The organism is Ruthenibacterium lactatiformans (assembly GCF_000949455.1).
Lineage (GTDB): Bacteria > Bacillota > Clostridia > Oscillospirales > Ruminococcaceae > Ruthenibacterium > Ruthenibacterium lactatiformans.
The window spans coordinates 1-45,009 of the sequence record NZ_JXXK01000031.1 but is presented as its reverse complement, the minus strand read 5'-3'; the positions used below and the strand labels follow the sequence as shown (position 1 = coordinate 45,009).

Below are 45,009 nucleotides of genomic sequence, written 5' to 3'. Positions count from 1 at the left end.
AGCTCCCGTTTTGGTTTTTGTGCCTGAAGCTTCAGCCGCCGCCATGCAGCTTACCCACAGCGTCCTTGATGGCCGCTGCCACCCGCTCATCCTTTTCCACGCCCAGATGATGCATAAGAAGCGTATGCGCGCGCGGGTCGCCAAGATCACCCAGCGCGGAAGCGCTGGCGGAACGGATCTCGGGGTCGTCGTCCAGCAGCAGGGTGATGAGGACGTTGCAGGCATTGTCCTTTCCGGCCCTGCCCAGCCCGGCAATGGCGGCAAGACGGACGTTTTTGTCGCGGTCATGCACGAGCTTGACCAGCTCATCCTCTTTCCCCTTTTGAACACATTTTTCGATTTTTTCCAGTTTCCCCATACAGCATCGACCTTTCTAAGGTACGTTCCGAAAGCGGACGTATTTTTTCCTTGCATACAATGATACGAGCCATATTTGACAAAACACCGGAGAAAAAGTGAGCAAATTGTGAATAAATATTACAAATTTGAAATCGCAGCACGAAGCGGCGCGGATGCCGGACGAAACGGCATATTACGGGGCGCGGTTTTATTTCATTTGGGGAGGGCGCCGTTCGGCCTTACAGCTTTTCGCAGCCCAGCGCGGTAAGAAAACGGTCGAAGGCGGCAAGACCGTCCGGTGTCAGCTTGAACACGCCCGCGTGCTCCAGGCACGTTTCAAACTTCGCGCCGATCTCCCGTTTCACAGCGTCCTGCGCCTGCTCGGGGGAGAGCGCCGTGCCGTATTTTTTCACCAAAAGGTCCAGCCAATCTGCGTGCTCCGGTGCGGCGGCTCTGCACGCTTTTGCGTCCGTTTGGCCGCACAGCACCGCCGCGATGGCTTCGCTCTGCTGCGCAAGGCGGCTGGGCAGGATGGCAAGGCCCATCACCTCGATGAGGCCGATGTTTTCTTTTTTGATGTGGTGGATCTCCCGGTGCGGATGGAAAATACCCTCGGGATACTGCTCTGTGGTGCGGTTGTTGCGGGGTACAAGGTCCAGCACATAGCCTTTTTTTTCGTCATAATGCAGGATAGGCGTGACGGTGTTGTGGGGCGTGGGGCTTCCGTTTTCCATGGTCTCGGCCAGGATGTCCGCCTCTGCATCCGAATAGCCGCGCCAGGTTTCCAGCAGCCTGCCCGCAAAGCCGATAAGCTGGGCGGCGTCCCGGCCGCACGCACGCACGGTGCTCACGGGCCAGCGGATGGTCTCGACGGAGATGTCCGGATACTCCGGCACACGGTAGCGGCACAGCGTTTCGGCGCTTTGCATGGGAAAGGCATAGCTGCCGCCCTGGAAGTGCATGTGGCTGAGGATGCTGCCGCCCACAATGGGCAGGTCCGCATTGCTGCCGCAGGTGTAGTGGGGGAACTGCGTCACAAAATCGAACAGCTGCTCAAAGGTGCGGGGCGTGATGGCCATGGGCGCATGCTCATGGGCGAACACGATGCAGTGCTCGTTGTAATATACATAGGGGCTGTACTGCAGATACCAGGTCTCTCCGCAGAGCGTCAGCGGCACCACACGGTGATTCTGGCGCGCGGGAAAATTCACGCGGCCCGCATAGCCGATGTTCTCGATGCACAGCATACATTTGGGATAGCTGGCTGCCGGCTGCAGGCGCTCCAGAGCGATGGTCTTGGGATCCTTTTCCGGTTTTGTGAGGTTGATGGTGATTTCCAGCCTGCCGTATTTGCAGGGATAGTCCCATTTGATGTTTTTGGCGATCTGCGCGGTGCGGATATAGTTGGATGCGATGCACAGGCCGTAGAAATAGTCCGTGGCCGCGCGCACGCCCTGCGTTTGCCGCAGCTGCTCGAACCGGGCGGCCGTCTCGCTTTCCCGGGGCATCACCGCGCCCATGATGCGCGCCTCAAAATTTACGCGCAGAGCGGGCACCTCCCCGTCGTACAGGCCGCGGGCCGCCGCGTCATCCAGCAGAGCGTCCAGCAGTACGGTGGGAACGTCCAGATGCTCCTCCGGCACGCCGTCCGCCCACGGCTCAGACAGGCCGAACAGGTCCAGCAGCGTGTTGCGCGCCACATAGGCGTCCAGCTCGCCGATGAGAGAATGTTGCAGGCTGAATTGAAGCAGCCGTTCGATTAAAAGCGCGGTGTGGGCCATGATTTTCCCTCCAAAGTCGGATAAAATATCATTTCGTACATTTTAATTATAGGAGAGTGGCAGCGGGATTTCCATGTAGTTTTGTTGTATAAAACGGCGATTCTGTCGCGAAACGCGCTCTGTGCCCGCGGACGGACCCGTCTGCGGCTTGACAAGCGCCGTCGGGGATGATAGGATAAATACAATTCAAAGGCAGTGACGGAGAAAAGTAAGGCGGAACAGCCGGAAAAGCGAGCGGGGGAAGGTGGAAGCTCCGCGCCGCGCCCCGCCCGAAAGAACACTTCCGAGCCGCAACCCGAACGCCGGGCATGCACCGGCCGTAGGCACGCCGTGGGCAGCGCGTTAAGCTGCGGGCGCTTTTTGGCGCAGAAAAGTGGCCGCGCAAGCGGTAATTTAGGTGGCACCGCGGATTCGACAGCAATTCGTCCTAAAGGTTTGGGACATTTGGCTGTCGATTTTTCATTTTATGAAGGAGGATATCTCATGAAAAGGACAGAGATCCGTGCGCTTTTCGCATCCGCGCCTGCCGACGGCGCCTCCGTCACCGTGTGCGGCTGGGCCAAAACGGTGCGGGATTCCAAAAACATCGGTTTTATCGAGCTTTCCGACGGCTCCTGCTTCAAGCCGCTGCAGGTGGTGTTTGAAGCCGCCAAGCTGGAAAATTACAAGGACATTGCCAAAGCGGGCGTGGGCACCAGCCTTGTGGTGACAGGCCGCGTGGTGCTTACGCCGGGGGCCAAGCAGCCGCTGGAGGTGAACGCCGATTCCATCCGCGTGCTGGGCGCGTGCCCGCCGGAGTACCCGCTGCAGAAAAAGCGCCATACTGTGGAGTTCCTGCGTACCATGCCGCATCTGCGCCCGCGCACGAACACGTTCAGCGCGGCGTTCCGTGTGCGCAGCGTGGCGGCTTACGGCATCCACAAGTTTTTGCAGGAAAACGGTTTTGTATACGTGCATACGCCGCTGATCACCGGGTCGGACTGCGAAGGCGCGGGCGAGATGTTTCGCGTTACCACGCTGGACGCGGCCCAGCCGCCCCGAACGGAAGAAGGCGCGGTGGATTTTTCCCAGGACTTCTTCGGCCGCGCTACGAACCTGACGGTCTCCGGCCAGCTGGAGGGCGAGGCGATGGCCACGGCCTTCGGCAAGATCTATACCTTCGGCCCCACCTTCCGCGCCGAGAATTCCAACACACCGCGCCATGCGGCCGAGTTTTGGATGATCGAGCCGGAGATCGCCTTCGCGGACCTGGCGGATGAGATGGACCTCTCCGAGGCAATGGTGAAAAGCGTCATCGCTTATGTTCTGGAGACCTGCCCGGACGAGATGGCTTTCTTCAACCAGTTTTTCGACAAAACGCTTCTGGAGCGCCTGAACGCGCTGATAAACAGCGATTTTGCCCGCGTTTCTTACACGGAGGCCGTGGAGATCCTGAGCAAGCACAACGATTCGTTCCAGTATAAGGTGGAGTGGGGCACGGACCTGCAGACCGAACACGAACGCTTCCTCACCGAGCAGATCTATAAAAAGCCCGTATTTGTGACGGACTACCCCAAGGCGATCAAGTCTTTCTATATGCGTGTGAACGGCGACGGAAAGACCGTGGCTGCGGCGGATATGCTGGTGCCCGGCGTGGGTGAGCTGTGCGGCGGCAGCCAGCGTGAGGAGCGGCTGGACGTGCTGACGGCGCGTATGGATGAGCTGGGCCTTTCCCGCGCGGATTATGAGTGGTATCTGGAGCTGCGGCGCTTCGGTACTGTGGAGCACGCGGGCTTCGGCCTGGGCTTCGAGCGCCTGATCATGTATCTGACGGGCATCCCCAACATCCGCGACGTACTGCCGTTCCCGCGTACGGCCGGCGGCTTCTGAGTATTTGAAAAGGAAAGCGGCGCCCCGTACCAACAGGTGCGGGGCGCCGTGTGTTTATGCTGCTTCGTCGCAGTTGCGCGTATAATCGTCGAAATGCCGCTCGTACGGGGGCTCTTCCCAAGCGGGTACATAGAAATCCTCTTCCTCAAACACGCCTTTCGGCGCAAGCGCTGCCATTTTAACCATACCAAAGGCACTCCTTTCAAACATCGTGGTTTCTTTCGGTGTCTTTAGTATAGGATATTATATGTCCCATAATCAGGACTTTTAACGCTTATTCGTACTGCGCGAGCATCTCCCGGCAGAAGGCGGTGTATTCCCGCACCACGGCAGGCGGCCCAAGCAGCTTTGCGTCCGTGCCGAAGCCGGCCACCCAGCCCATGAACTGGGGACTGACGACGGCCTGCACATGCACCCGGAAAAAGCTGCCGCCGTCGGGCAGCAGTGTGACCTCCTTGCCGAAGCGGTCCAGCACCACGCCGGCCAGCCGCGCGGCGAACCGCAGCTCTACGTCCTGCTGCGCACCGCCGAACATCCCGAACATCTGTTTGGCGTACTGCGCCATGTCGAAGCCGTCGAATGTCGCCTTGCCCAGCCTGGACTCTTCCAGAACGGACAGATTCGCCATTTTGTCCACGCGGTAATGGCGGATGCCCGGCGGCGACGCTGTGTGGTCGTAGGCCACAAGATAATAGTTCTCATCGTCCCACACCAGCGCGTAAGGCGAGCGCTCGTAGAGCTGGCCGTCCCGGCGGTAGCGCACGGTTTTTTCCATAGTCCATTCAAAATAACGGAACGCAATCTGCCTGTCCTGTGAAATAGCCGTATGGATGGTGTCGATGCTGTAATAAATACTCTCGTTCATGCTTTTTACGCGGCCCACCGCGTACACCTGCCGCTGCAGGCTCTGGGCCTCCCAGCGGGAGGCGAGGCCCTCCAGCTTGCGGATAAGCTCACGGCTTTTTTTGACGGAGAGGAATTTGGAGGACTGTACCGCGTCTACCAGCAGCTTCAGCTCCGGCAGCTCGAACTCCCGGTGGGCAAGCTGGTAGCCACCCGCTCGGCCGCGGGTGGCGATGATATCCATGCCGTAATCCTCCAGCGCACGGAGATCATCGTAGATGCTTTTGCGCTCGGCGTGCACGCCCAGTTCCTCCAGCCGGGACAGGATGTCGCTCATAGAAAGCGCGTGGTCTTCGTCCGTTTCCCTGCGCAGCAGGTCGGCCAGGTACAGCAGCTTCAGTTTTTGTCCTTCGCTTTTCGGCATCCTGCACATCCTTTACAATGCTTTTTTGTGGAAAAAATTGAAAATTTTTTCAATCTGTTTTATACTGGTATCATAGCATGTCCCATGCGGGATGGCAAGGAACCGCCGTCCGTGCGCGGGCGGGAAAAAGAGGGGGAGCGTTGCCTTGATCACCGATATGTCCCAGGGGAGACCCGCCGCCATCCTGTGGCGGTTCACCATCCCCATGCTGCTGAGCGCGGTGTTCCAGCAGCTGTATAATGTGGCCGACAGCGTGGTGGCGGGCCGGTTTGTGGGCGAAGATGCGCTGGCTGCCGTGGGCGCGTCGTTTCCCATCACAATGATCTTCATGGCCGTGGCGCTGGGCAGCAACACGGGCTGCTCGGTCATCATCAGCCAGTTGTTCGGCGCGAAGGAGACGGCCCGCATGAAAACTGCGGTGTCCACCTCGGTTATTGCCATTCTGGCACTTTCGGCGCTGCTTACGGCCGGCGGCTTTCTGTTCTGCGAGCCGCTGATGCGCCTGTTGGGCACGCCGGAAAATGTGTTTGCGGATTCCCAGCTCTATTTGAATGTCTATATCGGCGGGCTGACGTTTTTGTTTTTGTACAATATTTGCACGGGCGTGTTCACGGCGCTGGGCGATTCCCGCACGCCGCTGTATTTCCTCATCGCTTCGAGCCTTGCGAACATCGTTATGGACGTGGTGTTCGTGGTGTGTTTTCACATGGGCGTTGGCGGCGTGGCCTGGGCCACGTTTTTGTGCCAGGGCGTGGCCTCCGTTCTGGCAGCATGGACGCTGTTCCGGCGGCTGCGGGGCGTGCCCGCGCCGGAGCGGCATCCGCTGTTTTCCTGGCGGATGCTGGGGCGCATTGCGCGCATCGCCGTCCCCAGTATTTTACAGCAGAGCTTTATCTCCGTGGGCAACCTGTTCATCCAGAGCCTTGTCAACAGCTTTGGCTCCGCTGTGGTGGCCGGTTATTCCGCGGCGGTGAAGCTGAACACCTTTGCGCTGACGGGCTTCACAACGCTGGGCAACGGCCTCTCCAGCTTCACGGCCCAGAATATCGGCGCGGGCCGTCCCGAACGTGTGAAGCAGGGGTTCCGCGCAGGCGCGGGCATGACGCTGTGCGTGGCCGTGCCGTTCATTGCGGCGTTCGTGTTCGCGGGGCCGCAGATGGTACGCCTGTTTTTGAGCGCTCCCAGCGCCGACGCGCTGGCACAGGGCACGCTGTTCCTGAACATCGTGGCGCCGTTCTATGTGCTCATTTCGCTGAAGCTGGCGGCGGACGGCGTGCTGCGCGGCGCGGGCTGCATGGGCCAGTTCATGACGGCTACGTTTACGGATCTGATCCTCCGTGTGATCCTGGCGTTCCTGCTTGCGCCGCGCTTCGGCGCCGCGGGCATCTGGATGTCCTGGCCGCTGGGGTGGGCAGTGGCGGCTGCGCTGTCGCTGGGTTTTTACTTTACAGGAGGCTGGCGCAAGCGCGTGGGCAGCATCGACAAATAGAAAAAACAAAGGGCGCGGCCATCGGCCGCGCCCTTTGCAGAAGGCCCGCTGTGCTCTGAATGGATTTATGGGAAGATAAAGCGTTTACCGCCCCGCCGCCCGTGCACCCGGCGCTGCCGCAGGGAGCACGTCAGCGGTAGATGCAATCTTCTATATGCGGGAGCAGGGTATAGATGGAATTCCCAATGAGCGCTTCAAAATATTCCTTATACTGATACGTTTTATTCCACCGGTCGATGGAAAACGGGTATATTCCATAGCGCCTTGTTGTGTCGATGAATCTTTTTTCCAAGATGCAAAAACCACTGGCGTCGGCAAGTGCATCGCAGAGAATGATCAGTTTGTCATAATCGTCATAGTCGAGGCCGTTCAGGAAATCCCGGATGAAGGCGTACTGCGCTGCGCTGATATCCTTCTTTCCGATGTCGGCTTCAATATCCTTGACGGGGAAGGAATGCGTCAGACAGATCCTTGCGACCTCGTCCCATCCCCGCGCGGCGGCGTAATCGTATCCGTCGATGATGTGCCTGACAGCGGCCACTCCGGTTCTTCGGCCTATGTCGTGCAGCAGCCCGCAGACAAATGCCTTATCGCTGTCCATTTTATCGCAGCGCCCGGCAATCAGCTCTGCCGCATGCGCCACATTTCTGGAATGTTCCCCCCAGGGACCGGGATTCAGTTCCTCGGCCTTTGCCAGTTCCTGGAGTGCGGTTTTTCGGTCCGGAAACATATCGGCTCCTCCTTTTGCACAAATGCATTTACAGCCCCGGCAGAGCCATGGGCGCTGCTTTGCGTATTTCAGACGTCATTATTCCGCGCGCGCTTCGTTCAGCAGCCGGGCGGGTACGGTGATATCCCGCCGGGGCACCTTTTCCCAGGAAAAGCATGCGGCCAGCGACCGGAGCGGCACCGGTTCCGGCGCGGGCTGCTGCCCGGCCAGAAAGGCTAGCCAGCCCGTCAGCTCCGCGGGCGTGAAGCGGGCGCGCAGCGCACCCATGTCCAGGCTTTTTTCCCGCTTGGAGAGCCGGACGCCCTCCGCGTTCACCAGCAGCGGCAAATGGTAGTATTCCGGCGTGGGCAGGCCCAGCAGCCGCTGCAAAAAAATCTGGCGCGGCGTGCTGGAGAGCAGGTCCTGCCCACGCACCACCTGCGTCACGCCCATGCGCGCGTCGTCCACCGCCACGGCCAGCTGGTAAGCATAGATACCGTCCGAGCGCCGCAGGATGAAATCGCCGCATTCCCGGGCGAGGTTCTGCGAAAAATGTCCAAGATGTCCGTCTGTGAAAGAAACGGACTCTTCCGGCACGGCGATGCGCAGAGCGGGCGCGCGCCGCCTGCGCAGAGCGTCCGCCTCGGCGGGAGAAAGCCGCGCGCACCGTCCGCCGTACAGTACGGCGCCGTCGGAAAGGTGCGGCGCGCTGGCGGCGTGCAGATCGGCCCGGGAACAGAAGCACGGGTAAACGCGGGCATGTTCTTTCAACATCTGCAGGGCCTGTGCGTACAGTTCGCTGCATTCACTTTGAAAATAGGGGCCGTCCGGCCCGCCTCTCCGGCCGCCTTCGTCCCAATCCAGCCCCAGCCAGGCCAGGTCCTCCTCCAGAAGGCGCGCGTGCTCCGGCTTGCAGCGTCGGACGTCCAGATCTTCGATCCGCAGTAGGAAGCGTCCGCCCCGGCTGCGGGCGGAAAGCCAGGCCAGCACAGCGCAGAACACATTGCCAAGATGCATCCGGCCCGAGGGGCTGGGCGCGAAGCGCCCGCACACGTCAGTCCGTTCCCGCATGGCTGTTCTCCGTCCTCCGGACGCCGCGCGCGTTTCCTTCCTCCGTGCCGGGCGTGCACTGCGCCGAAAAGGCGCGCAGGTATACCGCGGCCGAGCGGGACATCTCCCGTGAAAAAACGCTGTTGTATTTGCGCGCGCAGAATGCCTGCATCCGCGCGGCATAGTCCACGTCCGCGCGGCCCTCGGCGGCCTCGCGCGCGCGGTACATGGCCTCGTGTTCCTCCGGCGTCATGCGGCGGTAACGGTTTTCCCGTACGATATACCGCGCGTCGAAGCGGGCGGGCTTGCGCCGTTCCCGCTGCTGCTGCGTGGGCCGGCCCAGCACCAGCATGGCGGCGGGCACGGCGTAGGGCGGCAGAGCCAGTGCGCTGCGCACATCCTCGCAGTTTTCCAGAATATCCCCGATGTAGCAGCTGCCAAGGCCGAAGCTTTCGGCGGCCACCACCGTGTTTTGTGCGGCGATGGCCGCGTCCGCCGCGGCCAGCAGCAGGTCGCCCTCCCGCGGCGGACGGGGTGCGCAGCCCGCCGCGGCAAAGCCGTCGTACCAGCGCTGGCAGTCCGCCACAAACACCAGCACCACGGGTGCGTCCGCGATGAAGGGCTGGTGGTCGCACAGGTCGGCCAGGCGTGCCTTCAGCGCGGCGGCGGTGATGTCGAGGATGGTGTACAGCATCTGGTTGCCAGCCGTGGGGGCCTGCATGGCCGCCTGGAACAGCGCGTTTTTAACAGCCTGCGGCACAGGCTCCTCTGTGAACACGCGGACGGATTTGCGCGCGCAAAGCGCATCCAGTGTGGGATTGCGTTCAAATTCCATTCAAAGCACCTCCGGCGCGGGACGGCACAGGGCTGCCGCGTCGCGCAGTGATCGTTCCGTTTCGGCGGCGCCCAGCGCGCTCAGCGGCACAGGCGGCACGGGCACGGCAGGAAGCGGCTGCAACGTGAGCTGATAATAGGAAAGACCCAGCCACCGGCCGTCCTTGTAGCCCGCGTGGGGCAGGCGCGCGGCTTCGGCAAAGCCCATCCGCTCGTGGAAGGCGGCGCTGGCCGGGTTGGGGTGTGTGATGAGCGCAAAGCAGTTGACGTAGCCCTGCCTGCGCAGCAGAGCCAGCAATGCGGTGTACAGCGCGGTGGCGGCGTGCCTCCGGTGTGCGGCGGCAGACAGGTATACTGTGACCTCGGCGTCCCAGTCGTAGCCCCGGCGTGCGGCGAAGCGACCGGCGTAGGCATAGCCCAGTACCGCGCCGTCCTCCTCCGCAAGCAGCCAGGGAAAGCCCGTGTCCAGATGCTCCCGCAGCCGTCCGGAAAATTCCGCCAAAGACGGCGCCTCGTATTCCCAGCTGGCGGTGGAATGCTCCACATAAGGCGCGTAGACCGCCAGCATGCCGCCCGCGTCCTCCGGGCGCGCCATGCGCAGTGTGATGCCAGGCATCGTATCCCTCCCGTCCCGGCCGTGGCCGGGGTCATGCCGCCGGGCGGCAGAGCCGCGGCGGTTCAAGAAATATTATACGGCAAAGCCCCCGCCGGCGCAATGCGCAGGCGGGGGCTTTGTAAAACAGACCGGCTGCCTCACCGGAAAGGCCCGCCGGAGCCGGAAAACCGAACAGGCTCTTGCGGCGAATTGAAAAAGAAAGGCTTTAAATAAAATCCTGCGAACGCAGGTCTCCACCCGGAAGGCACAAACGAAAGTATGATCAGTGAGTGTCCTGCAGGGCGGCCACGCCCTCCTCACCGGTGCGCACCTTCACAACATTTTCCACATTGTAGACAAAGATTTTACCGTCGCCGATGTGTCCGGTATACAGCACCCGCTTCGTGACGTCGATGACGCTGCGCACGGGCACCCTGCTCACGACGACCTCCACTTTCACCTTGGGCAGCAGTGTCACGTCCATGGGCACGCCGCGGTAGAATTCGCTCTGTCCCTTCTGCACGCCGCAGCCCAGCACCTGCGTCACGGTCAGGCCCGTCACACCGATGGAGGAAAGCGCCTCTTTCAGTGCATCAAAGCGGCTCTGCCGCAGCAGGATGACCACTTTGCTGATACGCGGCCCGGATGCGGGAGCGGCGGTGACGGTGGTGGTTTCCACCACAGGAACCGCTTCGTCGGCGCTTTTTGCCGGGACAGCGCCCTCAACAGTCTCCTGCACTTCAGGGCTTACCATGCCCAGCGACATGGGCGCAAAGTCCGCGTAGGCCGAGATGAGCCCGTGCTCGTGGATGTCCAGGCCGTCGATCTCCTCCTCGCGGGAAACGCGCAGGCCGATGGTCTTTTTCAGCAGGAAGAACACCAGTGTGATGGCAACGCCGACCCAAGCGCATACAGCCAGCACGCCCAACATCTGTACGCCCAGGAAGCCGAAGCCCCCGCCGTAAAACAGGCCGCCGTCCGTGGCGAACAGGCCCGTGAGCACAGTGCCCAGCGCGCCGTTGACAAAATGCACGCCGATGGCACCCACAGGGTCGTCAATTTTGAGCTTCTGGTCGATGAACTCAACGCCGAACACCACTGCGAAGCCCGCGATCAGCCCGATAATGGCCGCGCCGAACGGGTCCACTGCGTCGCAGCCGGCCGTGATGGCCACAAGTCCGGCCAGAGAACCGTTCAGCGTCATCGAGACGTCTGGCTTTTTGTAACGGCTCCAGGTAATGATCATCACCACACAGGTTGCCACAGCTGCGGCCAGGTTGGTATTGACGAAGATGAGGCTGGCGTTCACCAATGTCTCGTCCCCCGTCATCGAAACGGTGGAGCAGCCGTTGAAGCCGAACCAGCAGAACCACAGGATAAAGCAGCCCAGCGCGGCCAATGTAAGGCTGTGGCCCGGGATGGCGTTCGCCTTGCCGTCCTTCGTATATTTGCCGATGCGCGGCCCCACCATCTTTGCGCCGATGAGCGCGCACAGGCCGCCCACCATATGCACTGCCGTGCTGCCCGCAAAGTCGTGGAAGCCCAGCTGGCTCAGCCAGCCGCCGCCCCAGACCCAATGCCCGCCGACAGGGTAAACGATCAGGCTTATGGCTACGCTGTAAATGCAATAAGAAAGGAACTTGGTGCGCTCCGCCATCGCGCCGGAGACGATGGTGGCCGCCGTGGCGCAGAACACCGTTTGAAAAATGACGAACGCCCAGGACGGGAACGTGCTGCTGTAATCGCCCAGGATGAACGGGTCGAACCCGCCGATCAACGCGCCGTCCCCCGCGAACATGATGCCGAAGCCTGCCAGCCAAAAGGCAACGGTGCCGAGGGCAAAATCCATCAGGTTTTTCATGATGATGTTGCCCGCATTTTTGGCGCGTGTCAGGCCGGTCTCCACCATCGCAAAGCCCGCCTGCATGAAGAATACCAGCGCCGCGCCCAGCAGCACCCAAATGGTGTCTACGGATGAATACATAATGACCCCTCCTCAATTTTTTACGCTTTTCAACCGCGGAAATACAACAAAAAAGGCGCCGCCGGATGTCCGGCAGCGCCTTCGCTGTTGTTGCATTCAGTTTACGCGCCGGGACGTGGCATGTCAAGCCCGCGGCGGCAAAATTGCGCCTTTGTACAAGGCGCATCCAAAATCAGACCGTAAAGTTTAGAATATATGCACAAGACCAAACAGACAAAAAACGCGGATGAAAATACAAATATTGGCGGGCCGTATAACAAAAAGGAAAAATACGATTTTTTTCCCGCTTGTTCACAACTCTGCCACTTTTTTTGTGTAAAATCGGGCTATACTAACAACAGAGCAGCACCGAGGCCATGCTGCGCGGCAAAACTGTTTGCGTATTCGCCCGGTTTGCGGTATCATAGAAAAAGTATGCAGGCCGCCGGACGCGGAAAGCCTGGCGCGGAAAAGGAATGATACCGGTATGGCAATATTGCGGACGATCGTGTGGTTTTTCTATTTCTTCGGCGCGCTCATCGTGCTTACACCGAAAATGAACGAGGCAAAGCGGCGCAAGGCCGCGGGGGATGAGAGCGGCTGCCGGGCCATCGTGGACAGATATGTGCCCATGTGGATGTCCACTCTGATGCGCATTGCCGGGTGTACCGTTACGGTGAACGGGCTGGAAAACATTCCGAAGGACCGGGCCGTGGTATTCACGCCCAACCACCAGAGCGATTATGATATCCCCATCACGCTGGTGCATCTGGACAGGCCCCACGCGCTGGTGGCGAAGGTGGAGACGCTGAAGATCCCACTGGTGCGCACCTGGATGAAGCTGTTCGACTGTGTGTTCATCGACCGCAAAAATCCCCGCCAGGCTGTCACGGCCATGAAGGAAGCAGGCGCGCTGCTGGCGCGGGGCGAAAGTGTCATCGTGTTCCCCGAAGGCACGCGCAGCAAGGGCGACGCCATGGGCGAGTTCAAGCACGGCGCGTTCAAAATGGCCTTTGCGGCGGGTGCGCCCGTGGTGCCCGTCGTCATCGACGGCAGCTATAAGATTATGGAGGCAAACCACAACCTGATGTGTCCCGGCCATGTGACCATGACCGTGCTGCCGCCCATCGAGACCGCCGGGCTGGACCGGGCGGCGCAGAAAGCGCTGCCGGACGAGGTGGCCCGGCGCATTGCCGCGCACAAGGATAAAACCACAGCGCACTGACGCCGCGCAGCGGCGTATGCATAAAAGCGTGCGGGCAGGCCCGCCGCGACACATATAACAGAAAGAGGGAAACACGTGTATGGCAAGCCCGCGCTACACACTGAACATCAAGCCCGAGGACCTGCAGCCCGAACAGCCGAAGCATGAGATGACCGGCAAGGAAAAACGGGAAAATTTCTGGTTCTATCACAAATGGCATGTGATCGTCGGCATCGTGGCCGCGCTGATGGTCTTTTCGTTCGTTTGGGAGATCGCCACCCAGGTGCATCCGGATTATACCATCGGCATCCTCACCACGACAGGTGTGCCCATGGGCACCGGCGAGGCACTGGCCGAGCAGCTCAAGCCGTATTTTGACGACCGCAACGGCGACGGAGAGGTCGTTGTGAGCGTGATGGAATACACCATCGGGAAAGACGCGGATTCCATCGCGGACCCCAACGTCCAGATGGCGAACATCACGAAGTTGTCCGGCGACATCGACGGCGGCGAGAGCATGCTGTTCCTTGTGGACGATATGGAGTATTTCCAGGAGCAGTATATGCTGTTCGCCTACAACGACGGCACATCTCCCGCAGAGGGCGAAAAGCCGGACTATGCGCGCATGGGCGTGCGCTGGGGAGACTGTCCGGCGCTCACGTCGCTGGAGCTGGGCGCGTCGGAGAACTTCGACGGTTCGCAGGGGTATGATTACCAGACATTTTTGCAGGACTACAAGCTGGTGCCCCGCGTTTATACGGGCACCAAGCTGGAAAAGGATGAGGACGCCGCCGCGTATTACGAAAAGGCGATGTCGGTGTTCCATACTCTGACGCGGCAGTGAACGAACGGAAAAGGAGGAAGGCGTATGCTTCCCTGGCAGTGGATCCTGATGGCTGCGGTGGCCGCGGCGCTGGTGATTCTGGGCGTGCTGGTGCTGGCGGCAGTGGCGGCCAGCCGTTCCAGGCCGCGCCCGGAGCAGCTTACGCCCACCCAGCGCACGCAGAACCCGTACCGCCGCTTTTACGGCGGTAGAAAGTAGGCGCGGCGCGCGCTGCTCTCTTGGAGCTGAGATAAAAGAGGCCGGAGCCCGGCGGGATTTCCCCGCCGGGCTCCGGCCTCTTTTTATCGGTTTGCAATGAAGCTCATTCGATGCTTGGCTGTTTTTTGCGTCAAACAGGCTGCGGAGAGTCGTGCCGCCCGATGGAAAGCACCCCCGCGCAGTGGGAAAGCCGCGCGAAGGAAAGGCGCAGGCTGGGCAGAGCACCGGCAAGCAGCTGCGCCACGGCATAATCCTCGCCGCAGTCCCAGGCCGTCCCGGCCGCGGCATGGCAGGCATCCAGCTCGGCCTGCGTTTCAAAAGCCACGTCTCCTATCAGACATTCGCCGCCGGGGCTGAGACGGCGGGACAATTCCAGCAGGAACGTGGGTTTCCCGGCGTCCGGCACATGGTGGAAAGCATAGGTGCTGATGATAAAATAGAACGTCCTGCCCTCCAGCGCGGGGGGCAGGCCCCGTGTGAAATCATACAGATACAATTCCGCGCAGGGCATCTTGGTGCGGGCGGCGTCCAGCATATTCTGGGAAAAATCCACTCCGGCTACCGGATGGCCGGCCGCGTACAGGCGTGCTGTCAGCATGCCTGTCCCGAAGCCCAAGTCCAACACATCGGCGCCGGGACGGCTGTTCACACGGGCCTCGATAAGAGACAGCACCGCATCGTAGCCTGCGAAGGGATATTCCCCCGCATCGTGGGAATGGCGGACGCTGGCGTCATAACCGGCGGCCCATTCGTCGAAACCCTTGCTGTTGAGCATAAAAAACCTTCTTTCTGCCTGATAGAAAAAATGAAAGCCGCCCGCCACAAAAAGGGCAGGCGGCGAAAAGCTATGCGGCAGGGGCGGGGATAGGGGTAGTTGCGGGAGGAGCCCAGTTTGGGTCCTGTCCACCGGCACCGCAGACTGTACAGCTGCGGGCGCCCGTGCTCGGATCCGTCGTCCCCCAAGTATGGGGCTGCAGTTCCGTGGGTGCAGGGCACCCGGCGGCGGAGCAGGTGCGCTTGTGATTCGCGCCGTCACCCGCATCCGTCCAGCCGCTCCAGGCATGGACATGTTCGGCGGGCGGCGCGGTCCAGTTGGGGTCCTTTCCGGCCGCGCCGCAGACAGTGCAGGTGCGCATACCAGTAGCCTGGTCCGTTGCGCCCCAGGAGTGGGCCTGTGTTTCCGTAGGGGCGGGACATCCGGCAACGGAGCAGGTGCGTTTGTGGTTTACGCCATCGCCGGCGTCCGTCCACCCGCTCCAACTGTGGGTATGAGTGTCAAGAATGGCGTGACATGTGGGCTGTGTACAGTAAATGTGCATTTTGGTGGCGTCGTTGGGGTCTGCCGTCCAGTTGCCTTTGATATGGTTCTCCGTCTCGGTCTTGGGCGGGTTGGTGCAGCCGCTGGCCGTGCAGGTGCGCGTATGCGTGCCGTTGCCCGCGTCCGTCCAGCTGCCGAAACTGTGCGTGTGCTTATTTTTGAACGTCACCCACACACTGATGGATTCCAGCTTTGTATTTGCGGGCACGGTGAAGGTCAGCGTGCCGTTGTTCACATTTTCAATGCGTCCCTCGGTGCAGCCCCATTCCAGCGAATAGCCTTCCTTGGCGGTGGCCGTCACGGTGGAGCACGTTTCGCCGGGCTTCACCTTCTGCGTCAGCGTGCCGGACAGCGAGCCGCCGTCTTTGCCGTCCTTGATGGAGAACGTGACGGTCACGCCCTCGGCTTCGGAGCTGGACGAGCTGGAGCTGCTGGACGCCGCCTGCGGGTTGAAGGTCTCCTCCGGCGTGGCCGTGTGCGTGGGGATGGTGGTCAGCGCCGGGCGGCGGTCCTCGGTCTCGTAGGTGTGCGTGCGCACATAGTCGATCAGCGCTTTGGCGCCCTGCTCATTCAAATGCAGGCCGTCCTCGATCATATACGAAGCTCTGGCAAAGCCCGTGGCGGGGTCCTTCAGGGCCTCGCTGCTGTTCAGGAACCGGTAGCCGTCCTCCTTGGCAAGGTCCGCCAGAGCTTTGTTGAATTCATCGATGGCCTTCTGCGCGGCGGCCGCGCCCGTGCGCGTCTGCGCCACGGGCGGTACGGCGTTGATGATGATATCCGCGTAGGGCCATTCCTTTTTGATGGCCTCCAGAGCACTGCGGTACTGGTTTTTGAATGTGTCCGCAGTGGAATTGGTGTTATTGGTGCCGTATGTGATGACGATGCGCCGGGGCTGCATCATGGAGACGGCCTTGGCGACATACACCGGGCTGGATGAACCCTTGAAGTACATGCACGGCGTGCTGGTGACATGCTGGATGCCCATACCCACGGCGCTCAGGTTGTTCTGCCACGTTGTCAGGCCGTAGGCCACCAGGCGGTAGGTGTTGGAATCGCCCAGAAACATCGTTTCGTCAATGTACGTCTGGCCGCCGTCCGCAGTCTCCGGCAGGATGGTGCCGTCGTAGGCCTGTTTATCCAGCGCGTCCGCGTCCGGGTCATAGCTGCCGCTCTGGGAAGCGGAGACAGACGACGAAGACGGTGCGGACGAGGAGGCATCCACGGGCGCGGCGTCGGGCAGCAGGGACATCACAAGAATAGCGAGCAGCGCGATGATGAGCGCGGCGGCGCATACCAGGATGGCGATGTCGATGGGGCTGCCTTTCTTTACGCGGCCGAAAAAGCGCGCCAGCGCTTTGCCGGCCTTGCGGAAATATCGTTGGATCTGTTGCACGGCGTTTCCTCCTAAGATGGCCCGTTCGTGTACAATACGGGCATTCTAACGTTTCCATTGTACACGATTGTAACGCGGAAAGCCACCGTTTTCTTTCAAAAAGAACGGTGGCTTTTCGGGGTTTTCTTCCTGTTTGTGCGTTTTTTGCCAAAAAACGTCCGGTTCGGGCCTGTGACCCGGCCTCAGCGGGCGCGGGCCAGCGCGTTGTTTTGCTGGCGGTGCAGCTCGGCCAGATAGGCGGGCACCAGCATCACGGCTGCGCCCGTCCAGGCCACCGGGTTTGCCAGGCACACGCCGACATAGCCCAGGAAGCGAGAGAGGAGGATGGCGGCGGCCAGGCGCATGGCGAGCTCCACACCGCCGGAGATCAGCGGCATCACGGCGTTGCCCAGGCCTTGCAGCGCGTTGCGGTAAACGAACAGCACGCCCAGGGCCAGAATGAAAACCGCTTCGATATTTAAAAACTGTACCGACGCGGCGATGACAGCCGTCTCACCCGGGTCCACGAACCAGGTGGTGATGGGCGCGGCAAACAGCCATACCACCACGGCCGCGGCCAGCCCGGCAATGAGGTTGAGCACCGTGGCCTTGCGCACGCCGTCCTTCACGCGGTCCAGCTTGCCGGCGCCCGCGTTCTGCGCGGTAAAAGTGGCTGCGGCCAGCCCGAAGGTGAACGTGGGCTGCGTCGTCAGCTGCTCCACCTTGGAGGCGGCGGTGTATGCCGCCACCACCGTGGAGCCGAAGCCGTTGATGGTCACCTGTAAAATCATGCAGCCGATGGCCGTTACGCTGTTGGACAGCGCCGTGGGAATGCCCATCCGGGCAAGGCGGCGCACCATCGGGCCGTGCCAGGCCCAGTCGGCCCGGCCTGTGCGCAGGATGGGGAATTTTTTCAGCATATAGACCAGGCACAGCAGCGCCGAAACGCCCTGAGAAAGGATGGTGGCCCAGGCGGCGCCCGCCACGCCCATGGAGAACGTCACAACGAACAGAAGGTCCAGCACGACGTTCAGCGCGCTGGAGAGGCACAGGAAATACAACGGCGTTTTGCTGTCGCCCACGGCGCGCAGCAGGCCGGAGAACAGATTGTAAAACAGGCTCGCGCCCAGCCCCAGAAAGATGATGCCGATGTATGCGGCGCTGTCGCTGAAGATGTTTTCCGGCGTGTTCATGGCGCGCAGCATCGGTTCTGTACCAAGAAAACTGGCCGCCGTAGCCACGACGGTGACGATGAGGGACAGCAGCATCGTCATGGCCACGCACCGGCGCAGCCCGGCCTCATCCCGCGCGCCGAAGCGCTGTGACACCACCACGCAGAACCCGTTGGCAAGCCCGATGACAAAGCCCAGCACCAGGAACGACATACCGCCCGTGGCGCCCACGGCGGCCAGCGCGTCCACGCCCACAAAGCGGCCCACGATCATGGCGTCCACCATGCTGTAAAACTGCTGGAAGATATTGCCCACCAGCATGGGCAGAGAAAACCGGAGCAGCAGCCGCATGGGGCTGCCCGAAGTCATATCCGTAACCAAAAAAGCACCTTTCCTTTCCCGAAAAGCGGCGCTTCGGGGCCGTGTGCCCCGCGCCGCGCGGAGCCGAAAACAGCCCTGCACAAAACGCTATTCTAGCCCATCCGGGCACCGATGAAAAGCCTTTTTTTGAAATTTGCGATATTTTTCCGAATTGGACAAAAAAGCACGGCCCGGAAGGCTCCGGGCCGTGCTTTTTGCCTGTCTGCAGAGGTTATTCGCTTAGAATGCCCGCCTTGCGCAGCGCGGGCCGCACGGCTTTTGCAAGCAGCACGGACACTACCACGGCCAGCACCGCGTTGATGAGGGACGTGACGCCCTTTGTCACGAGCTGCGTCTGCACCGCGCCCAGAGCCTGCCCCTCGATGTAAAACTTCATGATGAAGGACTTCAGCAGGTACAGCGCCACATACGTCACGCTGCCCACGGACGCGCCCAGCACGTCCCGTCCCAGCGAGATATTACCGCTCCGGTGGGCGATGAGCCCGGCCAGAAAGCCGATGAAAAATTTTGTGATGAATGTGATCCAGCTTTCCGCGATGTACAGCGGATTCGTAAAGTCGAACAGCATACTGCCGAAGCCGGAGGCAAGGCCGCCCGTCAGGGGCCCGAACAGCAGGCCGGACAGCGCGCAGAACACATTGCCCAGATGAATGCGCGCTACCTCCCCGATGGGAATCTGTATCCAGCTGAATACGAATACCAGAGCGCTCAGCAGGCCCGTGACGGCCAGCCTGCGCACGGTGAACCGGTTGGATGTTTTTTCCATGAATACCACTCCTCTTTGTTTTTGCCCTGCGCCGCGAATTTCCGGTTGACAGGGCCGCCGCTTTCGCTTATCCTCAATTATAGAAGATTGTGAACTGATTAAAATACTCAATTTATGAATATTTTATAAGGTCAGATTGGAGGGCAGGCATGGAAAGCTTTACGCTGGGACTGATGCGCGGGGACGGCGCGCCGCTGTACCGTCAGCTATACCGCCATATCGTGGAGGAGATCGCTTCCGGCGGGCTGGCGGCGGGGGAAAAGCTGCCCAGCAAGCGCCGCCTGGCAGCGGACCTGCGGGTGAGCGTTTCCACCGTGGAAACGGCCTACCAAATGCTGGTGGCGGAGGGCTACATAGCGGCCCGCGCGAAAAGCGGCTTCACGGTATGCCGCATTGAAAAGCTGGACGCACCCGTCCGTCCGGCTCCGGCCGCGCCGCCGGAACCGCCCGCAAAGCGCTGGGCCTATGATTTCGGCACGGGCAGTGTGGACACTGCCCTGTTTCCGTTCAAGACATGGGCGCGCATCCAGCGCGAGACAGTCACCGCCCATCCGGAGCTTCTGAACCATGGCTCCCGCCAGGGCGATGCATCCCTGCGCGCGGCCATTGCCAAATATCTGCATGCTTACCGGGGCGTGGTGTGCGCGCCCGAGCAGATCGTGGTGGGCGCGGGCATCGAATATCTGGTGGGCCTGCTGGCCCGGCTGTTCTGCGCCAGCACCTTTGCGGTGGAAAATCCGGGCTATCCCCGCACGGCGCAGGTGCTGCGCAACAACGGCGTGCGCACGGTGTTCGTGCCTGTGGACGGGGACGGCATGACGCTGGACGCTCTGCAGGCCGGCGGCGCGCAGCTTGCGTATGTCACGCCCAGCCACCAGTTCCCCACGGGCGCAACGATGCCCATTGCCCGGCGCACGGAACTGCTGCGCTGGGCGGGCGCGGCCCCGGGACGTTATGTGGTGGAGGATGACTACGACAGCGAATTCCGTTACGACACCCGGCCCATTCCATCGCTGCAGGGGCTGGACCAGGCGGGGCGGGTGATCTATGTGAGCACCTTTTCCAAGAGCATGGCGCCGTCCATGCGCATCGGCTATATGGTGCTGCCGGTGCCTGTGCTGGAGATGTACCGTGCCGAATACGGCGTGTATTCCTCCACGGTGTCGCGGTTCGAGCAGCAGACGCTGTGCCGCTTTATGGAGGAAGGGCATTTCGCGCGGCATCTGAACCGCCTGCGCAGCGCCTGCCGCGCCCGCCGGGACGCGCTGCTGGAGGCGCTGTACGCCGCTTTCGGCCGGGATGGCGTGGCGGTGCGGGGCAGCCACACCGGGCTGCACCTGCTGGCCGCGGTGCACAACGGCATGACGGAACGGGAGCTGGTGGAGGCGGCGGCGCGGGCCGGCGTGCATGTGAACGGCCTTTCCGCCTATTATATGGAGCACCCGGAGGACTGTCCGCCCGCCACCGTGGTGCTGGGCTATTCCGATATGGACGAGAGGGCGCTGCGGGCCGCTGTGGACGCGCTGCGCTGCGCGTGGGGCGCGCGGCCTTCGGAATAAAAAGCAAACCGCCGTTTCCGCCGGACTTCGTGTCCGGGGAAACGGCGGCTTGTTCATTTGTATCCGTACGGTTCAGATGCCTGCGGGCAGAGCGCCGCCCGTCTGCGGGGCGCTTTGCGCGTCTGCGTCCGGCGCGGCGGGGAGCGGGAGTGTTTCCGGCTGCTCGGGCTGGTTCGTGTCGGGCAGCGTTACCGTGGCCTTGAACAGGTCGCCGTCCACTGTGATGGAGAACGTGCCGCCCTGCAGTTCGGCAAAGCTCTTGGCAATGGCAAGGCCCAGGCCGCTGCCCTCGGTGTTGCGGGAACGGTCGCCCCGCACAAAGCGGTCGGTGATCTCTTCCGCGCTGAAATCCAGCTCGGTGGCGGAAATGTTTTTGAACACCACCTGCGCGCCGTGCTCCTGCGGCATCAGCGTGATATAAGCCCGGGTGCCGGGCATGCCGTATTTGGTGATGTTCACCACTAGGTTCTCAAAGATGCGGCAGGTCTTTTGCCCGTCCAGCACCAGAGGCATGCGTTCCTCCGGGAGCTGCCAGCGGAAATCGATGCCGCTGGCTTCGGCTTTGTCGGCCAGCTCGTACTGGACCTGCTTGAGCAGTGCGGCCAGATCTACTTCAGCGTAATGCATGGCCACGTTCCGTGTGGCGGCCTTGCTCACCTCAAACAGGTCCTCGATCAGCCGCTTGAGCCGCTGGGATTTTTTGTCCAGCGTTTCAATGTATTTGGCCCGGTCTTCGGCAGAAAGGGCGGGGTCCTTGAGCAGGTCCACATAGGTGATGATGGCGGTCAGCGGCGTTTTCAGGTCGTGTGAGACGTTGGTGATCAGCTCGGTCTTCATGTTCTGGCTGCGCACTTCGGCGGCGACGGCCTTTTCAAAGCCCGCGCGCACCTGGTTCAATTCGTCCTTCAGCGGGTCGAACAGGCCCATGTCTCCCTCCACAGGCGTGGCCAGGTCTCCGCCGGCCATGCGCCGGGCGGCGGCCAGCAGGGCCGCGTAGTCCTGCTGGATGCGGTTGGCGCGGCGGCGCAGCAGGAAGAACAGCACCACCGTGTAGATCACGGTTCCAGCAATGCCCAGGAACCAGAAGCAGCAGATGAACGTGACGATGGCGAAATTTACGGCCAGCAGGCGCAGCAGCGTTTTTTCAGCGGGGTCCCGCAGGTCGATGGCGGTGAGGGCGCGCCACATGCGCCCCAGCGTGCCGCTCACGGCACGCCAGACGCGCCCCGCGCCCCGCAGCAAAGCGCGCACGGCCCGTGCGGCCAGGCTGCGGTTTTTCAGATAGCCCAGCCAACCGTCCCGGGCCAGGCCCTGGCGCAGCGCGAGAACAGACATAAACGTCACCTCCAAAAACAGGAACAGAAGCCCCGCGCACAGCAGGTTCGCCATGGTGTTGGCCGCGGAGGGCAGGTCCACGCTGAATTCGTCCCGCAGCACGGCGGCGATGCTGCCGTCGAAATTGCTTGTTACAGCGCTGGAGGGGACGCCGTTCATCAGCACCGCGCAGCCGAGGGCCAGCAGTACCAGCTCCAGCGGCACACGGCACAGCCAGCCGCCGCCCAGCCCGCTGCCGCGCCGGCGGCCGAACCACAGGGCCAGAAGCGCCGCAAGGGCCAATGCAGCCGCAAACAGGGGATCGAAGGCGTGGCTGATGAAGGAGCGCTCCTGAGACGTTGCGATATACCAGCTGATGTCATCCGAAGCCGCGAATACCCGCGGGACCCCGTAGACGAAGGTCACGCTTTTGGGAGCGGAAAGATCGTAGTAGGACAGAACGTCCAGGTCAAGATGCCGGCGTATGGCGTCGGTGCCGTAGGCCTGCATATCCGTGTTCCAGATAGAAGCGGAAAAGTCCTGCTGGCCCTCCTCGCCCAGATAGGAGGCTGCATAGGACATATTGCCCTGCGCGTCGAAGCGGAGCGCCAGCACATAACGCCACTGGGCGGCGTCGAAGCCGTTTTTGGCGGGGTCGTCCGAAAGAAAGCCGCCAAGCCCGGCTTCCGTGTTGGTGTATGTTTTGCCCGTTGCGTCGTCCGTCACGGCGTAAAACAGATTGCCCCAGCTGCCCGCCAGCTCGTCGGCATGGGCTTTCACGCTGGCGTTGAAAGCGTCCAGCGCGGAGATGGCATCGGGCGCGTAAACGTCCAGTCCGCCGTAGGAGGCGTTGGTGCCGCCGCTTTCGTCACCGGCCGCGCCGGTGTAGCCCAGCACGAAGTCCTCCCCGGCCTCCCGTGCGGCGTAAACAGCGGCGTTCGCGTCGCTCAGCAAAAGCTCCGACGGCTCAAACTCCTTGCCCTCCCACTGCTCGCGGGCCCGCCAGTACAGCGTATGGTTGGCCGTCTGGATGTTTTCCACAAAGGGATCGTAATAATAAAACAGGACGCCCTGTTCCTGAGCGCGGGCGTACAGCGGACGCAGCCCGGCCAGAAGCCCCACGGCCAGCGCCAGCAGCAAAAGTGCGGAAAGCAGCCCCGCGGCCGCCTTACTTTTCGATCTTGTACCCAATGCCCCACACCACTTTCAAATATTTCGGTTCCCTGGGATTGTATTCTATCTTTTCACGGATGTTGCGGATGTGCACCATGATGGTATCCGTGCTGACGGCGCGTTCGTTCCAAACGCGCTCGTATATCTCCTCGGCGGAGAACACGCGCCCAGGGTTTTTCATCAGCAGCGCCAGAATTTTGAACTCCAGCGGCGTCAGCTTTACGGGCGTGCCGTCCACGGTCAGCTCCGCGGTGTCCTCGCACAGCTCCAGCCCGCCGATGACATAGGTGCGCAGGGCGGGCGCAGCGGCTGCGCCCGTCGCCCGCAGAAATTTTTCGTACCGGCGCAGGTGGGAGTGCACCCGGGCCAGAAGTTCCATGGGCACGAAAGGCTTGGTGACGTAATCGTCCGCGCCGATGTTCAGCCCGGTGATCTTATCAATGTCCTCGGATTTGGCCGACAACATGATGACGGGGAACTCGCAGCCCTCGTCCCGCAGCTTCATCACCATGGTGATGCCGTCCATCATGGGCATCATCACATCCACAACGGCCAGATGGATGGGCAGCTGCCGGGCAAGCTCCAGCCCCTGGGCGCCGTTGGCCGCACCGTGTACAGTATAGCCCTGGTTTTTCAGGTAAATGGAGACGCCCTCGCGGATCTCGGCGTCGTCCTCCACAACAAGAATATGCGTTTCCATGCGTTTCTCCTTTTGTCCGGCTGCGATGCGGTATGCCGCGCGCCCGGCGGGCGGCTGGGCGGCATCGTGCTTCGTATATCGATACTATTTACTTAATATAGCACAAAACCCGGACAGAGAGAAAGAACCTTCTGCGCCCGTATGCGCTCAGCCCACCGCCGCCAGCTCCCGCCGCAGCATTTTTTTTGCGCGGTAAAGCTGGGTGTGCACGGTCTTGGGCATGCGGCCCAGCTGCCGTGCAATGGCCTCCACGGGCCATTCCTGCATGAAATACAATACAGACACCGTGCGGTACGGTTCCGCCAGGCCCTCGATGCACTCCCGCGCAAGGCCGGCGTCGGCGCGTGTTTCGCACTCAGCCTCTAGGCTGGGGACGTTCTGCGCGGCGGCCAGCGCCGGAGCGGTGTCGCCGGGGGCCTCGGTCACGGCCATGCGGCGGTTGTAGGCGCTTTTCAGATGATCCTTTGCCTTGTTCACCGCAATGCGGCACAGCCAGGGCTTTTCCGCGCCCGGCGGACAGCTTTCCATATGCAGATAGGCCGAGACAAACGTCTCCTGCGAAAGATCCTCGGCCAGCTGATGGTCGTGCACCAGCTGGCAGCACACCGTATATACCAGCTTTTCATATTGCCGTACCATCGCTTCAAACGCCTGTTCCGTCATTGGAAACCCCTCCCGCCTTTTTGCCCCGCCCGGCGCGCCGGGCGGCTTGTCTTCAACGTGTTTTAGTATAAGACCGCAATCTAAAAAGGCGCGGGGGGAAAATCCAAAGAATTTCTAAAGATTTGCTGTAAATTTTATAAAACCGGGAACAAAAGGCTGCCGGAAGGCGGGTAATATTTCTGTAAAACAGCGAAACTACTTGTGATTTGCCTGCGGGGATGGTACACTTTTCTATGTGATATACTAACCTTAAAGCCGCCGCCGCTTGCGCGGCTGCGCGTGTGCGCTGCACACGCCCCTGTGCCGGCGCACAGGGCTTTGAGAACATTGAACCATGCAAAACCGCAGTAGATGCGGTTTTGTTGGGGGCGCTTTGCGGCGTCATGGTACAGTAAGTTTTTTTTCGCGAATCTGAATAAGACGAGGTGCGTACCGATGCTGAAAGGGTATACCAAGGAAGAAAAAAGCTGGATGATGTACGACTGGGCCAACAGCGCCCATTCGGTGATCGTTGTCACGCTGCTGCCGATCTTTTTTTCGTCGGTGGCGGGCTTTATGCGCAACACCACGTCGGCCATGAGCATCTGGGGCTATGTCACCAGCATCGCCATGCTTATTTCGGCGCTGCTGGCGCCGGTTATCGGCGCGCTGGGCGATTTTAAAGGCATGCGAAAAAAGATGTTTTTGTTTTTCTGGCCGTGGGTGTGCTGGCCTGCGCGGGGCTTGCCGTTACGCCCATGACGGGCTTTGCGGAAAATACCGGGGTGGCCGAGGCCGTGGGCACAGCCATCCTGATCCTGTATGTCATCAGCCAGATCGGCTTTTCGGGCGCGAACCTGTACTACGACAGCTTTTTACCCGACGTCACCACCGAAGAGCGTATGGACCGCGTCTCCACCATGGGCTACGGCCTGGGCTATATCGGCGGCTCCACCATCCCGCTGCTCATTTTTCTTGTGATGAACGCCGTGGGCGTGGATATGCTGTACTGCCTGTCTTTCATCTTCGGCTTTACGGCCGTGTGGTGGGCCGCGTTCAGTTGGCCGCTGCTGAAAAACGTGGAGCAGAAAAGCTATCAGCCCCACGAAAAGGGCGCCATCCGCAAGACCCTGCGGGGGCTGTGGGCCACGCTGAAGGACATCTTCGGCCATAAATCCATTTTTGTGTTCATGCTCGCCTATTTCTTTTACATCGACGGCGTGGGCACCATTATCCACATGAGCACCTCCTACGGCGCCCAGCTGGGTCTGGGCGACACCGAGATGATGCTTGCGCTGCTGCTGGTGCAGATCCTGGGCCTGCCGTTCTGCCTGATGTACATCAAGCTGGCCGGTAAATTCGGCGCGCGCGTGATGGTGGGCGTGGGAATCTGTATCTACATGGGCATTTGCGTGTTCGGCTTTTTTGTGCGCGAGACCTGGCAGTTCTGGGTGCTGGCCATTCTGGTGGCTACCAGTCAGGGCGGCATCCAGGCGCTGTCCCGCAGTATGTTCGGAAAAATGCTTCCGGACAAGAACCGTTCGGGCGAGTACTTCGGCTTTTTCGATATCTTCGGCAAGTTTTCGTCCGTCATGGGCCCGGCGCTGATGGGCTTCGTGACGCAGATCGCCACCGTAGTGCTGCTGGGCAGGCAGAGCCTTACGCCGGAGACGGCCCCCGAGGCCGTGTTGGCCGCCGCGCAGCAGGAGGCATCGCCCTGGGGCGTATTGTCAGTTCTGCTCATCTTCCTGGTGGGCGCGGTGCTTTACTTCGGCGTGCTGCCCCGCATGCTGAAAAAAGAGGGCGCGGGGAAGTAAAAAATCCGTACTGCCCATGTGCGGGAGGGGCGGGGCCCCGCCCGAAGACCCCAACGCGAAAGGTTTTGATCGATATGCCCGAAGCATATACACATATCCGCATCGCCCGCGCGGCGCTGGCACAAAGCGGGGAGCATGCGCCCAGTACGGCGGCCTATGAAATGGGCGCCAACGGGCCGGACCCGCTGTTTGCTTACCGTGTGCTTTCCGCCAAACGGCCCTGGCCGCTGCCGGAACTGGGCGGCCGCATGCACGACGAACAATGCGGCCGGTTCCTGCGCACAATGATCTTCGCGGCCTCCACGCCCGCCCAGCGCAGCTATGCGCTGGGCTTTCTGGCGCATTACGCGGCGGATTCCGTGATGCATCCGTATGTGGCGTTCCAGTGCGGGCCGCAGGGACAGTTCAACATACCCGAGGGGCACGGCTTCTGCGAGGTGGCCATGGACAGTATGTTCCATGAGCAGGACTGCGGCTCACCCGCCGTTCCGGCGGGAACTGCCGCTCCGGGGCTGCCGCCTCAGGAGCTGGCCGAAGTGACGCAAATGCTTCATGACGCGGTGGCGCAGGTCTACCGCATGGATATCCCGCATGAGGCACTGGCGGATTCCTTCCATGATTTCCACGCCCTGCACAGGCTGTTCCTGTCGCCTTACGGCGGCAAGCGGGCGTTGGTCTGGGCGGCGGAACGGCTGGTGCTGCACAAGCCCGGCTACGGGCTTTCCCACATGACGCCCGCCCGGCGCCCGGCGGACGGCTTTGCGGAGCATTGGGAAAACCCCTATACGCATGCACAGATGGACGCGGGCCCCGAGGCGCTGTGCGGGGAATCGGCCCGGCTGGCTGCAGGATACCTGAAGGCAGCGGCCGCTTACTGGGAGGGCCGCAGCACCAAGGAGGCGCTGGCCGCGGCTGTGGGCGACCGCAGCTACTCCACAGGCCTGCTCAGTGAACCGGCCCCGGCCGGGGTGTGAAGGCCCGCCCTGCCCGGGAAATAAAATTGGACTGCAAACGCGCCGCGGCGAAAGGCATATCTTTCGCCGCGGCGCGCTTTTTCGTTCCTTTTCGCAGACGAGGCTTTGAAAAAAATACGGAGTATGCTATACTGATATCATCTGTACAAAAGAAGCTCCGGCGTTTTCACAGCGCACAGGCCGCGTGGCGGTACGCCGGAAAGGGAGCATATATTTATGAATATCACGCGCAAGACATTTTACGGCATCGGCATTCTGTCGGCAGCGCTGAATATTTTGGGCGGCGCGATGCTGCTGTTCAGCATCCGGGCGGACCTTGTGTTCAATATCGCGACCGTCGCGGCGGGCGTGATGATGCTGATGCTGGCCACAAATCTAAAAGAGGACCCCCGCGGCCGCAATTTCTGCCTGACGGCCGCGCTTCTGACGGTGCTGGGCATGGTGCCGGGTATTGTGGGCATCGTGTGTGCGGCCGCGTCGTGGCCTGTGTTTGCATGGCCGTATTTCAAGGCTTCCGTTCCGGAAAACGGCCTGCATAAGGCAGCGTTTCTGGTGATGGTGTGCGGGCTGGTGCTGCTTGTGGGCAGTTTTCTGCCCGTGCCGCAGATGCTGGCCGCGTGCATCATCATTGCGGTGGCGGCGGTGCAGGGCCTTCTGGCTTTTTTGCTGTATCAGGAGGCGTGACTGCGCCGTGCGGGCCCGGGCAGACATATTCCGGCGGGCCCCGTGCATACGATGATGCATGTCCTGCCTTTTAGGGGCGGGCACAGCGTTATGGGGAAAGGGAACCAAGAGCATGAAAAAACTGTTGAGAACCGCTGCGGCAGCCGCCTGCCTGTGTCTGCTGGCCGCATGCGCGCCCGCGCGGCAGGCGGGCGGCGGGGAGCCCGGCGCGCCCCGGGAGGATTTTACCTCTGTGCCGTCCGGTATGCAGGCGGGGGGCGAGCCGGAGGCCATGGCCGCGCCCGTGGCGTACCGCGCCATGTGGGTGAGCTATCTGGAATGGCCGATGTTCGATACCTCCGGCGCGCAGGGCTTTGCCGCGTCGGTGGGCTCGCTGCTGGACAACTGTGCGGCTCTGGGGCTGAACACCGTCATCGTGCAGGTGCGCCCTTTCGGGGACGCGGTGTACCCCAGCGCAGTGTATCCCTGGAGCCACCTTGTAACGGGCGTGCAGGGGCAGGACCCCGGCTATGACCCGCTGGCCATTTTTGTGGAGCAGGCCCACGCCCGCGGCCTTGCCATCGAGGCATGGGTGAACCCGTACCGCGTGCGGCTCAACGACACCATGCCCCCCGGCGAGCTGGCGGCGGACAACCCGGCGCTTCTGCACGAGGGCTGGGCGCTGGAGGCGAACGGCGGGCTGTACTACGACCCCGCTCTGCCCGAGGTGCAGGACATGGTGGTGCAGGGCGTAACGGAGATCGTGCAGAATTATGACGTGGACGGAATTCAGTTCGACGACTACTTTTATCCCACCACAGACGAAGCGTTCGACACGGAGAGTTACGCGCGGTACGGCGGGGGACAGGACCTGGCCGAATGGCGGCGCGCCAACGTCAACACGCTGGTGCAGAAGGTATACGCCGCCGTCAAGGCGGTAAAGCCGGAGGCGGTTTTCGGCATCAGCCCGCAGGGCAACAACGACAACAACTACAGCCAGCAGTATTCGGACGTGGCGCTGTGGCTTTCCACGCCCGGTTATGTGGACTACATCATGCCGCAGGTCTACTGGGGCTACAATTATACGCTGCAGAATGGTTCGGCCCGGTTCGCGTTCGAGAATATCGTGGACGAATGGCTGGCCATGCCCCGGGACGATTCGGTTTCGCTGGCATTCGGGCTGGGCGCATACCGTATCGGCGCGGGGGACGGCTCCGCCACAGAGAGCGGGGAATGGGCCAGCGGCCACAATCTGGCCGATATGGCGCGCACGCTTTCCGTGCGCGGCGCAGACGGCTACGCGCTGTACCGTTATGCCAGCCTGTACAGCGGCGGCGAATATGCGGCACTGATGCAGGCGGAATGTGCGGCTCTGGCCCAGGCCAACGGCATCGGGCAGACGGAACCGTAACGCGGAGAATACGAAAAAAGCGCCCTCTTTACAGAGGGCGCGGCAGATGGTTGAAGAAGGCAAAGAGGTAAAAGAAATGTCCGGGGAAAAAGCTTGAAAAAGGGGTGGAGAACTCCTTTTTCATTTAAAATAACCCCGCGCCGTGCGCGGCGAACGGGGCCACAGGCCCTGTTCGTAGGCAGCTTTTGCGCCAAGCTAAAGCGCCCTCTTTACAGAGGACGCGGCAGGACGGATGAAACGCGGCATTCCGCCAGAGTGTCAGAACAGCCCCTTTTTCCATTCCCGGCAAGGAATGCCTGCGGCTGTGAGCGCGGCGCACAACCGCGCCCCGTTTTCCTTTGTGGAGGGTGCGTCCACGCCGTAGTGGTACGGCACCACAAGCCCGGGCAGCACGTCCATGGCCGCCACTTGTGCGGGCACTGATTTTTCATAGTCCGGCATGTTCCAGATGCCGTCGCACACCACAAACAGCACGTCGCATTGGACATTGTCCACCAGGACGTCGGTGTCGCCGGAGAGGTAATAGGTGAACCCTGCGAACTCCAACACGAGGCCGAAGCCGAAGCTGACGGGGTGGTTTTTGTTTTCTGCGGCCACCGGTTCCAGCACCGCGCCGCATTCAAAGCCGATGCGGGGCGCTTCAAAGCTCAGTTCGCTGATATAATCGTCGTCGATGCCGAAATCACGCTCCAGCAGGCGCGCCACCTCCGCCGTGGTGGCAAAGCAGGTGTCCTCTTTGCGCACCCGCTCGATGTCCTCCGGCGAATAGTGGTCGCCGTGGCTGTGGGTGATCACGATCAGGTCCGCGTCGTGGGCGTCGTCAGGCACCTTATATGGGTCTACATACACTACGGCGTCGTCGGATTCAAAGCAAACGCATCCGTGCTTTACAAACCGGACAGGTTCAAGGGGGTCCATAGTACAACTCCTTATTGTTTCGATGTTTATTTTTTGTGGCTTCACCGCATACTAACTGTATTCCAGACGCAGAGGCGGCATGAAGGAAAGAATACAGCTTTCTTTATTGTAACGCCTCCCGCGCCAAAAGTCAAAACCGGAGGGATGCAGATGAAGCCCCAGAAGATAAAATATGCGCCATTGTTCGCTGCTATGCTGCTGTGCGTGGCTTTGGCAGGCTGCGACGGAGCGCTTCATGAGAGCGGCGAAGGCCGTTTTTCGCAAAGTGAAACCCAAGATGGAACCCGGGCGGCTCCGCGCGCCGATGCCGTGCGCGCGGCCGCGGGCGGCGATATCGCACTGCCCGCCACGCTGGCGGCGCCGCAGACGGACAGCACGATCAATACGCTGCTGGACGCGGGCGTGCTCTCCGGCGCGTTCACGACGGTAAATTCCTGCCGCACGCGGGATCTTTGCACGGCAGGCGAAATCACAGTCCGCGTAAGGGCAGAGTTGGACGCCCAGACCTCCCGCAAGGATGCGAAATTCGCGTTGTGGAAACTGGCGGACGGCAGAGCGGAATATCTGGAAACCGTGTATTTCACCTGCGACGGTACGGTGCAGAGCTATACGTTCACAGGGCTGGCCGCGGGTGCGCGGTACCGTGTGGTGTTCAGCTATACGGAGTCCGGCGCACGGCGCATGTCGGGCGCGTTCAACGTGGAGGGCGTGACGGCCGAGATCGAAGAGGAAACACAGGAAGAGGGGGCGGTGGCCGCCGGCGCACAGCCGGGAAGCTGACCGCGTAAAAGGGGGAGGATGTCATTGATCGAGGATTTCAAGCATATGAAATGGCTGCCGCTGGCGGGCGGCGCGCTGCTGTGCGTGCTGGGGCTGACGGCGCTGGTCTGGCCGGGCCGGGTGGCGAAGATACTGCCTCTTTGCATCGGCGCTGCAATCCTGGGGCTGGGCCTGTGCGAGGTGGCTTCAGGTTTTCTGGCAAAGAGCTTTTTGCCAGAGTACATACCCGGCATGCGCAAACTGCAGGGCTTTGTGAATGTCGCGGTGGGGCTGGTATTCCTGCTCAACCGCACGCTTTCGCTGATGTTCATCGCCGTGGTGCTGGGCGTGTGGGCAGTGGCCTTCGGCGCGCTGCGCCTGAGGGACGCGCTGCGGCGGCGTGCGTCCGGCCAGCCATGGGGTTGCTGTGCGGGTGACGCTGCCGTAAAATTCGCGGTGGGGATATTTATGCTGGCCAGCCCGCTGGGCAGCATGGCGGCCTGGACGGTGATGGTGGGGCTGTTTTTCCTGTTCGTGGGCGCATCGGTCATTTTTTCTGCGGTATATCTCGACCGGCTGCCCCATGATTTTGAGGATTTCTGACCCCGCGCGGGCAGATTATAAACAAAGTGTAAAAACCGGGCCGCATGCCCGGTTTTTCTTGCATTTTAAGCCGTTTGAATGTAATATAAATAGTAACATTCATGCGCATAAAGCGCTGTGGCAGGGAGGCCGCTCGATGGCAGGAAAAATGGTGGAAAAGAAAATACGCTCCGCGCTGCCGCTGTACATTGCGGCGGGCGCATTTCTGGTGTGCGCGGCTGTGCTGCCCGTATACAGCCTGCCGGGCTTTTTGGGCGCGTGTGCCGTTGCGGCGGGCGCATATTTTCTGTCGGACAAAAAAATCCCGCCCCGTGTGGTGATGGTGCCCGCGCCGGAGGACCCCTTCGCAACGGGCGAGGAGGCGCTGGACGCCGCGCTGGAAAAGGCGCGGGACGATCTGGAGAAGCTGGAGGTGCTGAACGCCCGCATTCCGGCCGCGGCGCTCTCGGCGCAGATCAGCCGCATGGAGAAAGCGGGCGCGGCCATTTTGCAGCAGGTGCGCGAGCATCCGGAAAAAGGCCGGGATATCCGCAAGTTCGTCACCTATTATCTGCCCACGGCCGTTAAGATATTGACCACCTATGCCGACCTTTCGGCCAGCGGCGCGGGCGGCGAAAACGCTAAAAGCCTGATGTCCGACGTGGAGAAGAACGCCGGAACCATTGCCGCCGCTTTTGAAGCGCAGCTGGACGCGCTGTTCGCGGGCGAGGTACTGGATGTTTCCTCCGACATCGCCGTGCTGGACGGAATGCTCTCCGGCGACGGCCTTTCCGGCAAAAATAATTTGAAATTGTCATGACCCGGGCGGTCCCGATACCTCATTCAGAAAGGAACAAAACGATCATGGAAGAAAAACAAACCGCACCCGCGCTTACCCTGGAGCCAGACCTCTCTGTTCCCGCCGTTCCCACACTGACGCTGGACCCGGAGCCCGCCCCCCCTGCGCAGGAGGAAAAGAAACCTGCAGTGGAGCCGGAGCCCATGGACGCGGGCCTTTCGCCCGAAGAGAAAAAGGCAGTGGACGAATTCGCGGAAAAAATCGACCTGCGCAATTCCACGGTGGTGCTGCAGTACGGCGCGGCCAGCCAGAAAAAAGTGGCCGATTTTTCCAGCAGCACGTTGGAAAATATCCGCACCAAGGACCTGGGCGAGGTCGGCGAGATGGTCACGGGCCTGGTGACGGAGCTTAAGAGCTTCGACGCCACCGAGGAAGCGCCCAAGGGCATCATGGGCTTTTTCCGCAAGGCCACCAATTCGCTGGATACCTTTAAGGCGAAGTATGCCAAGGTGGAGACCAACGTGGATAAGATCGAGGCTGTGCTGGAGGGCCATCAGGTACAGCTTCTGAAGGATATCGCCATGCTGGACAAAATGTACGAGATGAACCTTGTGTATTTCAAGGAGCTGACGATGTACATTCTGGCCGGTAAGAAAAAGCTGGCGGAGGTGCGCGCAAACGAATTGCCCGCCCTGATCGAAAAAGCGAAAAAATCAGGCCTGCCCGAGGACGCTCAGGCAGCCAAGGACCTGGACGATATGTGCACGCGCTTTGAAAAGAAGCTGTACGATCTGGAGCTGACGCGCAACATCTCGGTGCAGATGTCCCCGCAGATCCGCCTGATCCAGTCCAACGACACGATGATGGCGGAAAAAATCCAGACCTCTATCGTCAACACCATTCCCCTGTGGAAGAGCCAGATGGTGCTTGCGCTGGGTCTGGCCCATTCCCAGCAGGCCATTGAGGCGCAGCGTGCCGTTACAGACATGACCAACGAGCTGCTGAAGAAAAACGCGGCCACGCTCAAGCAGGGTACCATCGCTGCGGCAAAGGAATCTGAGCGCGGCATCGTGGACATCGAGACGCTGCAGCAGACGAACCGCAGCCTGATCGAAACGCTGGACGAGGTCGTGAAGATCCAGAACGAAGGCAGAGAGAAGCGCGCTGCGGCCGAAACGGAGCTGGGCCGCATCGAGGGCGAGCTGAAAGCGAAGCTGCTGGAGATCGCCCGCTGAGTTTGTACTTGTGACGGGAATAAGAGAAAATGCGGGAGGATAGCGTGAAAAACTGGAAAGAAAACCGTGCGCTGGCCTGCGTGGTGCTGGCGGCTGCCATTTTGGGCGGTACTTTCGGCATCGGCGGGGCCAAGCTGAGCAGCGCGGCCCGCAGCGTGAATGAGGCATACGCGCAGAATATCGCGGGGGACCTGGCGCTGCGCGCCGCCGCCGCGCAGAATATCATCGCCGAGGGTGAAGCGGCGCTGGGCGCGGATGCCGCGTCCGTGAAGACGGCAAAACGGGCCGTGGAGGCGCTGGAGGCCGCGGAGGGGCCGGCACAGGAATACGCCGCAAACGCGGCCCTCACCGCGTCTGTCGGCATGCTGTATGAGGAGACGCGAAAGGTCTCCGGCGACGATAAGGGCAGCGTGCTGCAAACACAGTGGTCGGAATTTTTGAGCCGTGGCAATATCATCGACAATTCGGCGGACGCATACAATGAGCAGGCCCGCGCTGCGCAAAAAAAGCTGTCCGGCTTCCCGGCGTCGCTCATCGCCGGCCTGACAGGCGCACAGGCGGAAGAATTTTCCGCCTGAGTGCGGCCCTACATTGAAAAGGAGCATCCATGAAGAAAATCCAACGATTTCTGCGCGGCACGGCGCTGCTGGCCGTGCTGTCGCTGCTGGTTTCGGCCACGGCATTTGCCGCGTCGGTTCCGGACCCAACATCTGATTTTTACGTCAACGATTACGTTGGTGTGCTTTCGGGTGATACTAAGAGTGATATTGTGAGCAAAAATGACGGTTTGTATAATGCTACGGGCGCGCAGATCGTCGTGACGGTGGTGCAGGACACAGGCGGTGTTTCGATGGAGCAGTACGCCTATGACATGGCCAACGCCTGGGGCATTGGCAGTGCCGAAAAAAACAACGGCGTTTTGCTGCTGCTTTCCGTCGGGGACGACGATTACCAGTGCATACAGGGCAGCGGGCTGGAAACGCTGCTGCCAACCAGTACGCTCAGCCGCATTTTACAGGAGGACCTGGAGCCGGATTTCGCGGATAAAAACTATGACGCCGGTGTGAAAAAAACATTTGCGTCCCTGTATGACGCTGTGAGCAGCATCTACGGCTACGACGGCAGCACAGGCGGCGCGGCGAATCCGTCTCCCGTGCCGCAGCCGGACTACGACTATGGATACGGATATGGCTATGACGACGGTTACCGGGACGACGGCGGCTTCAGCATTTTTGGGATGATCGTGTTCCTCGTGATCGTGCTGGCGCTCATCGGCGCGTTCAGCGGGCCGCGCCGCCGGCGCGGCGGCCGTTACAGCACTTATTACAGCGGCCCTTCGTTCGGCACGGGCTTTTTCCTGGGCAGTATGATGGGCGGCCATCATCACCACCATAGGGGCCCGCCGCCCCCGCCGGGGCCGCGTCCCGGCCCGCGCCCGCCCCGGCCTCCGCGCAGCGGCGGCGGATTTGGAGGCGGCAGCTTTGGCGGCGGAGGAAGCTTCCGCGGCGGCGGTGGCGGTTTCGGCGGTTCCCGCGGCGGTGGCGGCGGCGGCTTTCGCGGCGGCGGCGCCGGGCGTGGTCATTGACGCTGCCGTATTTATCAAGACGACACAAAAAGTATGAATCGGGGCGCCTTCCTTGCGGAGGGCGCCCCGATTCGTATTGTTGGAAAAAGACGGGAAAGCAGAGGCCGCAACGGGGAGGGCGCAGGCAGCGTGCCAGCGCGTGTCGGGCGCGCTGCGGCCTCCCTGCGAAGGGCGGCGCCGAAAACGTGGCGCTCCGCACGACGGCGATTTCCGTTTTAGGACCATCCCCTTAAGGCTTGGGCTTTCAGCTGTCTTTTGCAGCTCAGTCCTTTTTGTAAAATACCAGCGTCATTTTATCGGTAATAACTTCTGTTTTTCCCGTCTGACGGTAACCCATTTTTTCGTAAAGACGGCAATTCACCTTTTCTTGTAAAATCGTACTTAATTCCCAATTTGAACTGCCATGCAGGGCTTCAACCATACGGATGGCTTTTTGTGCAATGCCGAGCCGTTGATATTGAGGAAGCACAAAAATAGGAGATATTCTTTTAGCTGTGTCTTTTTCTCCTTTGTCAACGACCCGTACTGCGCCGACGTTTTCATCGAATTCCTGAATAAAATAGTAATAGGTGAAGGGCTGCTGCAACCTCATAATGGTTTTATCAATATTTTCAGCCGCAGGGCTGTTTTCCGTGTCCTGGTACTTTTTATATAAATCCTGAAATGCTTCTGTCTGCATTTGCCACAATTTGCGAGCATCTTCTATGCCGATTCGGATCAGATTCAAATTCTTCCCTCCGCTCTTATTTCTCAATAAATCCCGCGTTATCATCAAATCCGTTTTTTCATTTGTGTTCTGATTCTACATCCGTCCGGTCTGTTGTGCCGACGCATTCATGAGCGGGCGTTTTGCCGTCCAGCACGGTGAAGATCTGCTCCACAACGCACATGCCAACACGCAGCAGCGCTTCGTCCGTGGCTGCACCGAGATGCGGCGTCGCCAGAAAGTTGGGCAAACGCAGCAGCGGCAGGCCGGGTGCGGGCGGCTCGTGGGCGAGCACATCGCAGGCGGCAGCTCCCAGAGGACCCTGCGTCAGAGCGCGGTACAATGCATCCTCGTCCACCACGCCGCCCCGCGCCGTATTGACGAGCAGCGCGCCGGGCTTTGCCGCGGCAAGCTCCGCCGTACCTACAAGCCCGCGCGTCTGAGGCGTGAGGGGTACGCCGATGCTCACAACGTCCGCCCGGGCAAATACCTCGCGTACACAAGTGCAGCGGGCTATACCCAGGCATGCCGCGCGTTCCTCTGTCAGAGAAGGCGAATACCCTACAATGCTCATGCCGAACGCACGGCGGAACATCTCTGCGGCACGTCGGGCGATGCTGCCCACGCCCACAAGGCCCAGCGTTTTGCCGTGCAGCTCCATGCCTGTCAGCCGTGCATCTGCTATGGCGAGGGCTTCGCCGGTTTGCAGCATGCGGTCCGCCAGATATACCCGCCGCGCCAGAGCGAGGGTCAGTCCTACGATAAGCTCCGCCACAGACTGCGCGTTTTCGCCCGGGGCATATACCACGCGCACACCGCGCTGCGCTGCCGCAGCCAGGTCCACTCTGTCCGTGCCCGTGCCGTGTATGCCGATGACCTTCAAAGCCGGGCACTGCTCCAGAAAAGCTGCGTCCATGCGCAGGTTTCGGCTGATGGCTGCGTCGGCCCGGCCCAGACAGGCGGGGTCCGAAAAAACCTCAGCCCTGGTTTTAAGCAGCGCCAGCGCGCGGGGATGGATGGGTTCACACAAAAATATTTTCAGCATATAGCCTCCCTGGATACGGTGTGTGGTATGTTCGATGCCTTGCGGTCAGCTCAGCTCCTGTCTTTTCAGGCAAGCTCCCTGTCCGCGGTGGCGTGAAGGATGAGCTCCAGCGCCAGCGGCTCGGGCGCCTTTCATGATACCGTTCCTCTCTTGACATTCTTTGGACCGTTGCAAGATAAAGGGCGGAAACCAATACGGCAGACCATAAATCGGCCACGGGCTGCGCCCATGGCTTAAGGGACCGCAGGCAGAAGTGACACGGGCGCAGCGGACAGGGGAACTGTCTGAGGACATTCGTGCCTTACAGGAAAACCCGGACTGCACCAAGGAGCCGCTGTGCAAATATATTTTTAGTGTGGACGTATACGAAGACCTCATTGGCATCCGTTCCACGGCTGATTGGGCCAAAGGGAATGCTGATGTGCCGTTTATGAAGGAAGTAAAAACGAACTACGCCGCCAGCAACGAAGCTGACGGCGTAATCATAGATGGTTGCGGGGGCCAGATTTGAACTGACGACCTTCGGGTTATGAGCCCGACGAGCTACCGGACTGCTCCACCCCGCGATATAAATTGTCTGCGCCTCTTTAAGGTGCTTATCTAGTATATCCAATAATAACGCCGTTGTCAATACTTTTGCGCTTTTTATTTTTTAAATATCGCGTTGGGTTCGAAACACCTTTGCCTGGACAAGGTCCCGGAACATTCTGTCCCAAGCGGCCTGCTGATTTTTGCCGCCCCCTTGCAGATTCGAACAGACGATATTCAGAATGTGCCGGATCGTTTCCTCGTCATACCGGGCGGCGGTTTTCCAGCGGCCTTCCGCATAATGCTGTGTGTAGTCCTTGTAAAACTGTTCCGCAACCGGCTTCAGCTCCCGGCTGGTGGGCAGGCCGCGCGCCAGCCTCCGTGCGTCCCAAAGCGACTCCTGTGCCTGTTCGAAAACCTCCCGGGAGATTTTTTGAATACGGTCCAGCTTTTCCCAAACGTCATCCGCACTTAAAGCCGCCGGCTCCAGATCCAGTGTGTACAGCACGCCGGAACGGGATACGCTGTAAAAGGTATACGTTCCGTCCGGCTCCTCAAGGGAAAAGTAACCGTTTGGCAGGATGTTTTTGCTGCGCAGAAACTGCAGCAAATCAGACGACGGCTCGTGTTTCATTGCCGGCTCCTTTCTTAACGCACGAATGCGGTCTCCGCATCTATCATACTTTGCCCTGCGGCGGATGTAAAGAGGAGCGGTGTGACAAAATCCTGTCTGGCAGCCGCCGTTCTGCACAAGGAAGAACTTTCCACCTCGTACGCCTTTTTCAATGAATATCCGCGGCAAAGATGTCCATATAAGTTATAAAGGGCTCAGGCAGCGTATCCGGCCGCAGGAGCATGAGCGGGACGGAGGGGGAGTGCGGGATGACTATCTGGGATACGATCTTCAAAGCGGTGTTCGTGGTAGCAGTGCCCATCACGCTGGCAGTATATGCCTGTGTGTATGTGGGGGAGCGGGCCGAACATGACGTTGCCCGTCCGCGTCCGCCGCGCCGCCGCCCGCCGGGGCGCTGACGCAGAGGGAGGATCTGTTTCTGGGAATTTGGAAAACGGCGCCGGGATTTGAATATCCCGGTGCCGTTTTCCCTTTATAATACATATTATATAAAGCTACTGTGCAGGATAGCTCCGCGCGCCGAACAGTGCGGTCCCGACGCGGACCAGATTTGCCCCTTCCAAAATAGCGTCTGCAAAATCGGCGCTCATGCCCATGGAAAGGTACTCCATGCTCACGTTGCCGCCCTGCGCGGCCTGCGCCCGCTCGAACAGGCCGCGCATCTGTGCAAAGTAGGGGCGGCTCGCGCCCGGCGCATCCGCAGCAGGCGGGATGGACATCAGGCCGCGCACCCGCAGGGAGGGCAAAGCATGGGCGCATTCCAGAAGCCCGGGCAGCTCTTCGGGCGCGATGCCGCTTTTGCTTGCCTCGGCCCCAATGTTGATCTCGACCAGGATATCCTGCCGGATGCCCTGCTTCTGAGCTTCGGCAGCCACACATTCCAGCAGCCTGTGCGAGCCGACGGATTCTATCATGCACGCACGCCCCACCACCTGGCGCACCTTGTTGGTCTGCAGATGGCCGATAAAATGCAGCGGCTTGCCGCCGTATGCGCCGGCGGCGTATTTTTCACAAAGCTCCTGCACGCGGTTTTCTCCAAACAGGTCGATATCCAGCGCAGCCGCCGTGCGCACGGTCTCGGAATTCTGCGTTTTGCTGGCGGCGCACAGAAGAACCTCCCCGGGGGCGCGCCCGGCTGCGCGGCACGCCCGCTCCATTTCCGCGCGCACCTGTGCGACGCGTTCCTCCATCCGCCTGATCTCTTCTGCCGTCATTTAACGCGGCACCTCCAATTCGTCTGTTTGATATACGGCGCGGCTGCCGCCGATGTATTTCGGCCGCGTGCGCGCGCAAAGAATGCCGGCCTCGCCGATGCGGGCCAGACTGAGCCGCACGGGGACGGCCACAGGCCGCAGATGCATGCCGATGAGTGTGCCGCCGATGTCAATGCCCGCGCCCGCGCGGATGTTCTCCACCAGTACGGGGTCCGCCATGTGCGCATATGCGGCGGTGGCAAAGGAACCGCCCGCGTGGGGCTGAGGCACGGCGTTTACCGTTTCCGCCCACGGCGGAAGCGCCGCCCGTTCCACAACGATGGCGCGGTTCAGGTGCTCACAGCACTGCGCGGCCAGATACAATCCGCTTTCCGCAAGCAGGGGCGCGGCGCCTTCCCACACAGCTTGCGCGGCCTCCATGCTGGAGCCGCGCCCAATGCGCTGGCCCACGACCTCGCTGGACGAACAGCCGATGATAAAAATATCTCCCGCGCGCATCCGGGCTGCCGCCAGAAGCTCCGCCACGGCCTGTCGCGTTTGGGCGCGCACGGTCTCCGTCAAAGTCATTTCAATTCCCTCCCGGCCCGCGTGTCGCAGCACACCGGGCGTTTTTCTTTATTGTAATCCTTTTGCGCCCTCCAATACAAGTGCCGCTGGAAATGAGGTGGTTTTAAACACAGTAAAATCATAGGATAACACAGGAAAAGTCTTTTAAAAGATAAAATCACGTAAAAAATAGACTGTTTTATGAAATACTCTTGACGGTCAAAATTTATGAATCTATAATAAAAGAATAAGAGGGGAAGGTGCGCCTCCGACCGTCCGGGACACGCGGAAAATCCGGGAACATTCCCGGAGAAATGCCCGGCGGCCGCAGGGCGCATGTGAAATGGGGGGATGCTGGTGGACCAGGAGCTTGACATGCTGAAGGATGAAAACACCCGTCTGCGCGTGCTGGCGGAGCACGACTGGCTCACCGGCCTGTACAACCGCCGTGCTGCGGAAGCGCATGTGGATGAAGCGCTGCTGAAAAACGGCGGCGGGATGCTTTTGGTTTTGGATATCGACCATTTCAAACAAGTGAACGACCGCTACGGCCATCTCATCGGCGACGCTCTTTTGTGCGAGGCGGCGCGCACGCTGCGGGATATCTTTTTTCCGCGGGATATCATCGGCCGCGTGGGCGGCGATGAGTTCATCATCTACATTCTGGGCGGATGCTCTCAGGAGGCGGTGGACGGCCGTGCGGCGCAATTGGCCGAGCGCCTGCGAAAGGCGGGCCGGCGTTACGGCATGCGGTGGAACCTTTCCTTTACGCTGGGCCTTGCGGAAAAGCAGGCGGGGGACGATTATATTTCCCTGTTTGACCGTGCCGACCAGATGCTCCTGGCCCGCAAAAAAGCCCGCCGCGCCCGCCGTGCAGACAGTGCGGATGCCGGAGGAGAACGCAGCATCTGCACAGACATGGCGCTCATCCGGCGTGAGCTGCGGGAAAAAGACCCGCCCAAAGGCGCGTTCTGTCAGGATTACGAGACCTTCAAACAGATCTACCGTTTTGTGGAGCGCGGCCTCAAGCGCAGCGGGCAGAGCGCATATATTATCCTGATGACCCTTACGGACGCACAGGGGCAGTTTGTGCCGCTGGCCGCGCGCGAGGAGTATATGAGCCGCCTCAGCGACGACCTGCAGGCCAGCCTGCGCAGCGGCGACCTGTTCGCGCCGTACAGCGGCTGCCAATATCTGCTGATGGTGCTGGGCGCGTCCAGCGAGAACGCGGCCGTCATCGCCGGGCGCATCCACACGCGGTTTATGTCGCGCGTTGCGCCCGATGCGGGGCTGCTGCTGCGGTATGACGTTTACCCCATGGGGGAGCTTCCCCTGCAGCCGAAGGGGTGAAAAAGCCATGGTTTTACGCGGTGAAGGGCTGCTGCTTAAAATATTTTCAAAAAAAGTCAGCAAAAAATCGTTTTGTGACCAAGTTGTGACCGGCGACCGTTATACTGAGTATGTAAGATACATTTCCCGCCCCAAGTGGACGATCAACACGCATTCCAAAAGGAGGAAAAACGCATGAAAAACACATCCAACGCTCTGCGTCGCGTCATGAGTGTGGTTCTGGTGTTCGCGATGATGTTCACCAGCATGCCCACGGGCGCGCTCGCTGAGGATGTTGTCGACCCGGTCCCGTCTACGACGGCGGCCGAGCCGGCTGCGTCTGAAACGACAGAGCCAACCACACCGGAGCCTGCAAGCTCGGAGGCGGTGCCTGCCGCGAACAGCGCCGTGCTCCCGGCAAATGACGGGGACCCGGCGCCTGTGACGTTCACCGTCACGTTCGTGGCCAATGGCGAGACGCTTGTCACCCAGACCATTCAACAGGGTGGCAGTGCCGTGGCGCCGGACGCGCCGCTGGTATCCGGCCAGCGTTTTGTACGCTGGGATACGGATTTTACCAACGTGCAGAGCGATTTGACGGTGACGGCCGTTTACGAGGCCATTACCGCCAAAAACATGACGGTGGAGTACCGGTACAGCGACGGCACGCAGGCGGCCCCCTCCCATGTGGAGCAGGCCGTTGTGGGCGAACCGTTCCATAAGACGGTTCCGTCTCCGGCGCTCGACGGCTTTACGCCGGACAAGGCGGAGGTCGTATTTGCGGTCGAGTCGGTCACCGAAGACCTAACGGTCGTTGTTACTTACAGCGGCGCCGCCCGGAATTACACGGTAAAGCACCTGTTCCAGAACGTGGAAGGCACCGCTTATGCGGAAGACGAAGCGCTGCGTGAAACGCTGGAGGGCACCACGGGCCTGGACACCGCCGCACAAGCGAAAACGGTGGAGGGCTTTACGGCTCTGCCCATCACCCAGGTGAAGGTGGCGTCCAGCGGCGAAACGGTCGTGGAAGTAAAATACGACCGCAACAGCTACCTGCTCACGTGGAACACCGACGGCGGCAGCTATATTGAGCCGCAGATGCTGAAATACGGCGCTGCGGTGTCGGCTCCGGCTGACCCCACGAAGGTGGGCTATACGTTCGCCGGGTGGGATTCTGTTCCCGAAACGATGCCTGCCGCCGCCACGACGGTGACGGCGCAGTGGGCGAACGCCACGCAGGCGTCCTACCAGGTCGTATACTGGGGCGAGAACCTGACGGGCGGTTACGACTACCTCTATGCGGACAAAGCGACCGGCGCTGTGGGCGGCAATATCCCATACAGCACGTCCCTGACCGCCAGCCGTATGCCTCAGGGCCTGGAAGCGGCCGGGTTTGAACTCGACAGCGCCAAATCTGCGGGAAATGTGGAAATCACCGCAGACGGCAGCGCGGTCAAGAATGTTTATTTCAGCCGCAAGACGTTTACTGTGACGTTTTATTTGTACGAAAAAAGCGGCTGGTTTGGTGGAGACTGGAAAGAACAGAGCGACCTGACCATCAGCGCAAAATATGGCGAAGATGTATCCGCACAGTGGAATGACAGCGCACACAGCCGCTATATGTGGTACGAGACTTCCAGCCTTAAGACCAGTATAGGCGGAATGAAAGCGATGCCGGCGGAGAATCTTAACCGCTACGGTGATACTACTAGGACAGTAAAGATTTATTACAAAACGCAGACAATCTCTGGCTATGGTTATGACACCTATATGGAGGGTGTTCTTCCAAGCGGATGGACGATCAATGAGGGAGATATCATTGAAATTGAAGGGTTCACCTATGAGCGGATGAACAAGAACGAAAGAACCCTCTATTATACCCGCAACAGCTATAATGTCGTGTTCCAGAATTGTACTGGTGTTTCACAGAAATCTTTGAAATTTGGAACTTCACTTTCCAGTGCAAAACCAGCCGACAGCAGTGTGGGCCGTCCGGTCGGCATGGACAGCGACTATGTGTTCATGGGCTGGTATTTTGACCCCGCATTCCAGACTCCGGTGGACTGGAGCAGCACGATGCCCGCACGGAACCTGCAGGTCTACGCCAAGTGGGCGAAGCCGGATTATACGGTTTCCTTCAACACGCATGGTGCGGATACGGAGACTCCGGCGCCCATCGGCGTGGCGAAATACGACACGATTGAGGACCAGATGCCCGCAGACCCCACCCGTGAGGGCTACGTGTTCGCGGGCTGGTATACGGACGAGGCGTACACCGTTCCGTTCGTGGCCACGCAGCAGATCGTCCGCAACCTGACGCTCCATGCGAAATGGACGCGCACGGACAGCTGCACCTATGTCATCGTGGCGAAGGACACGGAGGGCAATGAGCTCAAACGCGTCGATGGCTCCGAAGTGGAAGTGGGCGCGTCCGTCACTGTAAATGCGCCTGTCATTGACGGTTATCAGGCGCAGCAGAGCAGCCAGAACGTCAAAATTCTGGATGACGGGCAGGAAGTAGTGTTCGTCTATGACAAGCTGCAGAACTGGACGGCCACGGTGCATCATTATATTGAGGGCACCACGGAAAAGGTTGCCGAGGATGTTATCCGCAGCGACCTGACGGTCAACAGCCTGCTGGTATATTCCGCGACGGTCAGCGGTTATGAGTTGGCCGAGGGTACCAGCTATGTTCAGACGGCCACCCGCGAAAACAGCGAGATTACGTTCTATTATAAGAAAATCGCGGATTCGGCGTATACGGTCAACCACTATTACGGCAGCAATGCTTCGCTGACGGAAACTGTTACGGGCACGGCCAAGGCCGGAAGCCTGGTGACGGCGGACGTCATAAACAAAGCCGGGTACACCTGCGTTACATCCGGGGCTGCGCTTTCCGCGTATGTTGCGAAAGACGGCTCTACGGTGATCAACGTGTATTACGCGGCCAACGACCAGACGTACAGCGTTTACTATTATCTGGAAGGCACAGAGACGCCTGTACCCGGCACGACGGCGAAAGAAAACGTGTCCGCGAAGTTTGACGAGACGGTGACGGAAACGGCGCCCGCAGTCACGGGTTATACTGTGGCGGGAGACAGCACCATGTCCATCACGGTCGGTGCGGACAATGCAGCCAACAAAATCGTTTTCTACTACACGGTGAACAGCTATCCGCTGAATATCACCTACAAATATGCCGATGACGTGCCCGACGCAGCACTGCGGGGCCAGAAGGCGGCGGAGCCTGTATCCAGGGATATCGCGTTCGGCGCGCCTTACAGCGTTGCCAGCCCGTTGATTCCAGGCTATACGGCCAGCGTTGCAGCGGTAGCAGGCACAATGGCGGAGAACGGTGTGACCGTGGAGGTCGTTTACCGCGCCGCTACGGACACGGCGTATACCGTCAAGCACATGCTGCAGGATGTGACAGGTGACGGTTATACTGAAGATGCGGCGGCCCGGCAGACCCTGCACGGCACGACCGGGGCGGACACGAACGCTGCGGCGAAGAGCTATGAAGGCTTTACGGCGCAGGCGGTCGTTCAGCAGGCCATCGCCGCGGACGGCAGCACGGTGGTTGAGATCAAATACGACCGCAACAGCTATGAAGTGACCTATGCTTATGTGGGCACGGCGCCCGCAGGCGCGAGCGCGCTGCCGGAAAAGGCGACTGTGAAATACGGTGCGCCTGTGGCGGTGGCGGCGGCCGCCACGGCCCCGGG

Annotated in this window: 43 protein-coding genes and 1 tRNA gene; 21 read left to right on the top strand and 23 right to left on the bottom strand. The window is 60.7% G+C overall.

The genetic code is table 11. From position 1 onward, the window contains the following. Positions 1 to 31 precede the first annotated feature (31 nt). Positions 32 to 358: a HEAT repeat domain-containing protein gene (locus TQ39_RS16120; protein WP_050006294.1), complete on the bottom strand. Its 327-nt coding sequence runs from the start codon at positions 356 to 358 to the stop codon at positions 32 to 34. A gap of 220 nt (positions 359 to 578) precedes the next feature. Beyond that, complete coding sequence (locus tag TQ39_RS16115) at positions 579 to 2,120, bottom strand: UDP-glucose--hexose-1-phosphate uridylyltransferase (protein WP_050006293.1); 1,542 nt, start codon at positions 2,118 to 2,120, stop codon at positions 579 to 581. Between the two features lie 483 nt (positions 2,121 to 2,603). Between TQ39_RS16115 and asnS the strand changes: the two genes are divergently transcribed. Then, positions 2,604 to 3,989, top strand: a complete 1,386-nt coding sequence (gene asnS / locus TQ39_RS16110; protein WP_050006292.1) for an asparagine--tRNA ligase — start codon at positions 2,604 to 2,606, stop codon at positions 3,987 to 3,989. Positions 3,990 to 4,043: 54 nt separating this feature from the next. Here asnS and TQ39_RS21860 read toward each other — a convergent pair whose 3' ends face one another. Next, on the bottom strand, positions 4,044 to 4,175 hold the full coding sequence (locus tag TQ39_RS21860) for a hypothetical protein (RefSeq protein WP_009324116.1): 132 nt from the start codon (positions 4,173 to 4,175) through the stop codon (positions 4,044 to 4,046). Positions 4,176 to 4,263: 88 nt separating this feature from the next. After that, complete coding sequence (locus tag TQ39_RS16105) at positions 4,264 to 5,256, bottom strand: helix-turn-helix transcriptional regulator (RefSeq protein ID WP_009324117.1); 993 nt, start codon at positions 5,254 to 5,256, stop codon at positions 4,264 to 4,266. A gap of 145 nt (positions 5,257 to 5,401) precedes the next feature. Here TQ39_RS16105 and TQ39_RS16100 point away from each other — a divergent pair, with 145 nt between their 5' ends. Beyond that, the gene (locus TQ39_RS16100; protein ID WP_050006291.1) at positions 5,402 to 6,745 is read left to right on the top strand and encodes an MATE family efflux transporter; all 1,344 of its coding nucleotides are present in this window, start codon (positions 5,402 to 5,404) and stop codon (positions 6,743 to 6,745) included. Positions 6,746 to 6,875: 130 nt separating this feature from the next. Here TQ39_RS16100 and TQ39_RS16095 read toward each other — a convergent pair whose 3' ends face one another. The 5 genes from TQ39_RS16095 to TQ39_RS16070 all read right to left on the bottom strand — a co-directional run bounded on the left by TQ39_RS16095 (position 6,876) and on the right by TQ39_RS16070 (position 11,917). Next, positions 6,876 to 7,475, bottom strand: a complete 600-nt coding sequence (locus TQ39_RS16095; RefSeq protein WP_050006290.1) for an HD domain-containing protein — start codon at positions 7,473 to 7,475, stop codon at positions 6,876 to 6,878. A 78-nt stretch (positions 7,476 to 7,553) separates the two neighbouring features. Continuing rightward, positions 7,554 to 8,525, bottom strand: a complete 972-nt coding sequence (gene gluQRS / locus TQ39_RS16090) for a tRNA glutamyl-Q(34) synthetase GluQRS (protein ID WP_050006289.1) — start codon at positions 8,523 to 8,525, stop codon at positions 7,554 to 7,556. After that, on the bottom strand, positions 8,509 to 9,339 hold the full coding sequence (locus TQ39_RS16085) for a nitroreductase family protein (RefSeq protein WP_050006288.1): 831 nt from the start codon (positions 9,337 to 9,339) through the stop codon (positions 8,509 to 8,511). Before TQ39_RS16085 ends, gluQRS begins: the two co-directional genes overlap by 17 nt. Beyond that, positions 9,340 to 9,954: a GNAT family N-acetyltransferase gene (locus tag TQ39_RS16080; RefSeq protein ID WP_009321693.1), complete on the bottom strand. Its 615-nt coding sequence runs from the start codon at positions 9,952 to 9,954 to the stop codon at positions 9,340 to 9,342. Between the two features lie 262 nt (positions 9,955 to 10,216). Beyond that, entirely contained in the window at positions 10,217 to 11,917 is a 1,701-nt protein-coding gene (locus tag TQ39_RS16070) for an ammonium transporter (RefSeq protein WP_082052311.1), read from the bottom strand. Between the two features lie 466 nt (positions 11,918 to 12,383). Here TQ39_RS16070 and TQ39_RS16055 point away from each other — a divergent pair, with 466 nt between their 5' ends. From TQ39_RS16055 to TQ39_RS21000, 3 genes are all read left to right on the top strand, one after another. Then, positions 12,384 to 13,121, top strand: a complete 738-nt coding sequence (locus TQ39_RS16055; protein ID WP_050006284.1) for a lysophospholipid acyltransferase family protein — start codon at positions 12,384 to 12,386, stop codon at positions 13,119 to 13,121. Between the two features lie 79 nt (positions 13,122 to 13,200). Beyond that, positions 13,201 to 13,944 (top strand): hypothetical protein, encoded by a 744-nt coding sequence (locus TQ39_RS16050; RefSeq protein ID WP_009321696.1) that lies wholly within the window; start codon positions 13,201 to 13,203, stop codon positions 13,942 to 13,944. A gap of 24 nt (positions 13,945 to 13,968) precedes the next feature. Then, positions 13,969 to 14,142, top strand: a complete 174-nt coding sequence (locus tag TQ39_RS21000) for a hypothetical protein (protein WP_009321697.1) — start codon at positions 13,969 to 13,971, stop codon at positions 14,140 to 14,142. 130 nt (positions 14,143 to 14,272) lie between these two features. Here the strand turns inward: TQ39_RS21000 and TQ39_RS20495 are convergent, their stop codons facing one another. From TQ39_RS20495 to TQ39_RS16030, 4 genes are all read right to left on the bottom strand, one after another. Beyond that, the gene (locus TQ39_RS20495) at positions 14,273 to 14,917 is read right to left on the bottom strand and encodes a class I SAM-dependent methyltransferase (RefSeq protein ID WP_050006283.1); all 645 of its coding nucleotides are present in this window, start codon (positions 14,915 to 14,917) and stop codon (positions 14,273 to 14,275) included. A gap of 70 nt (positions 14,918 to 14,987) precedes the next feature. Next, entirely contained in the window at positions 14,988 to 16,853 is a 1,866-nt protein-coding gene (locus tag TQ39_RS16040) for an SGNH/GDSL hydrolase family protein (RefSeq protein WP_050006282.1), read from the bottom strand. 182 nt (positions 16,854 to 17,035) lie between these two features. Continuing rightward, positions 17,036 to 18,385, bottom strand: a complete 1,350-nt coding sequence (locus tag TQ39_RS16035; protein WP_156146372.1) for an MATE family efflux transporter — start codon at positions 18,383 to 18,385, stop codon at positions 17,036 to 17,038. A 211-nt stretch (positions 18,386 to 18,596) separates the two neighbouring features. Further along, positions 18,597 to 19,151, bottom strand: a complete 555-nt coding sequence (locus TQ39_RS16030; protein WP_009321701.1) for an ECF transporter S component — start codon at positions 19,149 to 19,151, stop codon at positions 18,597 to 18,599. Positions 19,152 to 19,300: 149 nt separating this feature from the next. On the opposite strand from TQ39_RS16030, the gene pdxR reads away from it, so the two are divergent. Further along, on the top strand, positions 19,301 to 20,710 hold the full coding sequence (gene pdxR / locus TQ39_RS16025) for a MocR-like pyridoxine biosynthesis transcription factor PdxR (RefSeq protein WP_050006281.1): 1,410 nt from the start codon (positions 19,301 to 19,303) through the stop codon (positions 20,708 to 20,710). A 72-nt stretch (positions 20,711 to 20,782) separates the two neighbouring features. Here the strand turns inward: pdxR and TQ39_RS16020 are convergent, their stop codons facing one another. The 3 genes from TQ39_RS16020 to TQ39_RS16010 all read right to left on the bottom strand — a co-directional run bounded on the left by TQ39_RS16020 (position 20,783) and on the right by TQ39_RS16010 (position 24,560). Beyond that, on the bottom strand, positions 20,783 to 23,215 hold the full coding sequence (locus tag TQ39_RS16020; RefSeq protein WP_156146370.1) for a sensor histidine kinase: 2,433 nt from the start codon (positions 23,213 to 23,215) through the stop codon (positions 20,783 to 20,785). Continuing rightward, on the bottom strand, positions 23,193 to 23,897 hold the full coding sequence (locus tag TQ39_RS16015) for a response regulator transcription factor (RefSeq protein WP_050006279.1): 705 nt from the start codon (positions 23,895 to 23,897) through the stop codon (positions 23,193 to 23,195). Before TQ39_RS16015 ends, TQ39_RS16020 begins: the two co-directional genes overlap by 23 nt. Positions 23,898 to 24,044: 147 nt before the next feature. Next, positions 24,045 to 24,560 carry an RNA polymerase sigma factor gene (locus TQ39_RS16010; RefSeq protein ID WP_050006278.1) on the bottom strand — a complete coding sequence of 172 codons (516 nt, stop codon included), beginning with the start codon at positions 24,558 to 24,560 and terminating at the stop codon, positions 24,045 to 24,047. Between the two features lie 435 nt (positions 24,561 to 24,995). On the opposite strand from TQ39_RS16010, the gene TQ39_RS21730 reads away from it, so the two are divergent. From TQ39_RS21730 to TQ39_RS15985, 5 genes are all read left to right on the top strand, one after another. After that, positions 24,996 to 25,301 (top strand): hypothetical protein, encoded by a 306-nt coding sequence (locus tag TQ39_RS21730; protein WP_050006277.1) that lies wholly within the window; start codon positions 24,996 to 24,998, stop codon positions 25,299 to 25,301. Then, the gene (locus TQ39_RS16000; RefSeq protein WP_242853524.1) at positions 25,265 to 26,356 is read left to right on the top strand and encodes an MFS transporter; all 1,092 of its coding nucleotides are present in this window, start codon (positions 25,265 to 25,267) and stop codon (positions 26,354 to 26,356) included. The genes TQ39_RS21730 and TQ39_RS16000 overlap by 37 nt, the downstream gene beginning before the upstream one ends. A 74-nt stretch (positions 26,357 to 26,430) precedes the next feature. Next, positions 26,431 to 27,330 (top strand): zinc dependent phospholipase C family protein, encoded by a 900-nt coding sequence (locus TQ39_RS15995; RefSeq protein ID WP_050006275.1) that lies wholly within the window; start codon positions 26,431 to 26,433, stop codon positions 27,328 to 27,330. A gap of 216 nt (positions 27,331 to 27,546) precedes the next feature. After that, a complete protein-coding gene (locus TQ39_RS15990) occupies positions 27,547 to 28,014 on the top strand; it encodes a hypothetical protein (RefSeq protein ID WP_050006274.1) in 468 nt (155 codons plus the stop codon). Between the two features lie 112 nt (positions 28,015 to 28,126). After that, positions 28,127 to 29,404: a glycoside hydrolase family 10-like protein gene (locus TQ39_RS15985; protein WP_009321709.1), complete on the top strand. Its 1,278-nt coding sequence runs from the start codon at positions 28,127 to 28,129 to the stop codon at positions 29,402 to 29,404. Positions 29,405 to 29,662: 258 nt separating this feature from the next. Here the strand turns inward: TQ39_RS15985 and TQ39_RS15980 are convergent, their stop codons facing one another. Continuing rightward, positions 29,663 to 30,322: an MBL fold metallo-hydrolase gene (locus TQ39_RS15980; RefSeq protein WP_009321710.1), complete on the bottom strand. Its 660-nt coding sequence runs from the start codon at positions 30,320 to 30,322 to the stop codon at positions 29,663 to 29,665. 150 nt (positions 30,323 to 30,472) lie between these two features. Between TQ39_RS15980 and TQ39_RS15975 the strand changes: the two genes are divergently transcribed. From TQ39_RS15975 to TQ39_RS15950, 6 genes are all read left to right on the top strand, one after another. Further along, a complete protein-coding gene (locus tag TQ39_RS15975; protein WP_009321711.1) occupies positions 30,473 to 31,102 on the top strand; it encodes a hypothetical protein in 630 nt (209 codons plus the stop codon). A 24-nt stretch (positions 31,103 to 31,126) separates the two neighbouring features. Next, entirely contained in the window at positions 31,127 to 31,684 is a 558-nt protein-coding gene (locus TQ39_RS15970) for an HdeD family acid-resistance protein (protein WP_009321712.1), read from the top strand. Between the two features lie 136 nt (positions 31,685 to 31,820). Beyond that, positions 31,821 to 32,483 (top strand): 5-bromo-4-chloroindolyl phosphate hydrolysis family protein, encoded by a 663-nt coding sequence (locus TQ39_RS15965; protein WP_050006273.1) that lies wholly within the window; start codon positions 31,821 to 31,823, stop codon positions 32,481 to 32,483. Positions 32,484 to 32,527: 44 nt separating this feature from the next. Continuing rightward, a complete protein-coding gene (locus TQ39_RS15960; protein WP_009321714.1) occupies positions 32,528 to 33,697 on the top strand; it encodes a toxic anion resistance protein in 1,170 nt (389 codons plus the stop codon). Positions 33,698 to 33,741: 44 nt separating this feature from the next. Continuing rightward, a complete protein-coding gene (locus TQ39_RS15955; protein ID WP_009321715.1) occupies positions 33,742 to 34,275 on the top strand; it encodes a hypothetical protein in 534 nt (177 codons plus the stop codon). Between the two features lie 29 nt (positions 34,276 to 34,304). Continuing rightward, a complete protein-coding gene (locus tag TQ39_RS15950; RefSeq protein ID WP_050006272.1) occupies positions 34,305 to 35,282 on the top strand; it encodes a TPM domain-containing protein in 978 nt (325 codons plus the stop codon). A gap of 262 nt (positions 35,283 to 35,544) precedes the next feature. Here the strand turns inward: TQ39_RS15950 and TQ39_RS15945 are convergent, their stop codons facing one another. Together TQ39_RS15945 and TQ39_RS15940 are read right to left on the bottom strand one after the other, a co-directional pair. Further along, positions 35,545 to 36,009, bottom strand: a complete 465-nt coding sequence (locus tag TQ39_RS15945; RefSeq protein WP_242853523.1) for a GNAT family N-acetyltransferase — start codon at positions 36,007 to 36,009, stop codon at positions 35,545 to 35,547. Positions 36,010 to 36,067: 58 nt separating this feature from the next. Next, the gene (locus TQ39_RS15940; protein ID WP_050006271.1) at positions 36,068 to 37,033 is read right to left on the bottom strand and encodes a hydroxyacid dehydrogenase; all 966 of its coding nucleotides are present in this window, start codon (positions 37,031 to 37,033) and stop codon (positions 36,068 to 36,070) included. Positions 37,034 to 37,286: 253 nt separating this feature from the next. Here TQ39_RS15940 and TQ39_RS20490 point away from each other — a divergent pair, with 253 nt between their 5' ends. Further along, positions 37,287 to 37,544 (top strand): hypothetical protein, encoded by a 258-nt coding sequence (locus TQ39_RS20490; protein WP_082052307.1) that lies wholly within the window; start codon positions 37,287 to 37,289, stop codon positions 37,542 to 37,544. Here the strand turns inward: TQ39_RS20490 and TQ39_RS15935 are convergent. Then, a tRNA-Met gene (locus TQ39_RS15935) sits at positions 37,523 to 37,599 on the bottom strand. The two genes, TQ39_RS20490 and TQ39_RS15935, sit on opposite strands and share 22 nt — an antisense overlap. An 86-nt stretch (positions 37,600 to 37,685) precedes the next feature. After that, positions 37,686 to 38,195: a hypothetical protein gene (locus TQ39_RS15930; protein WP_009321721.1), complete on the bottom strand. Its 510-nt coding sequence runs from the start codon at positions 38,193 to 38,195 to the stop codon at positions 37,686 to 37,688. Between the two features lie 248 nt (positions 38,196 to 38,443). Between TQ39_RS15930 and TQ39_RS20995 the strand changes: the two genes are divergently transcribed. Then, on the top strand, positions 38,444 to 38,593 hold the full coding sequence (locus TQ39_RS20995) for a hypothetical protein (protein ID WP_009321722.1): 150 nt from the start codon (positions 38,444 to 38,446) through the stop codon (positions 38,591 to 38,593). A 96-nt stretch (positions 38,594 to 38,689) separates the two neighbouring features. Here TQ39_RS20995 and TQ39_RS15925 read toward each other — a convergent pair whose 3' ends face one another. Further along, positions 38,690 to 39,409, bottom strand: a complete 720-nt coding sequence (locus TQ39_RS15925) for a YggS family pyridoxal phosphate-dependent enzyme (protein WP_050006270.1) — start codon at positions 39,407 to 39,409, stop codon at positions 38,690 to 38,692. Then, on the bottom strand, positions 39,410 to 39,976 hold the full coding sequence (locus TQ39_RS15920) for a TIGR01440 family protein (protein WP_009321724.1): 567 nt from the start codon (positions 39,974 to 39,976) through the stop codon (positions 39,410 to 39,412). A 336-nt stretch (positions 39,977 to 40,312) separates the two neighbouring features. Here TQ39_RS15920 and TQ39_RS15915 point away from each other — a divergent pair, with 336 nt between their 5' ends. Then, positions 40,313 to 41,305, top strand: a complete 993-nt coding sequence (locus TQ39_RS15915) for a GGDEF domain-containing protein (protein WP_069955764.1) — start codon at positions 40,313 to 40,315, stop codon at positions 41,303 to 41,305. A gap of 174 nt (positions 41,306 to 41,479) precedes the next feature. Then, a partial coding sequence (locus TQ39_RS15910) for an InlB B-repeat-containing protein (protein WP_156146366.1) occupies positions 41,480 to 45,009 on the top strand: 3,530 nt, incomplete at its 3' end.

Coding starts and splice junctions, on each gene's coding strand:
- TQ39_RS15980 (WP_009321710.1), bottom strand. CDS start 30,322: ATGGACCCCCTTGAACCTGTCCGGTTTGTAAAGCACGGATGCGTTTGC.
- TQ39_RS15940 (WP_050006271.1), bottom strand. CDS start 37,033: ATGCTGAAAATATTTTTGTGTGAACCCATCCATCCCCGCGCGCTGGCG.
- TQ39_RS15990 (WP_050006274.1), top strand. CDS start 27,547: ATGAATATCACGCGCAAGACATTTTACGGCATCGGCATTCTGTCGGCA.
- TQ39_RS15925 (WP_050006270.1), bottom strand. CDS start 39,409: ATGACGGCAGAAGAGATCAGGCGGATGGAGGAACGCGTCGCACAGGTG.
- gluQRS (WP_050006289.1), bottom strand. CDS start 8,525: ATGCGGGAACGGACTGACGTGTGCGGGCGCTTCGCGCCCAGCCCCTCG.
- TQ39_RS16010 (WP_050006278.1), bottom strand. CDS start 24,560: ATGACGGAACAGGCGTTTGAAGCGATGGTACGGCAATATGAAAAGCTG.
- TQ39_RS16050 (WP_009321696.1), top strand. CDS start 13,201: ATGGCAAGCCCGCGCTACACACTGAACATCAAGCCCGAGGACCTGCAG.
- TQ39_RS20495 (WP_050006283.1), bottom strand. CDS start 14,917: ATGCTCAACAGCAAGGGTTTCGACGAATGGGCCGCCGGTTATGACGCC.
- TQ39_RS16030 (WP_009321701.1), bottom strand. CDS start 19,151: ATGGAAAAAACATCCAACCGGTTCACCGTGCGCAGGCTGGCCGTCACG.
- TQ39_RS16055 (WP_050006284.1), top strand. CDS start 12,384: ATGGCAATATTGCGGACGATCGTGTGGTTTTTCTATTTCTTCGGCGCG.
- asnS (WP_050006292.1), top strand. CDS start 2,604: ATGAAAAGGACAGAGATCCGTGCGCTTTTCGCATCCGCGCCTGCCGAC.
- TQ39_RS16015 (WP_050006279.1), bottom strand. CDS start 23,897: ATGGAAACGCATATTCTTGTTGTGGAGGACGACGCCGAGATCCGCGAG.
- TQ39_RS15920 (WP_009321724.1), bottom strand. CDS start 39,976: ATGACTTTGACGGAGACCGTGCGCGCCCAAACGCGACAGGCCGTGGCG.
- TQ39_RS16120 (WP_050006294.1), bottom strand. CDS start 358: ATGGGGAAACTGGAAAAAATCGAAAAATGTGTTCAAAAGGGGAAAGAG.
- TQ39_RS21000 (WP_009321697.1), top strand. CDS start 13,969: ATGCTTCCCTGGCAGTGGATCCTGATGGCTGCGGTGGCCGCGGCGCTG.
- pdxR (WP_050006281.1), top strand. CDS start 19,301: ATGGAAAGCTTTACGCTGGGACTGATGCGCGGGGACGGCGCGCCGCTG.
- TQ39_RS21730 (WP_050006277.1), top strand. CDS start 24,996: ATGCTGAAAGGGTATACCAAGGAAGAAAAAAGCTGGATGATGTACGAC.
- TQ39_RS15985 (WP_009321709.1), top strand. CDS start 28,127: ATGAAAAAACTGTTGAGAACCGCTGCGGCAGCCGCCTGCCTGTGTCTG.
- TQ39_RS16105 (WP_009324117.1), bottom strand. CDS start 5,256: ATGCCGAAAAGCGAAGGACAAAAACTGAAGCTGCTGTACCTGGCCGAC.
- TQ39_RS20995 (WP_009321722.1), top strand. CDS start 38,444: ATGACTATCTGGGATACGATCTTCAAAGCGGTGTTCGTGGTAGCAGTG.
- TQ39_RS15975 (WP_009321711.1), top strand. CDS start 30,473: ATGAAGCCCCAGAAGATAAAATATGCGCCATTGTTCGCTGCTATGCTG.
- TQ39_RS16095 (WP_050006290.1), bottom strand. CDS start 7,475: ATGTTTCCGGACCGAAAAACCGCACTCCAGGAACTGGCAAAGGCCGAG.
- TQ39_RS21860 (WP_009324116.1), bottom strand. CDS start 4,175: ATGGTTAAAATGGCAGCGCTTGCGCCGAAAGGCGTGTTTGAGGAAGAG.
- TQ39_RS15965 (WP_050006273.1), top strand. CDS start 31,821: ATGGCAGGAAAAATGGTGGAAAAGAAAATACGCTCCGCGCTGCCGCTG.
- TQ39_RS16080 (WP_009321693.1), bottom strand. CDS start 9,954: ATGCCTGGCATCACACTGCGCATGGCGCGCCCGGAGGACGCGGGCGGC.
- TQ39_RS16115 (WP_050006293.1), bottom strand. CDS start 2,120: ATGGCCCACACCGCGCTTTTAATCGAACGGCTGCTTCAATTCAGCCTG.
- TQ39_RS16085 (WP_050006288.1), bottom strand. CDS start 9,339: ATGGAATTTGAACGCAATCCCACACTGGATGCGCTTTGCGCGCGCAAA.
- TQ39_RS16070 (WP_082052311.1), bottom strand. CDS start 11,917: ATGTATTCATCCGTAGACACCATTTGGGTGCTGCTGGGCGCGGCGCTG.
- TQ39_RS15930 (WP_009321721.1), bottom strand. CDS start 38,195: ATGAAACACGAGCCGTCGTCTGATTTGCTGCAGTTTCTGCGCAGCAAA.
- TQ39_RS15960 (WP_009321714.1), top strand. CDS start 32,528: ATGGAAGAAAAACAAACCGCACCCGCGCTTACCCTGGAGCCAGACCTC.
- TQ39_RS15995 (WP_050006275.1), top strand. CDS start 26,431: ATGCCCGAAGCATATACACATATCCGCATCGCCCGCGCGGCGCTGGCA.
- TQ39_RS15950 (WP_050006272.1), top strand. CDS start 34,305: ATGAAGAAAATCCAACGATTTCTGCGCGGCACGGCGCTGCTGGCCGTG.